This is a genomic window from Zeaxanthinibacter enoshimensis, from assembly GCF_004362865.1.
Classification (GTDB): domain Bacteria; phylum Bacteroidota; class Bacteroidia; order Flavobacteriales; family Flavobacteriaceae; genus Zeaxanthinibacter; species Zeaxanthinibacter enoshimensis.
The window spans coordinates 230,686-288,356 of the sequence record NZ_SNYI01000002.1 but is presented as its reverse complement, the minus strand read 5'-3'; the positions used below and the strand labels follow the sequence as shown (position 1 = coordinate 288,356).

49 protein-coding genes and 5 tRNA genes (2 of these 54 only partly in view) are annotated in these 57,671 nt (G+C 47.4%); 15 read left to right on the top strand and 39 right to left on the bottom strand.

The genetic code is table 11. The features are described 5' to 3' along the window. The 6 genes from CLV82_RS07500 to CLV82_RS14920 form a co-directional block, all read right to left on the bottom strand. A protein-coding gene (locus tag CLV82_RS07500) for an Ig-like domain-containing protein (protein WP_133643703.1) crosses the window boundary here: on the bottom strand, positions 1 to 884 show its 5' end (the start). It extends 3,412 nt beyond the left edge of the window; the window shows 884 of its 4,296 coding nt (coding positions 1–884); the start codon lies at positions 882 to 884; its stop codon lies beyond the left edge, outside the window. A 334-nt stretch (positions 885 to 1,218) separates the two neighbouring features. Next, positions 1,219 to 2,763 carry an Ig-like domain-containing protein gene (locus CLV82_RS07495; protein ID WP_133643702.1) on the bottom strand — a complete coding sequence of 515 codons (1,545 nt, stop codon included), beginning with the start codon at positions 2,761 to 2,763 and terminating at the stop codon, positions 1,219 to 1,221. Between the two features lie 276 nt (positions 2,764 to 3,039). Next, a complete protein-coding gene (locus tag CLV82_RS07490; protein ID WP_243744168.1) occupies positions 3,040 to 6,729 on the bottom strand; it encodes a right-handed parallel beta-helix repeat-containing protein in 3,690 nt (1,229 codons plus the stop codon). Between the two features lie 226 nt (positions 6,730 to 6,955). Beyond that, positions 6,956 to 8,890, bottom strand: coding sequence for an OmpA family protein (locus tag CLV82_RS07485; RefSeq protein WP_133643701.1), 1,935 nt, complete (start codon positions 8,888 to 8,890; stop codon positions 6,956 to 6,958). Positions 8,891 to 8,901: 11 nt separating this feature from the next. Next, positions 8,902 to 9,855 (bottom strand): PorP/SprF family type IX secretion system membrane protein, encoded by a 954-nt coding sequence (locus CLV82_RS07480; protein WP_133644485.1) that lies wholly within the window; start codon positions 9,853 to 9,855, stop codon positions 8,902 to 8,904. 16 nt (positions 9,856 to 9,871) lie between these two features. Continuing rightward, a complete protein-coding gene (locus CLV82_RS14920) occupies positions 9,872 to 14,371 on the bottom strand; it encodes a T9SS type B sorting domain-containing protein (protein WP_243744166.1) in 4,500 nt (1,499 codons plus the stop codon). A gap of 359 nt (positions 14,372 to 14,730) precedes the next feature. On the opposite strand from CLV82_RS14920, the gene CLV82_RS07470 reads away from it, so the two are divergent. After that, positions 14,731 to 16,323, top strand: coding sequence for a peptide chain release factor 3 (locus CLV82_RS07470; protein WP_133643700.1), 1,593 nt, complete (start codon positions 14,731 to 14,733; stop codon positions 16,321 to 16,323). A gap of 35 nt (positions 16,324 to 16,358) precedes the next feature. On the opposite strand, the gene CLV82_RS07465 is transcribed toward CLV82_RS07470, so the two are convergent. From CLV82_RS07465 to CLV82_RS07335, 27 genes are all read right to left on the bottom strand, one after another. Next, positions 16,359 to 16,670 carry a DUF3467 domain-containing protein gene (locus CLV82_RS07465; RefSeq protein WP_133643699.1) on the bottom strand — a complete coding sequence of 104 codons (312 nt, stop codon included), beginning with the start codon at positions 16,668 to 16,670 and terminating at the stop codon, positions 16,359 to 16,361. A 67-nt stretch (positions 16,671 to 16,737) separates the two neighbouring features. Beyond that, positions 16,738 to 21,033 (bottom strand): DNA-directed RNA polymerase subunit beta', encoded by a 4,296-nt coding sequence (rpoC, locus tag CLV82_RS07460; protein WP_133643698.1) that lies wholly within the window; start codon positions 21,031 to 21,033, stop codon positions 16,738 to 16,740. 37 nt (positions 21,034 to 21,070) lie between these two features. Then, on the bottom strand, positions 21,071 to 24,880 hold the full coding sequence (rpoB, locus tag CLV82_RS07455; protein WP_133643697.1) for a DNA-directed RNA polymerase subunit beta: 3,810 nt from the start codon (positions 24,878 to 24,880) through the stop codon (positions 21,071 to 21,073). 132 nt (positions 24,881 to 25,012) lie between these two features. Then, positions 25,013 to 25,390: a 50S ribosomal protein L7/L12 gene (gene rplL / locus CLV82_RS07450; protein WP_133643696.1), complete on the bottom strand. Its 378-nt coding sequence runs from the start codon at positions 25,388 to 25,390 to the stop codon at positions 25,013 to 25,015. Between the two features lie 51 nt (positions 25,391 to 25,441). Continuing rightward, positions 25,442 to 25,960, bottom strand: coding sequence for a 50S ribosomal protein L10 (gene rplJ, locus CLV82_RS07445; protein WP_133643695.1), 519 nt, complete (start codon positions 25,958 to 25,960; stop codon positions 25,442 to 25,444). 19 nt (positions 25,961 to 25,979) lie between these two features. After that, positions 25,980 to 26,669 (bottom strand): 50S ribosomal protein L1, encoded by a 690-nt coding sequence (gene rplA, locus CLV82_RS07440; protein WP_133643694.1) that lies wholly within the window; start codon positions 26,667 to 26,669, stop codon positions 25,980 to 25,982. A 20-nt stretch (positions 26,670 to 26,689) separates the two neighbouring features. After that, positions 26,690 to 27,127 carry a 50S ribosomal protein L11 gene (gene rplK / locus CLV82_RS07435; RefSeq protein WP_133643693.1) on the bottom strand — a complete coding sequence of 146 codons (438 nt, stop codon included), beginning with the start codon at positions 27,125 to 27,127 and terminating at the stop codon, positions 26,690 to 26,692. A gap of 68 nt (positions 27,128 to 27,195) precedes the next feature. Next, positions 27,196 to 27,747 (bottom strand): transcription termination/antitermination protein NusG, encoded by a 552-nt coding sequence (gene nusG, locus CLV82_RS07430; RefSeq protein ID WP_133644483.1) that lies wholly within the window; start codon positions 27,745 to 27,747, stop codon positions 27,196 to 27,198. A 10-nt stretch (positions 27,748 to 27,757) separates the two neighbouring features. Beyond that, a complete protein-coding gene (gene secE, locus CLV82_RS07425; protein WP_133643692.1) occupies positions 27,758 to 27,946 on the bottom strand; it encodes a preprotein translocase subunit SecE in 189 nt (62 codons plus the stop codon). Between the two features lie 157 nt (positions 27,947 to 28,103). Beyond that, positions 28,104 to 28,176: transfer RNA gene (locus CLV82_RS07420), tRNA-Trp, on the bottom strand. 66 nt (positions 28,177 to 28,242) lie between these two features. Beyond that, a complete protein-coding gene (gene tuf / locus CLV82_RS07415) occupies positions 28,243 to 29,430 on the bottom strand; it encodes an elongation factor Tu (protein WP_133643691.1) in 1,188 nt (395 codons plus the stop codon). Between the two features lie 109 nt (positions 29,431 to 29,539). Further along, positions 29,540 to 29,611: transfer RNA gene (locus tag CLV82_RS07410), tRNA-Thr, on the bottom strand. 83 nt (positions 29,612 to 29,694) lie between these two features. Then, positions 29,695 to 29,767: transfer RNA gene (locus CLV82_RS07405), tRNA-Gly, on the bottom strand. A gap of 122 nt (positions 29,768 to 29,889) precedes the next feature. Further along, a tRNA-Tyr gene (locus tag CLV82_RS07400) sits at positions 29,890 to 29,972 on the bottom strand. Between the two features lie 22 nt (positions 29,973 to 29,994). Beyond that, a tRNA-Thr gene (locus CLV82_RS07395) sits at positions 29,995 to 30,068 on the bottom strand. Between the two features lie 87 nt (positions 30,069 to 30,155). Then, positions 30,156 to 30,473: a ribosome hibernation-promoting factor, HPF/YfiA family gene (gene hpf / locus CLV82_RS07390; protein WP_133643690.1), complete on the bottom strand. Its 318-nt coding sequence runs from the start codon at positions 30,471 to 30,473 to the stop codon at positions 30,156 to 30,158. Positions 30,474 to 30,514: 41 nt separating this feature from the next. Further along, positions 30,515 to 31,411, bottom strand: coding sequence for a tyrosine-type recombinase/integrase (locus CLV82_RS07385; protein WP_133643689.1), 897 nt, complete (start codon positions 31,409 to 31,411; stop codon positions 30,515 to 30,517). A 90-nt stretch (positions 31,412 to 31,501) separates the two neighbouring features. Beyond that, positions 31,502 to 31,696 (bottom strand): 30S ribosomal protein S21, encoded by a 195-nt coding sequence (rpsU, locus tag CLV82_RS07380; protein ID WP_133643688.1) that lies wholly within the window; start codon positions 31,694 to 31,696, stop codon positions 31,502 to 31,504. Between the two features lie 71 nt (positions 31,697 to 31,767). Then, the gene (locus CLV82_RS07375; protein WP_133644482.1) at positions 31,768 to 32,907 is read right to left on the bottom strand and encodes an acyl-CoA dehydrogenase family protein; all 1,140 of its coding nucleotides are present in this window, start codon (positions 32,905 to 32,907) and stop codon (positions 31,768 to 31,770) included. Between the two features lie 40 nt (positions 32,908 to 32,947). Then, positions 32,948 to 33,787 carry a helix-hairpin-helix domain-containing protein gene (locus CLV82_RS07370; protein ID WP_133643687.1) on the bottom strand — a complete coding sequence of 280 codons (840 nt, stop codon included), beginning with the start codon at positions 33,785 to 33,787 and terminating at the stop codon, positions 32,948 to 32,950. A 12-nt stretch (positions 33,788 to 33,799) separates the two neighbouring features. Further along, positions 33,800 to 35,875, bottom strand: coding sequence for an amino acid carrier protein (locus CLV82_RS07365; RefSeq protein WP_133643686.1), 2,076 nt, complete (start codon positions 35,873 to 35,875; stop codon positions 33,800 to 33,802). Positions 35,876 to 35,963: 88 nt separating this feature from the next. Continuing rightward, on the bottom strand, positions 35,964 to 36,971 hold the full coding sequence (locus CLV82_RS07360; protein ID WP_133643685.1) for a potassium channel family protein: 1,008 nt from the start codon (positions 36,969 to 36,971) through the stop codon (positions 35,964 to 35,966). Positions 36,972 to 36,974: 3 nt separating this feature from the next. After that, entirely contained in the window at positions 36,975 to 37,202 is a 228-nt protein-coding gene (locus tag CLV82_RS07355; protein WP_133643684.1) for a PspC domain-containing protein, read from the bottom strand. A gap of 12 nt (positions 37,203 to 37,214) precedes the next feature. Beyond that, positions 37,215 to 38,492 (bottom strand): DUF2851 family protein, encoded by a 1,278-nt coding sequence (locus tag CLV82_RS07350; RefSeq protein WP_166636682.1) that lies wholly within the window; start codon positions 38,490 to 38,492, stop codon positions 37,215 to 37,217. An 80-nt stretch (positions 38,493 to 38,572) separates the two neighbouring features. After that, complete coding sequence (locus CLV82_RS07345; RefSeq protein ID WP_133643682.1) at positions 38,573 to 38,884, bottom strand: rhodanese-like domain-containing protein; 312 nt, start codon at positions 38,882 to 38,884, stop codon at positions 38,573 to 38,575. A gap of 71 nt (positions 38,885 to 38,955) precedes the next feature. After that, complete coding sequence (locus tag CLV82_RS07340) at positions 38,956 to 39,573, bottom strand: thioredoxin family protein (protein WP_133643681.1); 618 nt, start codon at positions 39,571 to 39,573, stop codon at positions 38,956 to 38,958. After that, entirely contained in the window at positions 39,491 to 40,126 is a 636-nt protein-coding gene (locus CLV82_RS07335) for a TlpA disulfide reductase family protein (RefSeq protein WP_133643680.1), read from the bottom strand. The genes CLV82_RS07340 and CLV82_RS07335 overlap by 83 nt, the downstream gene beginning before the upstream one ends. Before the next feature lie 129 nt (positions 40,127 to 40,255). On the opposite strand from CLV82_RS07335, the gene CLV82_RS07330 reads away from it, so the two are divergent. From CLV82_RS07330 to CLV82_RS14710, 11 genes are all read left to right on the top strand, one after another. Continuing rightward, positions 40,256 to 40,702 (top strand): MarR family winged helix-turn-helix transcriptional regulator, encoded by a 447-nt coding sequence (locus CLV82_RS07330; RefSeq protein WP_133643679.1) that lies wholly within the window; start codon positions 40,256 to 40,258, stop codon positions 40,700 to 40,702. Between the two features lie 17 nt (positions 40,703 to 40,719). Further along, entirely contained in the window at positions 40,720 to 41,298 is a 579-nt protein-coding gene (locus CLV82_RS07325) for a YceI family protein (RefSeq protein ID WP_133643678.1), read from the top strand. A gap of 268 nt (positions 41,299 to 41,566) precedes the next feature. Beyond that, a complete protein-coding gene (locus tag CLV82_RS07320; RefSeq protein ID WP_133643677.1) occupies positions 41,567 to 42,964 on the top strand; it encodes an anthranilate synthase component I family protein in 1,398 nt (465 codons plus the stop codon). Between the two features lie 20 nt (positions 42,965 to 42,984). Then, positions 42,985 to 43,587, top strand: coding sequence for an anthranilate synthase component II (locus CLV82_RS07315; RefSeq protein ID WP_133643676.1), 603 nt, complete (start codon positions 42,985 to 42,987; stop codon positions 43,585 to 43,587). Then, positions 43,584 to 44,579 carry an anthranilate phosphoribosyltransferase gene (trpD, locus tag CLV82_RS07310; protein ID WP_133643675.1) on the top strand — a complete coding sequence of 332 codons (996 nt, stop codon included), beginning with the start codon at positions 43,584 to 43,586 and terminating at the stop codon, positions 44,577 to 44,579. The genes CLV82_RS07315 and trpD overlap by 4 nt, the downstream gene beginning before the upstream one ends. Continuing rightward, the gene (gene trpC, locus CLV82_RS07305) at positions 44,576 to 45,361 is read left to right on the top strand and encodes an indole-3-glycerol phosphate synthase TrpC (RefSeq protein ID WP_133643674.1); all 786 of its coding nucleotides are present in this window, start codon (positions 44,576 to 44,578) and stop codon (positions 45,359 to 45,361) included. Before trpD ends, trpC begins: the two co-directional genes overlap by 4 nt. Further along, positions 45,358 to 45,987: a phosphoribosylanthranilate isomerase gene (locus CLV82_RS07300; protein ID WP_133643673.1), complete on the top strand. Its 630-nt coding sequence runs from the start codon at positions 45,358 to 45,360 to the stop codon at positions 45,985 to 45,987. Before trpC ends, CLV82_RS07300 begins: the two co-directional genes overlap by 4 nt. A gap of 12 nt (positions 45,988 to 45,999) precedes the next feature. Further along, positions 46,000 to 47,181 (top strand): tryptophan synthase subunit beta, encoded by a 1,182-nt coding sequence (gene trpB, locus CLV82_RS07295; protein WP_133643672.1) that lies wholly within the window; start codon positions 46,000 to 46,002, stop codon positions 47,179 to 47,181. Between the two features lie 20 nt (positions 47,182 to 47,201). Beyond that, on the top strand, positions 47,202 to 47,963 hold the full coding sequence (gene trpA, locus CLV82_RS07290; RefSeq protein ID WP_133644481.1) for a tryptophan synthase subunit alpha: 762 nt from the start codon (positions 47,202 to 47,204) through the stop codon (positions 47,961 to 47,963). A 27-nt stretch (positions 47,964 to 47,990) separates the two neighbouring features. Beyond that, entirely contained in the window at positions 47,991 to 49,493 is a 1,503-nt protein-coding gene (locus CLV82_RS07285) for a M20/M25/M40 family metallo-hydrolase (RefSeq protein ID WP_133643671.1), read from the top strand. Between the two features lie 102 nt (positions 49,494 to 49,595). Next, the gene (locus tag CLV82_RS14710) at positions 49,596 to 49,733 is read left to right on the top strand and encodes a hypothetical protein (RefSeq protein ID WP_166636681.1); all 138 of its coding nucleotides are present in this window, start codon (positions 49,596 to 49,598) and stop codon (positions 49,731 to 49,733) included. A gap of 65 nt (positions 49,734 to 49,798) precedes the next feature. Here the strand turns inward: CLV82_RS14710 and CLV82_RS14990 are convergent, their stop codons facing one another. After that, positions 49,799 to 50,194 carry a hypothetical protein gene (locus CLV82_RS14990; RefSeq protein WP_317128277.1) on the bottom strand — a complete coding sequence of 132 codons (396 nt, stop codon included), beginning with the start codon at positions 50,192 to 50,194 and terminating at the stop codon, positions 49,799 to 49,801. Positions 50,195 to 50,233: 39 nt separating this feature from the next. Between CLV82_RS14990 and CLV82_RS14985 the strand changes: the two genes are divergently transcribed. Beyond that, entirely contained in the window at positions 50,234 to 50,404 is a 171-nt protein-coding gene (locus CLV82_RS14985; protein ID WP_317128276.1) for a hypothetical protein, read from the top strand. Between the two features lie 112 nt (positions 50,405 to 50,516). Here the strand turns inward: CLV82_RS14985 and CLV82_RS07275 are convergent, their stop codons facing one another. Next, positions 50,517 to 53,969 carry a pyruvate carboxylase gene (locus CLV82_RS07275; RefSeq protein ID WP_133643669.1) on the bottom strand — a complete coding sequence of 1,151 codons (3,453 nt, stop codon included), beginning with the start codon at positions 53,967 to 53,969 and terminating at the stop codon, positions 50,517 to 50,519. A gap of 256 nt (positions 53,970 to 54,225) precedes the next feature. Here CLV82_RS07275 and CLV82_RS07270 point away from each other — a divergent pair, with 256 nt between their 5' ends. Beyond that, positions 54,226 to 54,354, top strand: coding sequence for a 30S ribosomal protein THX (locus tag CLV82_RS07270; RefSeq protein WP_133643668.1), 129 nt, complete (start codon positions 54,226 to 54,228; stop codon positions 54,352 to 54,354). Here the strand turns inward: CLV82_RS07270 and CLV82_RS07265 are convergent. The 4 genes from CLV82_RS07265 to CLV82_RS07250 form a co-directional block, all read right to left on the bottom strand. Beyond that, positions 54,351 to 54,716, bottom strand: a complete 366-nt coding sequence (locus tag CLV82_RS07265; protein WP_133643667.1) for a hypothetical protein — start codon at positions 54,714 to 54,716, stop codon at positions 54,351 to 54,353. The genes CLV82_RS07270 and CLV82_RS07265 overlap by 4 nt on opposite strands. A 52-nt stretch (positions 54,717 to 54,768) precedes the next feature. Beyond that, complete coding sequence (gene yaaA / locus CLV82_RS07260) at positions 54,769 to 55,530, bottom strand: peroxide stress protein YaaA (protein WP_133643666.1); 762 nt, start codon at positions 55,528 to 55,530, stop codon at positions 54,769 to 54,771. An 87-nt stretch (positions 55,531 to 55,617) separates the two neighbouring features. Beyond that, positions 55,618 to 56,649 carry an RluA family pseudouridine synthase gene (locus CLV82_RS07255; RefSeq protein ID WP_133643665.1) on the bottom strand — a complete coding sequence of 344 codons (1,032 nt, stop codon included), beginning with the start codon at positions 56,647 to 56,649 and terminating at the stop codon, positions 55,618 to 55,620. A gap of 4 nt (positions 56,650 to 56,653) precedes the next feature. Next, on the bottom strand, positions 56,654 to 57,241 hold the full coding sequence (locus tag CLV82_RS07250; protein WP_133643664.1) for a PASTA domain-containing protein: 588 nt from the start codon (positions 57,239 to 57,241) through the stop codon (positions 56,654 to 56,656). A 102-nt stretch (positions 57,242 to 57,343) separates the two neighbouring features. Between CLV82_RS07250 and CLV82_RS07245 the strand changes: the two genes are divergently transcribed. Beyond that, positions 57,344 to 57,671, top strand: partial view of a D-alanine--D-alanine ligase gene (locus CLV82_RS07245; RefSeq protein WP_133643663.1) — the beginning only. Its footprint extends 647 nt past the window's final position; 328 of the gene's 975 nt are visible here — the first part of the coding sequence; the start codon lies at positions 57,344 to 57,346; its stop codon lies beyond the right edge, outside the window.

Here is a 57,671-nt window from a genome sequence, read left to right as displayed (position 1 = left end):
ACCGGTAAATTGTGAGAAGCATATCCATAGGAAGAAGGTGCATCACCACTATCATCCCTTACCCCCAGGTTTCCCATAATAGATTCCACATCTCCCGTACTTCCAAGTTGCGCCACAGGCACCATCGCCCCGGAAGGAACATCGACGCTGAACAGCATCCTGCCCTGGCCGGCCTGGCCTTCATCCTCAATATAGTTTTTTCCATCGCTGGCATAGGTAATTCCCTCTCCATCCACCGCCAGCGCACTGGTAAAGGCATAGGTGGTTACTCCCGTATTAATATCCAATGTATAATAATCCACATTATCATCATTCTGGACATAAAACTCGGCACCCACGGGATCCCAGGATATCCCATCGGCTCTAGTACGTGCGCCTGATAAGGGTTTAGGAAAACCCGCATAGGGAGACCAGGCAGGATTTGGTCCGTTGGCATTAGGATTAACTGCCAGAACCTCGTCTACCCCGTCCCCGTTGTGAATAATCACCAGGACTTCATCGCCAGTGGAATTATTGATATAGAACTCTGCCCCTTCAACATGTCCTGTACAGATAGCTGGATGCACAAGTAATGCGATCCCAGTGACAGGATCTATAGAGTACATATCTGAGTTACCTCCATTATCCCTGAATACGTAAATAAGCTGATCTGTGGAGCGGTAACCTCCACCTTCACCTGAAAATGTGATAGGTGCTCCTCCAAAAGTGATATTTACAAATGTTGGGGCCGGAACAGTAGCAGGATCGGGAGCTACATAATATAGTTCAGAGCGATTATCGGCAATACTGTATAAAACCGGGAGGCCACGATTGGGATTAGGCACAATAGGTGGCAGAGGATCCAATTGAGCAAAGAGTCCAACCGATTGGAAGAGGAAGAGCAAGAATAAAACAGAGCTATAGCAGTTATTAAAACTCAAAAACTTCGTCCTGGTCCTAATCCTCCCCCCATGAGTACACAAGTTAGGTCTATATGATTCTGCCTCAATCCCCATTATTCACTTACTACCATCAATTCTTATTCAATCACGGAATGTATGGTGTGAAAGTAAAAATATGAACCTAACTCCCTGAAAACCAATAAATGATGTAAACCGGCGATAAAATGGTGTCATACCCGCATATTCTGAGGTAACAACCCTGTACAAAAAGTAACTTTCGGTGTAAACCTGATAGTTTTTAATTTACGCAGTCAACCGGAGGGATAAAGACAAAATCCTACCGGGGAACCACCCTGGGTGTTGTAAACCTATTGATGATAATCGACCCGATCCGGACAGTCAGACGCGCGGTAGCTGAAGGCGTGGGAGAACAGGAAGACCCGCTTTTGGAGGCCAGTACCCTGTACAGATAATTATTATTAGTTAGCTCTGCAGTTGTTATAGTTAGGGATAAGGTATTTGTCCCCATATATCCGAGGCCATCAGATAAATTACTAAAACTAACACCTCCATCGGCACTGAATTGCCATTGGTACGTATCAGCCGAAGTGGCGGTTGCGGTAAAAACAGGGGACTGTCCTACCAGCACTTGCTGGTCGGGACCAATTACAGCCGTAGGACGTGCATCCTCTGTAAGGCTGATTGCTGTACGAGAATCACTGGTACAACTGGTTACTGTATGACGCGCCTCGGCATAATAGGTACCTGGTGCAGAGGGAGTATAACTCTCGCTCCCGGCTAACAAAAGCGTTCCGCCCGTGGAAGCAGTATACCAATCTACTGTTTCTCCTGCATTTACACCTGCAGTAAGGGGTGGAACGGGATCTCCCGAGCAATAGCGCTGGTTTCCTCCACTTACAGGTGCATCAACCACAGGGCAGGTGCAACTGGGAGAATTGATAAAGGTCTGATCTGTACAGCTGTTCGGCGCTGTTACTGTTACAGTGATATCTGTACCATCGGGAACTTCAGAAATGTTCCAGCGATTACCCCCCAGATCTGAGACAATTCCGGCAGTACTGCTTACCGTACCGGAACTTACTGATACTTCCAGGGAATAAGTATTTGTAAGCAGGTTACAACTGGGCGACCGGGTTACGGAAATGTCAGGACTGGATTTGAGGGTTAAGGAAACAGGGGTTCTGAAAATACTTCTACGATCACTATCCACGTCATCAACACTTTCCGCGTAATAGGTAGTAGTCCCTATGGTATTCCAGGTAGGGGAGACAGGGGAACCTCCGCTTTCGCCGGCGTACCAAACGACGTAAGCATTCTGCGGTGGAGTTGCAGAAGCGGTCAGCGTTTGGATTGAAGGTTGAGCACATTCTACCTGATCGCCATCACTCGTTGGCGGGGGGAGCGCTGTTTCCAGGTCTCCGAAAGAATAGTCCGAACCTCCTTTGCCATTGCAGGTAGAGAACTTTTCTGTACCTATAAAAATAACCTGCGATGCATTACAGCTTTTATTGGTGCTAATAGTGCCTCCCTGGTTGATCACCCTGGCACCTGCCGGCAGGTATATATTAGCATTTTTAACCCATTCCAGGATCCCATCCACCTCTACAATAAGATCAGCGACATTTAATGTGAAATCCCCATTATCCGGGATCAGCAAAATATCATCAGCGCCTGCGCGATCCCCGATAAAAAGTTCTGAGATGGTAAAGGCATTTACATCAATATTCAGCGTAACTGTATTACCTCCCATGATGGTAACCCTGTTAACGTTGCTATTCTGGCCGGGGTAATCTGTGGCTGCCACCCAGGAAGTACCATTATAAGTCTGCCAACTCGCAGGGCTATTCCAGTTACCACTCAATAAGCTTCTGTAATCGCCTGCGGTTTGCGCCTGAGATAAGTATATACATCCGATAAAAGACACGAACAAACATCCTATTAATCGATAATATGATTGGAAATATATGGTGACTGCCATCTGGTTATTAGAAATTCATGCTTTTCAGGTGGCCTAATATAGAGACCGTCTTTTAGAGCTAATAAATTTTGTTGTCTATGTCCCAAAATACATGGTGTAGAACCACAACAGAGTTTATTTTATCTTGAGATAAAGATAAATACAGAAAGTCTAAGCCTGTTAGTTCGGATCTACCCGGTATGTGATCCTTCGATTAGTTATTACTGTAGGTACAATAATTACAGACCTGGGGGAGAATTCTGAGGTACTATTCCCGAGTGTAGCCGTAGCCGTTAAAAGGGCTCCAACATGAGTTCCGGGAGGTGCCGGAACCACGAAACGGAATTTATTGGTGGTATCGGTGTTCCCATCCACGTCCGTGTACGAACTGGAAGTTCCGTCGAGGTCTGCCCCGCTGCCTTCCGTGAAAGTAAGCAGGTAGGTCTGGCCCTCCCCGTAATCACTGCTGTAGGCAAACTGGTTGTCCCCCGCTGCTGCAGTGCCTTCCTCCACATCGGTTAGGAAGAATTCTAACCTGGCGCCAGGCCTCGACCATCCTTGTACAGTTAAAGTAGTTCCGTTACTGACCGCTAATTGCAAGATGGGAAAATTAGCTCGCCCGTTCGGTCCGTTATCTCCATCTCCACTGTCATTCAGGGTCACCCCATCTCCGCCCAGGTCTATCCCCAGGGAAGGTACCGTTGTTCCATTAGCGTAAAATGAATTCTGCGAGATCAGGTTCCCCGAGCTGTTACCAGTGAGTTCAAGACCTGCCCCGGCATTCGTATGGATAACGTTGCCGGTTATAGCCGCATCATCATCACCCAGCAGGATCCCGGCGAGGCATGCTCCCCCCAGTAAGCCCGAGGTAGTGATAGTATTCTGATCTATGGTTATAGGATCCGAGATCTGTCCTGCGTCGATACCATGTCCGGCCGAATTTTCAAGCAGGTTGGACTGGATCACTATGCCAGTACCGCTCTTAACTTCTATAGTGGCCTGGCAGATGGCATTCCCGTTATTGGTGAAATGGTTGTCCCGGATAGTAGTTGAATTTCCACCATCGATAAAAATTCCATTGTCAGCTGTTGTCGCGATGTAATTCCCATCGATAATACTGATCCCGTCCTTGATCTCTACCCCGACAAGTATGGCTCCCTCGTTAGAGCCGGTAGCATTTACCCCGATAAGGTTATTGCTGACCGTTAATGATCCACCGTCTATCAGGATGGCAGATTTATCGTCTGTGTACAGAGAAAGATAGCGGATTGCATTATCCGTACCGGTATTGATGAAAATTTCCCCTCCAGGCTTATAGAGCTGTATTTCGGGCAGTTGGTAATTGGGCAATCCAGTTGCTGCAGTTCCGACAGCTGTACCCCCGGCCCCAACGGTACCCGCATTGGAATCCCCGGAATATGCAGTCTGAGTCCGGCTATCTATCACCGTATTTACCCCGGTAATAACAGGAAGATCTACACTGGTGATATCAATACTGAATACTCCCGCGGTGTAATTCGCGTCCGCTGTCCTGCCCAAGGCATCCCCGGTCGGGGGGATCATAAAGACAGAGAGATCTTCCCCGGCCGCCGGGTCAAAAAGGGCATTTGCCTCTATATCCATAGTTCCGGACCCCAGCTCGTTACTGTTGGTGACGAACTGGTATAGAGAACCTTGTCCGGTTTCATTGGTATTCACGATCGTATTAAAACTGAACCCGAAGTCCATTCCTACGGCTCCTTCGTTCACAATAGTGATAGTACCCGTAGACTGGGCACCGGTAAGCGTTCCAGGCCCTACATCTGTAGCGGCCGGATTATTCCCCCCAACCTTATTGACGTCTGCCGTGATGCTGCCCCCGGCATAGTCGGCCTTATAGGTCTGTACCGGCATACAGCTGCCACAACTACTGCCGTTAGGCCTGGTAGAGCGAACCGAATTATTGACCACCCTTACCGTATAGGTACCATTCTGCATCCCTGCAAAGGTGTATTGCCCCGAAGCGTTGGTCGTGGTAGTAAAAACCAGGGTGCCGCCACTGTCATATAATTCCACTATGGCGTTGGGGATTCCTGCCCCTCCGGAAGTAGTCAAATCACGTCCCGGGCCGCCCCCGTAATTAATATCTTCAAAGACACGGCCTACAATAATGTTCGAAGGTACTTTCAGGATCACCGCATTCATCATGACAAAATCCTGGCCTACGTTTACCACCGTGGTAGCCGAAGTTTCGCCTGGGAGGATAAAACTGCTCACATCATAAGTATCAAGGTCTACCCCATGCTGGTTGGCATTATTGGTGATAGGTACACCTACGTTATCGTAATTCGTGGAATTAAAGGGGTTTCCGCCTGTATTATCTCCATCCCCTGTCAGGGTATTGGTTCCTGTAAGGGGGGTATTAAATTGCAATGATTCGTTATTCGCCAGGGTCTGATCCCCTTCCCAAGAAAGGATAGAGGTTTTAGAGCCGGCAGAACCAATGGCATAAAACCCGGAGAGCCCAAAACTGGTAGTCTCGTTCTGGTTCCCGTCAAAACCCTGGTAAAGGTTGATCGTAGAGGCCGGCAGACCCGGGGCCGTATAATAAACGACCAGGGCCCAGCCCCCTAGGGTGACGCCATAACTGCAGTAATTTCCCGAATTGTCTATGGTCAGGCCTGTGAAATCAAAGACATTAGTGGTGGGATCAGGGATCCCCTGTAACATCGTGGTAACATCTGCGGAATGGTTATGAAATTCCAGGCCCAGGATAGTAGTCCTGTAAACCAGTTGAGCATCTATGTCTGCCCCTTCAAAATTAACGATGGGATCCATCTGACCTGAATTCGTCCAGTATAGCGTGGCTTTCTCAATAGTTGCCCCTGCCGGGATAGCAGAGGTCAGGGTGCTTGAGGAATTGGTTGTAATGGAACAGGCATCGGTATTATTATCCTGTGTCCTGAGCGTACCACTTGCTGATGAATAATCCATATAACCATCAAATTCTTCAAACAGCACCAGGGGCGTGTCTCCAAGGACTACCTCATTATCCGTGATTGTACCTACCCCCCTGTTGTCAATATTGACAGAGCCGTTACTTGTCGATGTCATTTCTATCTCGAAGGTCTCCGGCAGTTCATAAAAAGTATCTTCGAGTATATTAACCGTAATGGTCTGGCTGTAACCGGAAGTACCGGTAAATAAAAGGGTTCCGCTCACCCCTGTATAATCCAGGCCATCGGTTGCCGTTCCCGCATTGGTTACATAATTCACCGTAAATGGAAGGTTCAGGAAAGTGTTGGGTCCCACATGGGTTGCTGTAAAGGTGACTGTGCCGGCTCCCTCATCAACGACAGGATCATCTATGAGTACTGATGTCGGATAGGTAGCCGTAAAAAGTACATTATCAAGACGGTATTCTTCGGTGTTTCCCCAGCCTTCAGTATTAGTCACAAAACGGACTCCGGCATTGGCATTTCTCTCGGCTGCGGTCAGGTCATAGGTAATAGAGCCACTTCCGTTAAGTGTTCTTCTCGCATTCCAGGAGGTCCCGTCAAAAAATTCGACATTAATTTGCTCATTACCGCTTATTTCCCGGTAATCCATGGTAAAGGTCACCGCGGTTGTACTGGACAGGTCCAGTCTACGCTCTATGGTGTTGTAATCCATATTGAGGATACGTAACTCTCCCCCTAAAATGGTAATCCTGTCGCTGGTTGGATCTGTAGGTTCCCCGTTCTCTTCCCAACCTCCTGAAAAGTTCAGCGATCCATCATTCCTGGTATAGGAAACCGTGGTAAACCTGTCTTCAAAAGTCTGCTGGGCCATCCCGATAACCGGAAGGCTGGTGAACATCAACAATAAGACTACCCTAAAAAGTCTGGCCATGGAAGAATCAAGTTTGATCTGGAAGCCCGTTTCTGCCATTTTATTGCAGTAAACAGACTTTCTACGAATAGATCAAATATATCCGCACTTCACCAGTTCCCTAAATAATTGTTGTGTAGAGCCACACAGTGGAGGTGTAACCCTTGTTTAACGAAGCCTGACCGATCCAATTTCACCGATGACATCCCTGAATTACGAAGCCCATCGACTAACGCACAAGCTTTGATTATTCAAGGATAATGAATTCAGAGCGCCGGTTGAGTTCGTGTTCTTCCTGTGTACATTTCACCCCGTTGCTGCACTGATTGACCAACTTGGTTTCCCCGTAACCTTCAAATTGCAGGCGATCAGCAGAAATGCCCTTTGCAACCATATAATTCACGGTAGATTCTGCTCTTTTCTGGGATAACCACAGGTTGTAGGCATCCGGCCCGCGGCTGTCTGTATGTGAATTCACCTTGAGCTTTAAACTGGGGTATTTTTCCATGGCGGCGATGACCTTCTGAATTTCTACTTCGGCATCTGGCCTGATATTGTATTTATCAAAATCAAAGTAGATGGTACTCAGTTGTAACAATTTGGCAAGGTCGTCCCCATAACCACCGGTAACTGTTTCCCGCTCCAGGTAGAAATCGATTATTCGCGGCTTGCCATCAGAAGCGCCCAGGTATTCTTCAGCAGGGATATACCCCTGCATCACCGCGCGCACAAAGTTCCCCTTGTTGCAGTCACAGGTCAGGGCGTAGGTGCCTTCGTCCCCGGTAATCGAGGACTGTATTTCCTGGTTGGATTCGTCTATCACTTTTACATTCGCCCCCACAAGTAACTCGTTCGATATCTTGTCCCGGACGGTACCGGTGATCTGCTGTATACATTCAAATTGTAGCGGTTCGTTCTCCACGAAGGCGTAGATGTCATCAGCTCCCATGCCACCTTCACGGTTAGAAGCAAAATACCCTTCTTTCTTATCCTCCCTGAAGACAAAAGTAAAGTCATCTTTGGGACTGTTCACAGGCCGCCCGACATTCTTTACAGGACCTTCAAAATCATCCCTCAGAATCTTCGCTGCAAAGACATCCAAACCGCCCAGACCCAGGTGACCATCTGATGAGAAATATAGTATTTCATTTTCCGTGATATAAGGGAAAGTTTCGCGAGCTTCCGTATTGATCACGGGGCCCAGGTTTTCAGGAGAGCCGAAAGTACCGTCATCATTGATCTTTGCCCTGAAGATGTCCGATTCCCCGAGGGTTCCCGGCATATCGGATGCAAAATACAGGTACTTCCCATCAGGGCTTAACGCAGGGTTAGCCACGGAATAAGCATCACTGTTGATAGGCAGGTCTTCGATGATCAGCCACTCCCCTTCAGCTTTGGTGGCCCGGTATATTTTTAGCCGGACGATCCCATTCTTGCCTTTCACCAGCTTCCCGTCCTTTTCATTATTCCGGGTAAAATAGAGGGTATTCCCGTCCGGGGTGACGGCTGTGGTCGACTCGTGCCAGCGCGAATTCACATTCTCTACCTTGACCACTTTTTCCAGGGAAACACTATCCGCATTCACCTTATACAGGTCAAGGAAATCCTTTGCTGTCCAGGTATGGCGATATCTTGCCAGGTTCCCGGTATCACGGTCTGAAGAAAATATAAGTCCATCCCGGTAATAGCTCGGCGCAAAATCTGAATACGGGGAGTTATAAGCGAAAGGTTTAAGGGTATAGCGACCGGAATTCTTCTCAATATCTTCCAGGTAATCAGCTTCTGAACTGAAGCGAGAAGCCCGTTCATCATGCCCGGTCATGGCAACAAATTGTTGCATCACCTTATTGGATTCCTCGTATTTGGCGATCGATTTTAACGATTGGCTGTAACGGAAGAAGTAATCGGGCGTTAGGTCGTCGGGGTATTCGCTGACCAGTCGTTTGTAGACCTCCGCCGCTTTGTCGTAATCCGAGTTAAAGTAGTAGGCGTTTCCCAGTTTCTTCAGCAGGTCTGCAGAAACATATCCTTTATCCAGGACGCGTTGGTAAATATCTATAGCCGGGGTAAATGAATAGTCCTGGTACTTTTCGTTCCCCTTGTTTATCAGGCGTTCCTGGGCCACAACCGGTAAAGCGAGAAGGGCTGCCAGGATACATAATAACAGTGATTTTTTTGTCATGGACTATTATTTTAAAAGAATCGGGGTGATACCAGCCTTCGGTAAGAACGAACCAATTCAAAACGTAGGTACACTTCGAAAGATCCATCATTAAACGTCGTACTACCCAGTTCAGTGGTTTCCTTATCATAGGCAAGCCCGACCATGAACTGGTCCGAAAGTTGAAATCCTACCAGGGCACTGAGCGCTGCATCCCATCGGTAGGCTGCCCCGAAAGAAAATTTTTCATTCAGTAAAAATGTCGTGGAGAGGTCTAACTGTATGGGAGCTCCCCCCACCACTTTAGTAAGGATTGCCGGCTTAAATTTCAGCGATGGGTTCAGATCCATCACATAGCCGGTTATAAAATAAAAATTCATGCGTTCCTTAGACAGGAACTGCACATCATTGGCATCCCGCTCCGAGTTGTCAAAGTGATCGGTCTCCAGCATATTAGGCGTAGACAATCCGGCGTAAAAGGTATTGGTATGGTAATAGAGTCCCAGCCCGAAATTCGGTGAGAACCTGTTCTCTATATTATCCCCGGAAATAGGTTCATCATCAAAATTATTAAGGCTGGAAAAGTCGAGGTTCAGCAAATGCCCCCCGGCTTTAAGCCCAAATGACATCTTGCCTTCCTCGGAAACATCAATGGTATAAGAAACCACTGCATCCAGGTAGGTTTCCTGTACCACACCATCCCCTATATTATCATTAACCACCGAAATTCCATACCCTACCCTGCTGTTCCTGATCGGGGAATGCAGGTTAATGGTCTGGGTTTCCGGTGCTCCTTCCAGGCCCACCCATTGGGAGCGGTAGAGTGCTGCTGCGCTGAGCTGGCCTCGTGAGCCCGCATAGGCGGGGTTCACACTCATGGTATTATACATGTACTGTGTATACTGTGCATCCTGCTGGGCAAACAGACCTGCAGAGAGGACTAAACTACAGATCAGGGAAAACAGGAAGTTATTATTCTTGGTCATCATTGGCTTCTATGCATTAATTACTGATGAATAAGGGTCCGCTGTCAGAGATAAATTCTCCATTAAGGGTATATTCAAAGATATAATAATATACGCCCGATGGCAGGTACTCCTCGGAACCAAAGGTAGAAATCCCCCTGGCCCGGCCATCAAAGACATTATTCTGGTTATTGTAATCATCGCCTATATACACAGGTCGTCCCCAGCGGTTATATATCCTCAGTTTATTATCCGGTACCCGGTCCACATTCCTGATGAACAGGAAGTCGTTCTTACCATCATTATTTGGAGTCACCATCTGGTTCACTTCAATTTTAGAAATGTCCGGGCGGTTATCTATAGGGTCCAGGTAATCCGGTGTACCATCATCGTCAGTATCGTCATTGGTCGGATCGTTATCATTGTCCGCATCCTCATCCGGGGTATCTATTCCATCCCCGTCATCATCAAAATCCCTGTAATTCACATCCTCAGTACCATCGGTATCAGGTAGATCATTAGCCGGATCATCGATTTCATCGTTCACGTCAAAACCGTCATTGGTATCTGATCCTTCGTAGCCGTTATCCAGGCCATCCATATCGTCATCAACCCCCGTAAATAACTGGTCGGGTTGCCCGTCAAAATTAAAGTCGTTCCCCTCGTTGTTATCAGGAACCAGGTCATTATCAGTATCCAGGTCCAGGTAATCCGGTTCATCGGTACCATCCGTATTCACCGGGGTCAGTCCTTCATCCCCGCTGCCTTCGTAGGCATTATCCAAACCGTCCATATCATCATCCAGGCCGGTAGGTGGGATATACCCGTCCGTTGTCTGGGCCTCCACGTTGTCCGGGATTCCGTCGTTATCCGAGTCGATATCCAGGTGGTTGGGGTAACCGTCGTTATCAGAATCCAGCGGATTGGTCAGCGGGTCGTCATCCCCGTCTGTATTCGGGTCTTCCACGCTGTCCAGGATACCGTCATTATCATCATCCAGGTCGGTACTGTCCGGAACGCCGTCTCCATCGGTATCTGTTCCGTCTCCCCCGTCAGTATCAGGATCCAGGTAATCCGGGGTGCCGTCCATATCGGTGTCGTCATTGGTCGGGTCGTTATCGTTGTCCGCATCCTCGTCCGGGGTATCAATGCCATCCCCGTCATCATCCAGGTCGCGATAATTCACATCCTCGGTGCCATCGGTATCCGGCAGGTCGTTGGCCGGATCATCGATCTCGTCGTTCACGTCAAAACCGTCGTTGGTGTCCGATCCTTCGTAGCCGTTATCCAGGCCATCCATATCGTCATCAACCCCCGTAAATAACTGGTCGGGCTGCCCGTCAAAATTAAAGTCGTTCCCCTCGTTGTTATCAGGAACCAGGTCATTATCAGTATCCAGGTCCAGGTAATCCGGTTCATCGGTACCATCCGTATTCACCGGGGTCAGTCCTTCATCCCCGCTGCCTTCGTAAGCATTATCCAAACCGTCCATATCATCATCCAGGCCAGTAGGTGGGATATACCCATCCGTTGTCTGGGCCTCCACGTTGTCCGGGATTCCGTCGTTATCCGAGTCGATATCCAGGTGGTTGGGGTAACCGTCGTTATCCGAATCCAGCGGGTTGGTCAGCGGGTCGTCATCCCCGTCTGTATTCGGGTCTTCCACGCTGTCCAGGATACCGTCGTTATCATCATCCAGGTCGGTGCTGTCCGGAACGCCATCTCCATCCGTATCTGTACCGTCTCCACCGTCAGTATCAGGATCCAGGTAATCCGGGGTGCCGTCCATATCGGTGTCGTCATTGGTCGGGTCGTTATCGTTGTCCGCATCCTCGTCCGGGGTATCAATACCATCCCCGTCATCATCCAGGTCGCGATAGTTCACATCCTCGGTGCCATCGGTATCGGGCAGGTCGTTGGCCGGGTCGTCGATCTCGTCGTTCACGTCAAAACCGTCGTTGGTGTCCGATCCTTCGTAACCGTTATCCAGGCCATCCATATCGTCATCCACTCCCGTAAAGAACTGGTCGGGTTGCCCGTCAAAATTAAAGTCGTTCCCCTCATTGTTATCAGGAACCAGGTCATTATCGGTATCCAGGTCCAGGTAATCCGGTTCATCTGTACCATCCGTATTCACCGGGGTCAGTCCTTCGTCCCCGCTGCCTTCATAGGCATTATCCAGACCATCCATATCATCGTCCAATCCGGTAGGTGGGATATACCCGTCCGTAGTCTGGGCCTCCACGTTGTCCGGGATGCCGTCGTTATCCGAGTCGATATCCAGGTGGTCTGCTATCCCGTCCCCATCAGAATCGGTTGGGTCCGTAAGTGGGTTGTCATCCCCGTCTGTATTCGGATCTTCCACGCTGTCCAGGATACCGTCGTTATCATCATCCAGATCAGTACTGTCCGGAACGCCGTCTCCATCGGTATCGGTATTATCTCCACCCCCACCGGAATCAGGATCCAGGTAATCCGGGGTGCCGTCACTATCTGTATCATCGTTGGTCGGGTCGTTATCGTTATCCGCATCCTCGTCCGGGGTATCAATACCATCCCCGTCATCATCCAGGTCGCGATAGTTCACGTCCTCGGTGCCGTCGGTATCCGGCAGATCATTAGCCGGATCATCGATCTCGTCGTTCACGTCAAAACCGTCGTTGGTGTCCGATCCTTCATAACCGTTATCCAGGCCATCCATATCGTCATCCACCCCAGTAAAGAACTGGTCGGGTTGCCCGTCAAAATTAAAGTCGTTCCCTTCATTGTTGTCCGGCACAAGATCGTTATCCGAATCCAGGTCTAAGTAATCCGGTTCGTCTGCGCCATCGGTATTCACCGGGGTCAGTCCTTCGTCCCCGCTGCCTTCGTAGGCATTATCCAAACCATCCATATCATCATCCAGACCGGTAGGTGGGATATACCCGTCCGTTGTCTGGGCCTCCACGTTATCCGGGATTCCGTCGTCATCCGAGTCGATATCCAGGTGGTCTGCTATCCCGTCCCCATCAGAATCGGTTGGGTCTGTAAGAGGGTTGTCATCCCCATCTGTATTCGGGTCTTCCACGCTGTCCGGTATACCGTCATTATCATCATCCAGGTCGGTGCTGTCCGGTACACCGTCACCGTCGGTATCGGTATTATCACCTCCCCCATCAGAATCAGGATCGAGATAATCCGGGGTGCCGTCACTATCGGTATCATCATTGGTAGGATCACCGTCATCATCGGCATCCTCGTGGGGAGTGATGGTTCCATCCCCATCATCATCCATATCCCGGTAGTTGACATCCTCGGTACCATCGGTATCCGGCAGGTCGTTGGCCGGATCATCGATCTCGTCGTTCACATCAAAACCGTCGTTGGTGTCCGATCCTTCATAACCGTTATCCAAGCCATCCATATCGTCATCCACCCCGGTAAAGAACTGGTCGGGCTGCCCGTCAAAATTAAAGTCGTTCCCCTCGTTATTGTCAGGAACCAAATCGTTGTCGGTATCCAGGTCCCTGAAATCGGGAAGGTCTGTATTATCGGTATTCTCAGGGGTGATTCCCTCGTCCCCGCTGCCTTCATAGGCGTTATCCAGGCCATCCATATCATCGTCCTGCCCAGTGGGCGGTATATAACCGGAGGTAGTCTGTCCTTCCACGTTATCCGGGATGCCGTCATTATCCGAGTCGATATCCCTGAAGTCCGGATTATTATCGCTATCAGTGTTCACCGGGGTAAGCCCTTCCCCGGCGCCGGGTACAGACTCGTAATGATCATCGAGACCATTCCCGTCGGAATCATTAACGCATACGGGGATAAAACTATCGCTTTCCTGGGCTTCCACATTGTCCAGTATACCATCGTTGTCCGAATCGATATCCCTGAAATCAGGATGTGAATCCCCATCTGTATCCACAGGATGAAGTCCTTCTCCTGCACCCGGGGAAGATTCATAATGGTCATCCAGACCATTGCCATCGGTATCATTTTCACATACGGGGATAAAGCTGTCGCTCTCCTGGGCTTCTACGTTGTCCAGGATACCATCATCATCAGAATCTATGTCAAGGAAATCGGGCACCCCGTCTCCGTCTGTATCCACAGGGATCAAACCGCCACAGGCACCAGGACTGGGTTCGTAGTGATCATCCAGGCCGTTACCATCGGTATCCACCCCGCAGGGTGCAATAAAACCCATGGTGGTCTGGGCTTCGACATTATCGAGAATACCATCGTTATCCGAATCAATATCCAGGTAGTTGGGAATACCATCCCCGTCCGTATCGGTTGGATCGGTCGCAGGATCATTATCACCATCCGTATTAGCATCCTCGTTGGCGTCTATTATCCCATCGTTATCGTCATCGATGTCAGTGGAATCCGGCACCCCATCTCCATCCGTATCGGCATAAAAAATGGAAAGGTTGTTCACGGAACCATTATCGGCTGTGAGGGGAGTACTATATAGAAAAAGGCCCAGGAGAACTGCTATTACAAGGTTGTAAGTTGCAGAAGTTCCCTTGGTATCAAGAGTAAAATCTTCCATAAATGATAGTTTTGGTTGAAACGTATCACCATGGCAAGCGGCTGCTACAGGTAAGAATTGGGCAATTCTAAAACTACTGCAAGATAGACTATAATTGATCTCACTCAAACTGATTTCGGGGGATCGCGCTAAAATTATCCTTTAACGTCAATAATCATCGATGAAGCGCAAATAATCGATATAAATGCAGTATTTAAAGTCTTCTGAAGTTAAGGTTTTCCATTGTTTTTTCCATGGATCATCGATAAATGACGAATTGCCGGGTCAGAAGACTGTTTCTTAAAACTGAGGTCTCAGAAATTGGTCATCCCGGGGTCATATCGAGTTAAATTGACTTATTTTTGCACAAATTTTATTGCATGAGCTTTCTCAAGGAAATAGAAAAGCGCCGGACTTTTGGCATCATATCCCACCCCGATGCGGGGAAGACCACCCTGACGGAAAAACTGTTATTGTTCGGGGGAGCCATCCAGGAGGCGGGCGCCGTTAAAAATAATAAGATCAAAAAGGCTGCTACCAGTGACTTTATGGAGATTGAAAGGCAGCGGGGAATCTCCGTGGCTACTTCTGTCCTGGCATTCCTCTACAGGGACAAGAAGATTAATATCCTGGATACCCCTGGTCACAAGGATTTTGCCGAAGATACTTTCCGGACCCTGACTGCCGTAGACAGTGTGATCGTGGTGATCGATGTCGCCAAGGGGGTGGAGGAACAGACCGAAAAACTGGTAGAGGTCTGCCGCATGCGTAACATTCCCATGATCGTTTTCATCAACAAGCTGGATCGTGAAGGACGGGATGCCTTTGACCTGTTAGACGAGGTGGAGCAAAAACTGGGACTGACCGTAACCCCCCTGAGCTTCCCTATCGGGATGGGGTACGACTTTAAGGGGATCTATAACCTTTGGGAAAAGAACATCAACCTCTTTAAAGGGGAAAGCAAGAAAAAAATTGAAGACACCATAGCCTTTGATGACCTGGAAAGCGAAGAGCTGGAAAAGATCATCGGGGAAAAAGCTGCTGATACTTTACGTGAAAACCTGGAGCTGGTGCACGGGGTATACCCTGAATTTGACAAGGAGGCCTACCTGGCCGGACAGCAGCAACCGGTCTTCTTCGGATCAGCCCTGAATAATTTCGGGGTCCGGGAAATGCTGGACTGCTTCGTGGATATTGCTCCTTCTCCACGCCCTAAGAAAGCGGAAGAGCGAGTAGTTACTGCCAAGGAGAAGGAAATGACGGGATTCGTTTTTAAAATTCATGCCAACATGGATCCTAAACACCGGGATCGTCTTGCTTTCGTAAAGATCGTGTCGGGAACTTTTGAGCGTAATAAACCCTATCTACACGTCAGGCATAACAAAAACCTGAAATTCTCGAGTCCAAACGCATTTTTTGCGGAGAAGAAGGAGATCGTAGATATTTCTTACCCGGGGGATATTGTAGGCTTACATGATACTGGGAATTTTAAGATCGGGGATACTCTTACCGAAGGGGAGGTACTCCATTATAAAGGAATCCCCAGTTTCTCCCCGGAACACTTCCGCTACATCAACAACGCAGACCCCATGCGTTCCAAACAATTGAATAAAGGGATAGACCAGTTAATGGATGAGGGTGTGGCCCAGCTCTTCACCCTGAACCTGAACGGGAGAAAGGTCATAGGAACGGTTGGCGCCCTGCAGTACGAGGTCATACAGTACCGGCTGGAACACGAATACGGTGCAAAATGTACCTATGAAAATTTCCCGGCCTATAAGGCCTGTTGGGTAGATCCACAGGATCCGGGGAACGAAGAATTTTCTGAATTCCAGAGGGTAAAACAGAAATTCCTGGCTACCGATAAACGCGGCCAATTGGTTTTCCTTGCAGATTCACAGTTCTCCCTGCAAATGGTGCAACAGAAATACCCCACCGTAAAACTGCATTTTACATCAGAATTTGACTCATAAAAAAAGGCCTCCGATCGGAGGCCTTTTTTAATTGCTTATGCTTCACCCGGAGGCCCGAAATTCATCGGGATATTAGGCTGGTCATAATCCTGTATGGCGCCGTGCGACTTCTCGAAGCGGGCCACGTTATCCTTAAGTGCCTTGAGGAATTTCTTAGCGTGTTGTGGCGTGAGGATAACCCTGCTTTTCACCTTCGCCTTGGGTGCGCCGGGCATCAGGCTGATGAAATCCACCACGAATTCAGAGGCTGAGTGATTTATAATGGCAAGGTTGGAATAGGTTCCTTCCGCCGTTTTTTCATCCAGCTCTATATTGATCTGTTTCTGTTTGTTTTCGTTTTCGGCCATGGTTGCTTACGATTAAACATAAAAAACCCCAATCAGTTAAGATCGGGGTTTTCCAGTAATTATATGATTAAAACTTCAGTTCCTCTTTGCGGGCCATGATCTCATCGTATTCCTCTTTAGAACCAACGATGATGTTCTCATAATCTCGCATCCCGGTACCGGCAGGGATCCTGTGACCGACGATCACATTTTCCTTAAGACCTTCCAGGTCATCTACCTTACCGCTTACAGCCGCCTCGTTCAGTACCTTGGTGGTTTCCTGGAAGGAAGCCGCCGAGATGAATGACTTGGTTTGCAGCGATGCCCTGGTAATACCCTGCAGGATAGGTGTAGCTGTAGCAGCCACCGCGTCTCTTGCAGAAACCAGTGCTTTATCCGAACGTTTAAGGATAGAGTTCTCATCCCTTAACTCGCGCGCCGTAATGATCTGGCCCGGTTTAAGGTTTTCTGATTCCCCTGCATCCTCTACCACCTTCTTACCGAAGATGTTATCGTTCTCCTGGATAAAGTCGTCCTTGTGAACCAGCTGGTTCTCGAGGAAGGTTGTATCTCCGGAATCCTGAATCCGCACCTTACGCATCATCTGTCTTACAACGACCTCAAAGTGCTTATCGTTGATCTTCACACCCTGTAAACGGTACACTTCCTGTACTTCGTTCACCAGGTACTGCTGAACAGCTGATGGTCCTTTGATCGCCAGGATATCTTCCGGTGTGATAGAACCATCGGATAACGGCATACCGGCACGAACGTAATCGTTCTCCTGTACCAGGATCTGGTTAGACAGTTTCACCAGGTATTTCTTCACTTCACCCAGTTTGGACTCGATGATGATCTCCCTGTTTCCACGCTTAATTTTACCAAAAGATACTACTCCGTCGATCTCTGAAACAACCGCAGGGTTAGATGGGTTACGTGCTTCGAAGAGCTCGGTCACCCTTGGAAGACCTCCGGTAATATCCCCTGCTTTAGCAGATTTACGCGGGATCTTAACCAGGATCTTACCTTCTTTGATCTTATCCCCGTCATCGACCATAATGTGCGATCCAACCGGCAGGTTGTATGAACGCAGCACTTCGTCTTTGTTGTTCTTGATCAACAGGGTCGGGATCAGTTTCTTGTTCCGGGATTCAGTGATCACTTTTTCCTGGAACCCGGTCTGTTCGTCAATTTCTACTTGGAAAGTAACTCCTTGTTCGATATTCTCGTAAGCGATCTTACCTGGGAATTCAGAAACGATAACACCGTTATATGGATCCCACTGGCAAATGATCTGTCCTTTCTCAACCTTCTCACCATTTTTGACAAACAACTGAGATCCGTAAGGAATGTTATTCGTACTTAGCGTGATACCGGTCTTGGCGTCAACGATCTTGATCTCGGAAGTCCTCGAGATAACGATATCATTCTTCTTATCCCCGTCATTATCCTTAACCGTTCTCAGGTCTTCTATTTCGGCAATACCGTTAAATCGTGCTTCCAGTTTGTTATCCTCGGAGATGTTACCGGCAATACCACCCACGTGGAAGGTACGCAGTGTAAGCTGAGTTCCCGGTTCCCCGATAGACTGTGCAGCCACAACTCCGACGGCTTCACCTCTCTGTACCATTTTATTGGTAGACAGGTTACGCCCGTAACACTTGGCACATATACCTTTCTGAGCCTCACAGGTCAGCGGTGAACGTACTTCGATCCTTTCAACAGGAGAGGCTTCGATCTTCTTAAGATCAGCCTCCATGATCTCCTGTCCGGCTTTCAGCAACAATTCCTCTGTAAGCGGGTCGTAAACGTCGTGCAGAGATACCCGTCCGAGTATTCTTTCTCCAAGTGACTCCACAACCTCTTCATTCTTCTTCAGGGCCTCAACCTCGATTCCCCTTAGGGTCTCACAGTCTTCAGTGTTAACGATCACATCCTGTGACACATCTACCAGCCTACGGGTCAGGTAACCTGCATCCGCCGTCTTAAGAGCGGTATCCGCAAGTCCTTTCCTCGCACCGTGAGTAGAGATAAAGTATTCCAGGATCGATAGTCCTTCCTTAAAGTTAGAGAGGATAGGGTTTTCGATAATTTCACCACCCCCGGCAGTAGACTTCTTAGGCTTGGCCATCAGTCCACGCATACCGGTAAGCTGTCGGATCTGCTCTTTGGATCCCCTTGCACCTGAATCCAACATCATGTATACCGAGTTGAATCCCTGCTGATCTTCACGAATACGCTTCATAGCGAGTTCGGTTAGCATAGCATTGGTAGAGGTCCAGACATCGATCACCTGGTTATAACGTTCGTTATTGGTGATCAGACCCATGTTATAGTTCATCATGATGCCGTCTACCTGTTCGTTGGCTTCGGCGATCATTTCATGTTTCTCCTGTGGGATGATAATATCCCCAAGGCTGAAGGATAATCCACCTTTGAAGGCGAAATCATACCCCATGCTCTTGATCTTGTCAAGGAATTCTGCCGTGGTAGGTACATCGGTAACCGCAAGGATACGACCGATAATATCACGAAGCGACTTCTTATTCAGTACGTCGTTCACATATCCGGCTTGTTCCGGAACCACCATGTTAAACAGTACCCTACCAACAGTTGTTGGTATGATCTGGTTAACCAGCTCTCCCTCTTCATTAAAATCTTTCGCCCTTACCTTGATCCCGGCGTTAAGCTCCAGTCGCCCTTCGTTGAAAGCGATAACCACTTCTTCGTAAGAATAGAAGGTCAGACCTTCTCCTTTAACTTTGTAGTCGTCTGTAGACTTGCGCTCCTTGGTCATATAGTACAGACCCAGAACCATATCCTGAGAAGGTACCGTGATCGGTGACCCGTTCGCAGGGTTCAGGATGTTGTGAGAAGCAAGCATCAGTAACTGGGCTTCCAGGATAGCTTCCGGACCAAGCGGCAAGTGTACTGCCATCTGGTCACCATCAAAGTCGGCGTTGAATGCCGTACACACCAATGGGTGCAGGCGGATCGCCTTACCTTCGATCAGTTTTGGCTGGAAAGCCTGGATCCCTAACCTGTGCAGTGTGGGGGCCCTGTTAAGCAGTACCGGGTGTCCTTTCAGTACGTTTTCCAGGATATCCCATACTACCGGCTCTTTCTTATCGATGATCTTCTTGGCTGACTTAACCGTCTTAACGATTCCACGTTCGATCAGCTTCCGGATCACGAAAGGCTTATAAAGTTCTGCGGCCATGTCTTTTGGCAGACCACATTCGTATAATTTCATTTCAGGACCTACGACGATCACCGAACGAGCGGAGTAATCCACACGTTTACCGAGAAGGTTCTGACGGAAACGTCCCTGCTTTCCTTTCAGGGAATCTGAAAGGGATTTTAACGGACGATTAGATTCTGTCTTAACAGCAGAAGCCTTACGGGTGTTATCGAAAAGTGAATCTACTGCTTCCTGTAGCATACGCTTTTCGTTACGAAGGATCACTTCAGGAGCTTTGATCTCCATCAGTCGCTTCAGACGATTGTTACGGATAATCACCCTGCGGTAAAGATCGTTAAGGTCTGAAGTCGCAAATCGTCCACCATCAAGAGGAACAAGCGGGCGTAATTCCGGCGGAATTACAGGGATCACTTTCATGATCATCCATTCCGGGTTGTTCTCACGGTTATCCTGTGATTCCCTCAACGCTTCAACTACCTGCAGCCTTTTAAGGGCTTCAGTCTTACGCTGTTTAGAGGTCTCGGTGTTGGCCTTGTGACGCAGGTCGTAAGACAGCTGCTTAAGGTCTATTCGGGACAATAATTCTATCAGGCACTCTGCTCCCATCTTAGCGATGAACTTGTTGGGATCAGAATCTTCCAGGTACTGGTTCTCCCTCGGGATAGTCTCAAGAATGTTCAGGTATTCCTCTTCAGTAAGGAAATCCATTTTCTTGATCTCTTCTCCTTCAGGACCTTTGGCGATACCTGGCTGGATCACGACATAACGCTCATAGTATATTATCATGTCCAGTTTCTTGGACGGAAGTCCAAGCAGGTATCCTATCTTGTTAGGAAGTGAACGGAAATACCAGATATGCGCAACAGGAACGACCAGGTTAATGTGACCTACCCTGTCTCTCCGTACCTTTTTCTCGGTTACCTCTACCCCACAACGGTCGCAGACGATACCGCGGTAACGGATACGCTTATACTTACCACACGCACACTCGTAATCCTTTACAGGACCAAAGATACGTTCACAAAACAGACCATCGCGCTCCGGTTTGTGCGTTCTATAGTTAATAGTTTCCGGCTTCAACACTTCTCCCCGGGACTCTGCCAGAATAGACTCCGGAGAGGCCAGACCGATGGAAATCTTGTTGAACCGCTTTTGTTGTGTATTATCTTTTAATCTAGCCATAATGCTAATGGTGATAGTAAATTAAATATGTGTGTAATTATTCTTCCAGTCTGATGTCCAAGCCCAATCCCTTGAGTTCGTGCATCAGTACGTTGAAAGATTCTGGCAATCCAGGTTCCGGCATAGTCTCACCTTTGACGATAGACTCGTAGGTCTTGGCCCTACCGATCACGTCATCCGATTTAACGGTCAGGATCTCTCTCAGGGTTGCAGAAGCTCCATAGGCCTCCAGTGCCCAGACTTCCATCTCCCCGAAACGCTGACCACCAAACTGGGCTTTACCACCCAATGGCTGTTGCGTGATTAACGAGTATGGCCCGATAGACCTGGCGTGCATCTTGTCGTCTACCATGTGACCCAGTTTCAGCATATAGATCACACCTACGGTAGCAGGCTGGTCAAAACGCTGACCGGTTCCACCATCGTAGAGATAGGTATGCCCGAAACGCGGGATCCCGGCTTCATCGGTATACTTGTTGATCTCTTCGAGGGTTGCACCGTCAAAGATCGGGGTGGCAAATTTCTTGCCGAGCTTAAGCCCTGCCCATCCAAGTACGGTCTCGTAGATCTGCCCGATGTTCATACGCGATGGTACCCCAAGAGGGTTCAGCACGATGTCTACCGGTGTTCCGTCTTCAAGGAACGGCATATCTTCCTGGCGTACGATCCTTGCAACAATACCTTTGTTACCGTGACGACCTGCCATCTTATCACCTACTTTCAGCTTACGCTTCTTAGCGATGTATACTTTGGCCAGTTTCATGATCCCGGCAGGGAGTTCATCCCCGACAGAGATCGTGAATTTATCCCTTCTCAGGTTACCCTGCAGGTCATTTAATTTAATCTTGTAGTTGTGCAGCAGGTCGGCTACCAGGGCGTTAGTCGCTTTATCGGTAGTCCAGCTTCCGCCTACCAGGTGGGCGAAATCATCGACTGCGTTCAACATCTTCATGGTGTACTTCTTACCTTTTGGAAGAACTTCTTCTCCCAGGTCGTTCAGTACTCCTTGTGAAGTCTTACCATTGACGATCTTAAAGAGCTTTTCAATAAGAACATCTTTCAGTTGCTGGAATTTTACTTCGTATTCCAGCTCCAGTTTTGCAATGGCTTCTTTATCTTCAGAACGCTTGCGCTTATCCTTGATAGAGCGTGAGAACAATTTCTTGTCGATCACAACCCCGCGTAGGGATGGAGAGGCCTTTAAAGAGGCATCTTTTACATCACCGGCTTTATCACCAAAGATGGCACGAAGCAGTTTTTCTTCAGGTGTCGGATCTGATTCTCCTTTAGGAGTGATCTTACCGATCAGGATATCTCCGGGTTTTACTTCGGCCCCGATACGGATCATACCGTATTCGTCAAGGTCCTTGGTCGCTTCTTCAGAAACGTTAGGGATATCATTGGTCAATTCCTCTGCACCCAGTTTAGTATCCCGTACTTCCAGGGCGTACTCATCTATATGGATGGAGGTGAAGATATCTTCACGAACCACTTTTTCAGAGATCACGATCGCATCCTCGAAGTTATATCCTTTCCAGGGCATGAAAGCTACCTGCAGGTTACGTCCCAGGGCAAGCTCACCGCTTTCCGTAGCATATCCTTCACAAAGAACCTGTCCTTTCTTCACCTTATCGCCTTTACGGACAATAGGTTTCAGGTTGATACTGGTTCCCTGGTTGGTCTTCCTGAACTTGACCAGGTCATAGGTCTTGGAATCCTCGTCAAAACTTACAAGCTGCTGCTCGTCAGTTCTCTCGTAGCGGATAGTGATCTGCTTGGCATCAACGTACTCTATGGTACCGTCGCCTTCGGCGTTGATCAGTACCCTTGAGTCAGAAGCTACCTGCTGCTCCAGTCCTGTTCCAACAATTGGAGACTGGGGCTTTAATAATGGTACCGCCTGGCGCATCATGTTTGATCCCATCAGTGCACGGTTTGCATCATCGTGCTCCAGGAATGGAATCAGGGATGCAGAAATAGAAGCGATCTGGTTAGGAGCAACGTCTGTGTAGTTTACCTCTTTCGGATCTACTACCGGGAAGTCACCTTCCTCACGGGCAATAACCTTCTCACGATCGATAGTACCGTCTTCCTTCAGCGGGATGTTGGCCTGTGCGATCTTCATGCCCTCTTCTTCCTCGGCACTCAGGTACCTGAATTCTTTAGTATCCACTTTCCCGTCCTCTACCTTACGGTAAGGAGTTTCCAGGAAGCCCATCGGGTTTACCTTGGCAAACACGGAAAGGGAAGAAATAAGACCGATGTTCGGTCCTTCAGGAGTTTCGATCGGACAAAGTCGCCCGTAGTGTGTATAGTGAACGTCACGTACCTCGAAACCTGCCCGCTCTCTTGACAGACCACCTGGCCCAAGGGCTGAAAGCCTACGCTTGTGCGTAATCTCTGCCAGCGGGTTGGTCTGGTCCATGAACTGTGATAACTGGTTCGTTCCGAAGAACGAGTTGATCACAGAAGAAAGGGTCTTGGCATTGATCAGGTCGATCGGGGTGAAGACCTCGTTGTCACGTACGTTCATACGCTCACGGATGGTCCTTGCCATACGGGCAAGACCTACCCCGAACTGGGATGATAACTGCTCCCCTACCGTACGAACACGACGGTTAGAAAGGTGGTCAATATCATCGATCTCAGCTTTGGAGTTGATCAGTTCGATCAGGTACTTGATGATGGTAATGATATCTTCCTTGGTCAGGACCTGCTTGTCCATCCCGATATCCAGACCTAACTTCTTGTTCATCCTGTAACGACCTACCTCTCCGAGGTTGTATCGCTGATCAGAGAAAAACAGTTTGTCTATAATACCACGTGCCGTTTCCTCATCTGGCGGTTCTGCATTACGCAGCTGCCTGTAGATGTGCTCTACGGCCTCTTTCTCAGAGTTAGTAGGGTCTTTCTGTAATGTGTTGTGGATAATGGCATAGTCAGACTGTGCATTGTTCTCCTTGTGAAGCAGGATAGTCTTCACATCGGCATCCATGATCTCGTCTATATGCTCTTTCTCCAGTACTGTATCACGATCGAGGATGATCTCGTTCCTTTCAATAGAAACAACTTCCCCGGTGTCTTCGTCCACAAAATCTTCGTGCCAGGTGTTCAGCACACGGGCCGCGAGTTTACGTCCCAATACTTTCTTTAATCCGGCCTTGGAAACTTTCACTTCTTCAGAGAGGTCAAAGATCTCAAGGATATCCTTATCGCGCTCAAAACCGATGGCGCGGAAAAGGGTAGTTACCGGTAATTTTTTCTTACGATCGATATACGCGTACATTACGCTGTTGATATCGGTAGCAAATTCTATCCATGATCCTTTAAAAGGAATTACCCTTGCAGAGTACAACTTGGTTCCGTTAGCGTGGAAAGACTGCCCAAAGAACACACCGGGTGAACGGTGCAACTGGGAAACCACAACACGCTCGGCCCCGTTGATAACGAAGGTTCCGCTTGGGGTCATGTATGGGATAGTACCCAGGTATACGTCCTGTACGATAGTCTCGAAGTCCTCGTGCTCAGGATCAGTACAGTATAATTTTAACCGGGCTTTTAATGGTACGCTGTAGGTAAGCCCACGCTCTATACATTCTTGTATGGAATAGCGGGGCGGATCTATAAAGTAGTCCAGGAATTCCAGCACAAACTGGTTTCTGGTATCGGTGATGGGAAAGTTCTCCATGAAGGTATTGTACAAACCTTCATTCCCTCTTTCGTCAGATTTTGTTTCAAGTTGAAAAAAATCTTGAAATGATTTAATCTGAATGTCCAAGAAATCCGGATATTCCGGTATGTTCTTAGCGGATGCGAAACTTATTCTTTCAGTCTGATTTGTGAACATCAATGGACAAAATTTTGATCGTGAATATTAATGTAGGGGTGTATATGCCTTTATATACTGCGCATAAAAGGGTTTAGGTCTAGCCACCGTAAGGGCGGAAAGACCTAAACCTAAACCATATGGTTGACGCTATTATTTAAGCTCAACTTCTGCTCCAGCTTCTTCCAATGATTTTTTGATACCTTCAGCTTCATCTTTAGAAACTCCTTCTTTAACAGCTTTAGGCGCGCTATCAACGATGTCTTTTGCGTCTTTAAGACCAAGACCTGTCAATTCTTTCACCAATTTAACTACTGCTAATTTAGAAGCACCAGCGGCTTTCAGGATTACGTCAAATTCGGTTTGCTCCTCAGCAGCTTCAGCGGCGTCACCACCTCCACCAGCAGCAACTGCAACTGCAGCAGCAGCGGGCTCAATACCGTACTCTTCTTTTAAAATATCAGCCAATTCGTTTACCTCTTTTACGGTAAGGTTGACCAACTGTTCTGCGAAATCTTTTAAATCTGCCATTTTTCTATCGTTTGTTAAAAATTTTAAAAATATATTGAATTTAGTGCGTACTTATTCTTTCTCTGATAAGGTCTTAAGGATACCTGCAAGTTTACCTCCACCGGATTTAAGTCCGGAGATAACGTTCTTGGCAGGAGACTGAAGAAGTCCAATAACTTCTCCGATCATCTCTTCCTTAGACTTGATACTAACCAGAGTGTCTAGCTTATCATCTCCAACGTATATCGCCTCTGCGATATAAGCCCCTTTCAATAAAGGCTTGTCCGATTTTTTACGGAAGTTCTTGATAAGTTTTGCCGGGGCATTACCGGTTTCTGAAAACATTATAGAAGTGTTCCCTTTAAGAACTTCCGGCAATTCACCGAATTCCTTCTCTGATGCATCCATTGCTTTCGCCAAAAGTGTATTTTTGACTACAGCCAGCCTGATATCTGCTTTAAAGCACGCCCTTCTCAGGTCGGACGTAGCAGCAGCATCAAGCCCGGAAATATCCGCCAGGTAGATCGTGGAACTATCAGCTAACTGTGCTGTCAGATCTTCTATAACGGTTGCTTTTTCTTGTCTTGTCATTACTAAAAATCTTTTACAGTTATACCGCCTTAGGATCCAATTGAACACTTGGGCTCATGGTGCTAGACATATAGATGGTCTTCATATATACCCCCTTAGCAGCCGCCGGTTTTAATTTCATCAGGGTATCGATCAGTTCTTTCGCGTTCCCGGCAATCTTGTCGGCGCTGAAAGATGCTTTCCCTATGGAAGCATGAACGATTCCTGTTTTATCTACTTTAAAGTCGATTTTACCAGCTTTGACGTCAGATACCGCTTTTGCAATATCCATAGTCACTGTACCAGTCTTAGGGTTAGGCATCAGGCCTCTTGGTCCGAGGATTCGTCCGAGTGGTCCTAATTTACCCATCACGCTAGGCATAGTGATGATTACGTCTACATCTGTCCAACCGCCTTTGATCTTTTCCAGATACTCATCCAGACCAACAAAATCCGCTCCGGCTTCTTTAGCCTCTGCTTCCTTATCCGGGGTAACCAAGGCAAGAACCTTTACGTCTTTCCCGGTACCGTGTGGTAAGGTCACAACTCCACGAACCATTTGGTTAGCTTTACGGGGATCTACCCCTAACCTAACTGCCAGGTCAACAGATGCGTCAAATTTGGTGTTGGTGATATCTTTAATCAGTTGAGAAGCCTCGTTCAAAGAATAGAGCTTATCTTTCTCTATTTTAGCACGCGCCTCTTTTTGTTTTTTTGTTAACTTTCCCATGTTAAGAATGCTTTATAAGATTAAAAAGGACGCTTTCCAGCGATTTTAAGACCCATAGACCTTGCTGTTCCCGCAACCATGCTCATAGCAGATTCTACGGTGAAGGCATTTAAGTCTACCATCTTGTCCTCAGCGATCGTTTTGATCTGGTCCCAGGAAACATTTCCCTGTTTTACCCTGTTAGGTTCACCAGAGCCTTTTTTAATCTTAGCCGCTTCCAACAGTTGTACTGCCGCAGGAGGTGTCTTAACGACAAAGTCGAACGACTTGTCTTTATACACGGTGATAACAACAGGCAATACTTTACCTTGTTTGTCCTGTGTACGAGCATTGAACTGCTTACAGAACTCCATGATGTTAACGCCGGCAGCACCTAAAGCGGGTCCAACCGGTGGCGACGGATTCGCTGCACCTCCCCTAACTTGTAGCTTAACTACTTTACTTACTTCTTTAGCCATTGTTTTAATTTAATATTCAAGTGTGCCTGTATTTGGAAGCGACAACACTTTTAACTACGTAACAATTATTATACTTTTTCTACCTGCATATAGCTGAGCTCCAGTGGCGTCTTACGTCCGAAGATCTTCACCATTACTTCCAGCTTGCGTTTTTCTTCATTAATCTTTTCAACTGTACCGTTAAAGCCGTTGAAAGGACCATCAATCACTTTTACCGTTTCGCCAAGTACAAATGGTATAGCTACACTATCTGTATTAACAGCCAGCTCATCCACCTTACCAAGCATACGGTTTACCTCTGATTTACGCAGTGGCACAGGGTCCCCACCTTTGGTTTCCCCTAAAAAGCCAATTACATTGGTGATAGACCTGATGATGTGAATCATCTCCCCACCAAGGTTGGCTTTGATCATTATGTATCCCGGAAAATAGACCCTTTCTTTGTTGATCTTTTTTCCGTTGCGGATCTGCACTACTTTTTCAGTAGGAACCAATACTTCTTCCAGATAATCGGAAAATCCATGACGCTCTACCTCGGTCTCAATGTAGCCTTTGATTTTATTCTCCTGACCACTGACCGCTCTCACGACATACCATTTCTTTTCCAATACTTCTGACATAGATCCCATCTTAATTGATTAGTGCATTAAAATATAGCTGAACCAGTTTACTGAAAACCGTATCTACACCCCACGTGGCTAATGCAAATAAAATTGAAAATACAGCAACTACCACCATAAGGTTGATAGCCTCAGCTCTCGGAGGCAAAGTAACATTGTTCTTCAGCTCCTCAACAGATTCTTTTATATATGCTAACATCTTTCGCTATTTCTTTGAATTGATCCCTGATGTGTTGTCCGGCGCCTGGGCTACCTGGACTTCCGGATACGTACCGGATCTTATATTCCGCACGGGAGGAAAGACTTTCCCCGGCCTTACCCGGGACAGGCTTCTCGCCACATGACTTGTTATTCCGCACGGGAGGAGAGACTCGAACTCCCGACACCTGGTTTTGGAGACCAGTGCTCTACCAACTGAGCTACACCCGTTTATAATTACACTGAAAGGTATCCCGGATAAACCGAGACACCCTTAGTGTATTATATGCTAGTATATTAATCTAAAATCTTAGTCACCTGACCAGCACCTACAGTTCTACCACCCTCACGGATAGCGAAACGAAGACCGACGCTCAGTGCGATAGGCTGGATAAGGTCTACAGTAATTGTAAGGTTATCACCTGGCATTACCATTTCAACTCCAGATGGAAGATTGATAGTACCTGTTACGTCTGTTGTTCTTACGTAGAACTGAGGACGGTAGTTATTATGGAATGGAGTGTGACGTCCACCTTCTTCTTTCTTAAGGATATAAACCTCAGCTTCGAATTTAGCGTGTGGCTTAACAGAACCTGGCTTACAGATTACCATTCCTCTTTTGATATCAGATTTCTCGATACCACGCAGAAGGATACCTACGTTATCACCTGCTTCTCCACGGTCAAGGATCTTACGGAACATCTCAACCCCGGTAATAGTAGAGCTCAGTTTCTCAGCTCCCATCCCGATGATATCAACAGGATCTCCAGTGTTTGCAACACCTGTTTCGATACGTCCTGTAGCAACAGTTCCACGACCTGTAATAGTGAACACGTCTTCAACTGGCATAAGGAAAGGCTTATCAACATCCCTCTCAGGAAGCTCGATCCAGCTATCTACTGCATCCATCAGTTCCATTACAGTGTTAACCCACTTCTCTTCACCGTTCAGTGCTCCAAGAGCAGAACCAGAGATAACAGGTCCGTTATCACCATCGTACTCGTAGAAAGAAAGTAATTCACGTACCTCCATCTCAACAAGCTCTAACAGCTCCTCGTCATCAACCATGTCTACCTTGTTAAGGAAAACAACGATTCTAGGAATACCTACCTGACGTCCAAGAAGGATGTGCTCACGAGTCTGTGGCATAGGACCATCAGTCGCAGCCACAACAAGGATAGCACCGTCCATCTGAGCAGCACCTGTAACCATGTTCTTCACGTAATCCGCGTGACCAGGACAGTCAACGTGGGCATAGTGACGGTTAGCAGTTTGGTACTCTACGTGTGAGGTGTTGATTGTAATACCTCTTTCTTTTTCCTCGGGAGCGTTGTCAATCGAGTCAAAACTCCTTAATTCAGAGAGACCTGCGTTTGCCAATACTGTAGTAATAGCAGCAGTCAATGTAGTTTTACCGTGATCTACGTGTCCAATAGTACCTATATTCAAGTGCGGTTTGGAACGATCAAAAGTTTCCTTTGCCATTTTAAAAAAATTTATTCTTAGTTTATATTAGTGTACAATGTATGCGATAAATGAGCCGTCAACAGGACTTAACCCCCTGTATTTGAATTCAGCATTTCATTAACTATAGAGCCAACGACGGGAATTGAACCCGTGACCTCTTCCTTACCAAGGAAACGCTCTACCCCTGAGCTACGTCGGCTTGTTGAGTTCCAAGGTTGTACGTTATAGCGCCCGGGGGATATACACCTCAACCGGAATAGCAAACGCTAACTCAAAGTTTTGAGCGGGAGACCGGGTTCGAACCGGCGACATTCAGCTTGGAAGGCTGACGCTCTACCAACTGAGCTACTCCCGCAATAATCCATTCAAAATTTCAATACCGGAAGTTTGCAAACAATCTTCCGAATAACCCGGCCCAATCCGGGTTTCTCAATTCTCCCGCCGGTACTCAAATCCCGGCTTAATGGGAAAATTTTGTGGGGAGAGCAGGATTCGAACCTGCGAAGGTAAAAACCAACAGATTTACAGTCTGTCCTCGTTGGCCGCTTGAGTATCTCCCCTCCTTATTTTTATGAACTTATGAGCCGATGGAGGGACTCGAACCCACGACCTGCTGATTACAAATCAGCTGCTCTAGCCAGCTGAGCTACATCGGCTTATACAGGCCTCTGTGACGCATAAAAAAGTCCGCTATTTCTAACGGACTGCAAATGTAGATAAATATTTGTTTATTCAAAACAATTTCATAAAAATTTTAATGAGGATTGCGGCCTCTTCTTATCCTTCTTTTTGACCAGCTTCCGTTCCAGGGAACTACAGGCAGAATCTACAGCTTCCTCAAATGTTTTGCATTGTTTCTTGACCACGAAGCGGTCCTTAGGGATATGTACCTTAATCTCAGCTATTTTGTTCTGCTTAGAACTGGTGTTATCCAGTTTCAAATACACATCAGAATTGATCACCTTATCATAAAATAGATCCAATTTATCCAGGCGTTTCTGAATGAACTCAATTAGCTTGCCATCGGCGTTGAAATTCACAGATTGTGTACTCACTTTCATACGTACGAATTTTGAAGGTTAATAAAGTAAAGAACTCTGTACTACTTTTTGCTCCTCGGGTGAGATGCGCTGTGTACCTTTTTAAGTTCGGCTATGCTGTTGTGGGTATAGACCTGCGTAGAAGCCAAACTTGAGTGTCCCAAGAGTTCCTTCACCGAATTCAAATCGGCACCCCTGTTGAGGAGATGGGTGGCGAAGGTATGCCTGAGGATATGCGGACTCTTTTTAAGCTTAGAAGAGACCTTACTAAAATACCGATTTATAATTCTATAGACAAGAGATTCATATACTTTGTTACCGGCAGAAGTCAAAAAAAAGTGTTCTTCTCTCCTACCCTCCAGCAGCACAGACCTGGCAGCTAAGTAGCTGTCTAACAGTTCACTGTTCACCGCAGCCAATGGCACCACCCGTTCCTTATTGCGCTTGCCCAGCACCTTAACGGTGCCCGAAGCGATGTCCAGGTCCTGTAACCTCAGACCGATCAATTCTGCCCTCCGCATCCCCGTGGCATATAGGAATTCCACGATCAGGCGATCACGGATCCCTTCAAAATCTGATGCATCAGGCATTACCGCCCACAAACGCTCCAGGTCCATTTCTTCATCAGAAAAGGGGATCTCCACCTTCGTCTCAGTTTGCAGAGCCCTGTGCTTCGCAAGGGGATTCACCTGCAACTCCCCGATCTTCTGTAAGAATTTGTAATAAGCTTTGAGCGAGGCTATCTTTCGATTGATACTGCGGTTGCTGAGCCCCTCTTCAGCCAGCCTGATGATCCAGCTCCTTATGATCCCGTACGCGACATCTTCTATGGCCGCCAGTTCGTATTCCTGACGACAAAAAGCCGAGAAGACCTGCAAGTCTGCTTCGTAAGCTTTCACCGTATGCGGGGAATAGTTCTTCTCCAGGAGCAGGTAAGATGTAAATGCTGCTATGGCCATACTTCAAAGTTACAAAAGACACCTCGGCTAAAGGCAAAAAAAATCCCGCCATGTGGCGGGATATAACTTTATATTTCAGATAGGCTATGCTTATACTTCCTCTTCGTCTCTGAGACCTTGGATGTACTGCGCTTTCTGAATCTGTTGTCTGCGTTCTACGGAAGGTTTTGTAAACTGCTGACGCTTGCGCAACTGGCGCATCGTGCCTGTCCTGTCAAATTTTCGTTTAAAGCGCTTTAAAGCTCTATCGATGTTTTCTCCTTCTTTTACTGGTATAATTAACATTGGCTACAACCTCCTTTCTTTAGTGATTTTGGGAGTGCAAATATAAAAGTAATTATTAGAATACACCTAATTTATTGCAGAATATTCTTAGCGATCACAATTTTCTGAATTTCAGTGGTTCCTTCCCCAATGGTGCATAACTTGGAATCCCTGTAGAACTTCTCTACCGGGTAATCCTTGGTATACCCATAACCTCCATGAATCTGTACCGCTTCATTCGCAACCTTAACACATACCTCTGAGGAGTACATCTTAGCCATTGCGCTGAGCTTGGTCACTTTCCTGCCCTGGTTCTTTAAAAAGGCTGATTTGTGCAGTAGTAGTTCGGATGCTTCAATTTCCGTGGCCATGTCGGCCAGTTTAAAGGAGATACCCTGGAATTTACTGATCGGCTTCCCGAACTGTACACGCTCCTTGGAGTATTTCAGGGCTGCCTCGTAGGCACCTTTGGCAATTCCCAGGGATAATGCCCCGATAGAGATCCGGCCTCCATCGAGGATCTTCATTGATTGGATAAAGCCGTCACCAACCGGTCCTAACCTGTTAGTGTCCGGGATCCTGCAGTTGTCAAAGACCAGTTCCGCGGTCTCACTGGCCCGCATCCCCAATTTATCTTCCTTCTTTCCACTGCTGAAACCTTTGGTTCCTTTCTCGATCACGAAAGCGGTCATCCCATGACTGTCACCTTTTTCGCCTGTACGCGCAATTACTACCGCAATATCCCCGCTCTTCCCGTGGGTGATAAAGTTCTTGGCGCCATTAAGTACCCATTCGTCACCTTCTTTTACTGCCGTGGTATTCATTCCCCCGGCATCAGAACCGGTATTATGTTCGGTTAGTCCCCATGCTCCCAGCCATTCGCCGGTTGCCAACTTGGGGATCCACTTCTGTTTTTGCTCCTCATTCCCGAAGGAAAGAATGTGGTTGGTGCAAAGCGAATTGTGCGCTGCCACAGAAAGCCCTATAGAGGGATCTACCTTTGATATCTCTTCAATAATGGCGATATACTCATGGTAGCCAAGTCCGGATCCTCCTAATTCCACGGGAACCAAAATCCCCATAAAACCCATTTGCCCGGCTTTCTTAAAAAGCTCGACAGGGAAGGTCTGTGCTTCGTCCCATTCCATTACGTGTGGCCTGATCTCGGTCTCCGCAAATTCCCGGGCAGATTCTGCCACCATTTTCTGCGTTTCCGAATAATCGAATCCCAGGGCCATATCACTTTGTATCGTATCCATTTATGCAATTTTTTTAGAGGAACAAATATAACCCAATTCTGTCGATTTTATCTGACGGAAAGTCTTCTAATTGAGTTAATTCGTCCAGCGCACGGATTTTCCCGACGCGTTCCCGGTATCTCACGATTTCCCATGCCAGGCCATAAGGAATGTATACCAGGGCAGCGAGTTCGTCAACCGTGGCCGTGTTAAGATTGATTTTCGCAATCTCTGGCGCCTCGGTAATCCTGAATTTCTCCAGGACAAGGCGCACGATAAGCGAATCCAGTCCGTATACCTCGTAGAGCTGTTCGTCTACAAGGAAGCCTCCCAGGGCGTCCCTGAACCTTACTATACGGGATGAGAGCACAGGACCGATCCCCCGGACCTGCTGAAGCTCATCTGCAGTGGCTTTATTGATGTCGCGAACGGCTGCCGGGGAACCGACATTACTCACGGACCGCGGTTTTGAAAATACAGGAAAGCTGAAATACGGGGATATCTGCTGGAGGAGCGAGTCGGGCACCCCGGTTACCCTTGCGAAGTCCCGAACCGAACGCATATACAGACCCTTCTGCCTGTAAGCATACAGGCTGTCCAGCTGCCCGGGGCTGAGACCAAGCCTGTACCCCTTTGAATCATCCAGGTAATTGGGATTAAAGGGATATATAGTGTCTCTAGCCGCTTCCCGGGTAGCGACCAGCGAATCGTGACGGACCTGTAGTTCCTCGTCCAGGTAGAACGAATCTTCCGGCTGAACTCCTTTAAGGATCCACCACTTTACACACAGGAAGAGGAGAACAAAGAGGAGTAAGAAAAAAACCCCACTTCGTTCTCTTTTGGAGAGAACCAGGTGGGGTTTCTTCGTTTTCAATGTTTCCGGTCTTTACGCCGCCTTGCCTTTCTTCTGGGATTTGAACAAGGTGTTGGCCTTTAATTTTTTCAGGTAATCTTTCAGGTCTCCCTTCACTTCCCCGGACATGATATAAAGCCCGATAATATTTGGGAAAGACATCGCAAGGATCATCATATCAGAGAAATCGAGTACGGCTCCAAGACTGATGGACGCCCCGACTACAACAAAGATGAGGAAGAACATCTTGTAGATCATTTCGGATTTCTGGCTCTTACCGAATAAGTAAGTCCAGGCCCGCATCCCGTAGTATGACCAGGAGATCATGGTAGAGAATGCGAAAAGGAATACCGCGACACCCAGTACATAAGGGAACCAGGAAATCACACTTCCGAATGCATCAGAAGTAAGTTGCGCACCAGCCATCCCTTCTACCTCGTGCATCCCGGTGAAGATCAGTACAAGGGCAGTCAGGGTACAAACCACTACAGTATCGATAAAAGGTTCTAGAAGGGCTACAAACCCTTCTGATGGAGGGTTGTTGGTCTTTGCCGTACTATGCGCAATAGCGGCAGAACCCACACCTGCTTCGTTGGAGAAAGCAGCGCGCTGGAAACCGACCACCAATACCCCGATCACACCCCCTTTAAGGGCACTGGGATTAAATGCTCCTTCTACGATCGCAGAAAAAGCAGGACCAATATTTTCAATATTTACGATGATCACTGCCAATGCAGCAAGGACATAGACCGAAGCCATGATAGGCACGACCCGACCTGTTACCTTAGCAATACTCTTAATACCACCGATGATCACGACTCCCACGAGAATGGCAGTAGCGATACCAAACCAGAATCCATTTCCTTCAAGAACAGGGAACTGGCTGGCCAGCTGTTCAAAGGACTGGTTCGCCTGGAACATATTTCCACCCCCGAAAGAGGCTCCTACTGCGAGGACAGCAAAGACCCCGGCCAGTACTTTACCAAAACCACCCATATTACGTTTTTCAAGGCCGTAACGCAGGTAGTTCATCGGCCCCCCGAATACACGTCCGTCAGGCAGAATATCACGGTATTTTACCCCAAGGGTACATTCGACGAATTTTGAAGACATTCCCAGCAGACCACAGACGATCATCCAGAAGGTCGCCCCAGCTCCCCCAAGGGAAACTGCTACCGCAACCCCGGCTATATTTCCAAGTCCGACAGTACCGGATACTGCAGTTGCCAGTGCCTGGAAGTGAGTAACCTGTCCCGGTGCATTAGGATCATCATACTTACCCCTGGCCAGGTCTATAGAGTGCTTAAAACCACGGATGTTAATGAATCCCATGCGGATGGTGAAGAATGCAGCTCCCAGAACGAGCCAGATAACGATAAACGGAATATCCTTGGTTACAGGATCACCGTTAGGGTGCGTAAGCGCAACCGGTTCCGCGTATTCTATTTCTGCCAGGTAATGAGCACCTTGTTCTATAATGTGTTCGGGGTTATCAGAATTGTAGATCACACCTCCGCCCTTTACCAGGTATTTCAGGGATCCGTCAACAGGGGCAACGATGGTTTCGTCCGGACCGTCGTTCATGGAGATCACCGCGATCTCCTCTCCCTTACGAACCTGTGAATTTTCCGGCTTAAGCCATTTTTTCAGGATATACTTATTCTGTACATCTGAGGTCCACCCGGGAATCGGGATAAGTTTAACATCAGCATATGCTATAGGGTCATAGATCCCGATAGCCGCAAAAGGATCCCAGAACAGTACTGAACCCAGACCGTTTACCGCGGGGGTCATAACCCCGTTAAAGACCTCCGTAATGGCTTCGGTCTCTACCTTGTATTCTTTGGTAACACTGTTTCCTGCACTGTCCGTAATGGTTACTGTATACTCTATACCTTCTATCAGGCCTGTTGCTCTGGGAGAATCGAGCGGTGTTTCCTGGTTACTCCACTTATAGGTGTATGGTGGAGTCCCCCCTGTGACGTCGAGAGTAACGACCCCATCATTCAGCGTGTTGGATGGGTTGGCGATCTTCGCATTTACCTCGAGTTCTTGCGATTGCATTGCAAAGGCTAACAGGAATGAAAGAATAGTCAGGCAATATTTCATGTATGTCGTATTTAGTTGGATATGCGCAATAATGGCGCACAATATCCTAAAATAATTGGTTTCAAAAAAATATTATTTCCTAAAGGACCTATGTAATATTGAACATTTGGTTCAGTTTCCGTATCTGTTCAGGTCTTCCCAGGACGATTACCTTGCTCCTGGGCTCCAGCTCCAGGTCAGCCTCGGGATTTATGATATAGTCACCGTCCGGAGTGATATACCCTATAATGGTACAGCCCGTTTTCTTCCGCAGGTCCAGGTCGCGAAGGGAACTGTTATTCAATTCACTGTCAAAATCCTCTATAGCTACTTCCTCTAAGTTTGTTGTGTGTTCCCCTTCAATTGACAACTGGTCCATAAAAGTGATAAGGTCAGGGATAACCACCAGTGAGGCCATGTGATCCCCGCCAATTTTATCAGGCATGATCACCTTATCCGCGCCGGCCAGCAATAATTTTTTCTGCGTGGTGATATGAGAGGCCCGGCTGATGATAAAAAGTGATTTATTCAGCTGGCGCGCAGAAAGCACGACAAACAGGTTGGCGGCATCATCGGGCAAAGCAGAGATCAGGTACTGGGCCCGGTGAATCCCGGCCTCTTTAAGTGTTTCATCCTCGTTGGCGTCTCCTTCGACAAAGAGGAGATCCTCTTCGAATTTCTCGATTACTTCCCGATCCTTTTCTATGATTACAAAAGGTTTCTTGTAGGCCCTGAGTCTTTCGACGGCCTGCATCCCGTTGCGCCCGTATCCGCATACGATCACGTGTTTATCCAGGGTGTTGATCATGTTCTCCACTTTCTTCTTCTTTAATAGTTGCAAGGAATTTCTGCTCAGCAGGTATTCTGTTATAATCGATAAGGCAAAGGCTATAATAAAGACACTCGCTGTGATAAGGATGATCGTAAATATCTTTGCATTAGTATCCAGCGGCTGAACCTCAGCATATCCCACGGTAGTGACCGTGATAATAGTCATGTACAAGGCATCAAGCCAGGTAAAATCAGCCAGGAACCGGTAACCAAATACTCCAATGATCAGCACTGACAGCACCAGGGTCAGGGACAGGAGAATTTTGGAACGGAAAAGTCTGATCATTTATTAAAGGTCAAAAACAGATGTTCGTTTGGTATATATGAGATCCTTAATCCTCAACCAGAAAGCAAGGAAAAGATAGAGGGCAAACCCGAACCCCAAGGTAACGAAAGTAAGATAGATAAACGAGGTACGCACTACCCTGGCGCGGATTCCCAGTCGTTCTGCAATACGACCGCAAACAGCATACCCGCGTTTCTGGAAAAAGTACAGCAGTTGGTAGAATACGTTCATAGGTCAAAAATACTATATTTGATTCAATAATTGTCTCCCCACTGCGCAACTGAGGCATTGGTGCCTGCTGCAGTAATTTGTATAGAGCTCTAATAATGCCTGGCTTTGCTGCGCATGATCAGGCTTAATTCCCAGGCTTTTAAAATTGTCTATCACCCCGTTGCTCTCGGCCTTGATCTGCCGGGTAAGATCTAACAATTGAGAATGAATATGCTCCCCCCGCTGTCTCGCAAAAGACAACTTTAACGGGAGGACGGCATTCAGAATGATCAAATCGATAAACTTCCTGTTAACCGTTTTAGGAATATAACGGGTAGTTCTTCCAAAGACATAATGGGTGTTCCAGTATGGCGAGGCAGTGACCCCGAATAACGTATATGCTTCCGGGAGCGAGTTCAGCGCTATGACCCTGCTGAATAAATCGGGAGTTTTGAGATACAACATAGCGAGCTGCGAAAGCCGGATGGTCGGGAAGTTCGAGGGCCGCTGGCCGAAATATTCCGGGCTCCTGCCGGGAAGAGGTCTCAGGCGGTACTTGCGTTTAAGAAAGGTAAATTCTCTTTGCAGCTGAAAATAGTATGATTCGGTTCCCGGGCTCTTACCCAGCATTCCCACTATTCCGAATAACAACGCCTCTAGACCCAGGGCAGATGTTCTGGTCTTCCGGATAACAGAAAATTTCAACCGGCCAGCTACTTCCGAAAAGAAAGCCCCGTTTTTCCGGGAGCCAAAGACCCTCATCAAAGCCTGGAATAATACTTGTTCCCAGTGCTTATCATTGTCACGGTAGAATCGATCAAAATGCTGTGACTGCGAATTTAACCTCCTCAGGTATAATTCATCCATCCACGAGGAAAGCAAAGCTTCAGGAATCGCTGGCAGCAGCTTCTCACAATTGATAAAACTTTTCTCTTTACGAGATAGAAGGGTCCGGTAACTCTCGATAATTCCGGGCGGAATGTAAGTATGCAGCTCCAGGGTCGGTACCGGCTGTCCGTCCCCTGATAAGACAGGCATATCATCCTCGTACACCACGTGGAGAATTATCCTGGAATATTTGGGGTCGTCCTGGTGCCCGTGGGAGTACCAATCCGAAGACCGAAGGTGCATTTCCACATTGCCCGCCCATTGAATATTATCAATTAATAACTGGGCATTAGAAAAATCAGGACCGGAACCCTTGTTGAGCTCTCCAGGATAAAGGATACGAAGGGGAGCCCCGTCCGTAGTCTTTAACCTTAAAGGTATTTTAAGGTGTTGCCAGACAAAGTGTAACAGATCTTCTCGCATGCCCGTATAATACGGTCTGAGCATGCAATAAAAATGCAGTGGGCCTGTGTATTAGATGAATGGCTGCCCGGGATAGGTACCTATTCGGCAACCTCTCCTTCCCATTCATTAAAACCACCGAGAAGATTATAGGCCTCCTGGAATCCCATATTGTTCATCAGGGCGCAGGCCTGGCCACTGCGATTCCCGGATCTGCAGTATACGTAGTAATTCTTAGACTTATCCAGTTTATCAAGCTCGTTTATAAACTCCTGTCCTTTGTAGATATCAATGTTGATCGAGTTAGGGATATATCCTTCCTCTACTTCTTCTTCAGTGCGGACGTCCAGGATTACAGCATTATCATCCTCCTGTAATTTAGACACCCATTCGTCTTGTGTTAAATCGACCATAGTTCAGATTTTAATTCACAAAAGTAAATATCCGGTACCAGAAAATACCATATTCAGGAAAATTTCAGGTTTCAGGTTTTAATTGAGCACCCAATGGCCCTGGTATTGGTCACCGCGATCTCTTCCCCTTTAAGCATGGCATCTACTGCATTTTCAACATAGGGCTCGGTTACTTCGGCGGCATCGGCGTAATTATCATCAATAGCACCGATATATCTGACGACGGGTCCGCGGGACTGTTTTTCGAGCAGGAAGACATGCGGAGTCCTTAGGGCGCCGTACTGTGGAAATATTTCCTGACCTTCATCCAGGAGGTATGGAAAAGTAAAGTTCTTTTCCCGGGCACGCTGTTTCATTTTTTCAAAACTGTCACCGGGCTGGACTTTGGGATTATTGGGGTTGATGGCAATGACCGGTACCCCCAGTTCCTTATACTTCTTATCCAGGGCAATGATCCTGTCTTCGTAAGCTACGGCATAAGGACAGGTATTGCAGGTGAAAATCACCAGGAATCCTTTGGCGTCCTTGTAATCAGACAAGGAAACGGTATTGCCGTCTATATTCCTTAATTCAAAATCGGTGGCAACATCGCCAACAGCATATCCTTTAGCTGTTTCCGGCTGCCGGGGGCTGAATGCCAGTACCAGGAGTGCCACTCCTAATGTCAGTAGTGTGATCGGGATTCTCATGGGTTTTAGTTTTTAAGAAGTTATTTAACTCTGATTGCAATTCCTCATAACTGAAAGGTTTCTCGTAAAACTTGCGAAGTCCGCTGTTGTAGATCAAGGTAGCAGGGATCGCCCCGGACCAGTCTTTGTACACCTTAGGAATCCAGCTGTTTTGCTTCGGGTCTTGCAGGACCACGACGTACGATCTCATTTCCCGTTTTTCCAGGAAAGGTACCAGGTGAGTTTCCCACATTTTAGCCATATCCAGGTTTACGAGTACCACCCGGACCTTTTCATCCTGGTAAGCCGTTCCCAGTCTTTCAAAAAACGGCAGTTCTGCAATACAGGGTGCGCACCAGGTCGCCCAGAAATTGATCACATAGGTATATTCATCGTCTTGGTGAAGGAGCGATTCCAGGCCTTCAAAATCGTATACCGGGATACTGAAACCTTTTCCCTCCACCCTGTTCTTCGGAGGTTTGGTCTCTAAGAAATCCATGGTGTCTTTCTGTGCCTCCGGCTTACAACCTGACAATACCAGCAAGAGAGCTAACCAGGTAAATGTGATCTTCATCTGTGTCTTTTCTATTTAAAATTAAGTATAGACTCCAACTGCCATAAGAATTTAACAAAAATTTATCGGGATGACACTTGACAATTAGCGTTGAAGTATTACATTTGTATATACAATTGTTGTATTGACATGAATGTAGAACAAATTCTTAAAACGGAAAAACCAATCGCCCTGGAAAGTCGGTCCCTGATACATCTGATACTGGTGTATAATAAGGTAAACGAACAGTATGCGAGTGCCCTGAAAGAATATGAGATTTCACTACAACAATTCAATGTTCTGAGGATCCTGAGAGGTCAGAAAGGAAAAGCAGCAAATTTACAGACCCTTAATGAACGGATGGTCTCTAAACAGAGTAACACCACCAGGCTGGTGGACAAATTACTGGTCAAAGGACTCGTTAACCGGGAAGTATGTCCCAGTAACCGCCGGAAAATAGAGATCACCATTACGAAAGAAGGTAAAGAGCTGCTGCTGGAATTGGACCGAATAATCAATAATACGGAAAAGGACCTGTTAGCTGATTTCTCAAAAGACGATTTAGTACACTTAAACAACCTGTTAGATAAATTTTAAACCCTAAAACAACAAAAATGAAAAAGAATGCATTGATCCTGGCCCTTGCCATCGTAACCGGAGTATCGGCCAACACCACTAACCCAGTGGAAGAAGTAAAGAAAGAAGTTAAAACGGATAAAAGCACGGTAACATGGAAAGCCTATAAAGTGACCGGTTCCCATTATGGAGAAGTAGCATTGGAGAATGGCGCCCTGGTTTTTGACGGCGATAAACTCACCGGGGGTGAATTTACGGTAGATATGACCTCTCTCATTGCAACAGACCTCGAAGGCGAATCTAAAGGAAAACTTGAAGGCCACCTAAAATCTGAAGATTTCTTTGCCGTTTCACAGTTTCCTAAATCTAAACTGGTAATTACCGATGTGAAGGCCAACGGAAAGAACTCTTACGAAGTAACCGGCGACCTTACCATTAAAGGTATTACCAAACCGATTACTTTTGATATGTCTGTCTATGGTAACAAAGCAACCGCAACACTAAAAGTAGACCGTGCGGAGTACAATGTACGTTACGGTTCCGGCAGTTTCTTTGATAACCTTGGTGACAAGACCATATATGACGAATTTGACCTGGTCGTAGACCTGCAATTCTAATAAAAAGCAATAACAGATCCGGATCCTTTCAAGGGATCCGGATTTTTTTTTGAAGCCCGGGTGATATTTAAAAAATTCCTTTCTATATTTGAGGCTATGAAAATATCTACAGTACATACATGGTGGTGGAAGAACTTACGTCAAACGTCGTGAGCTGAGCACCCTTGTATCTGTACTGTACAAAAAGGCTTGTCAATCACGACAAGCCTTTTTGCATTTATAACGTTTTGTGAAAATACAATTGATTAGAAACGCCTAAGACCAGAATATGGCTTACCAACTAAAAACGCATCATAAGAAAATCCTGGCAGATACAATTACCCCGGTCAGTGTTTACCTGAAGATCAGGGACCGTTTCCCGCACAGCCTGCTCCTGGAAAGTAGTGACTACCGGGCCAATGACAACACCTTTTCCTATGTCTGTTGCAACCCCATTGCCTCTATCAAAGTTCAGGACGAAAAGGTCTACTGGAAATTCCCCGACGGGAGCAGTAAGGAAAAAGCCATAACTGCCAGCGATGATATTCCGGCGATCATCCATGATTTCAGCCAGCAGTTCGAGGCGGAAAGTAATGGTTTTAAATTCATCAACAACGGTTTATTCGGCTATATGGCCTACGATGCTGTCCGGTATTTTGAGGACGTGGCCATCCGTAAAAAAGACGGGAACCTGGACATCCCGGATATTTATTACGCGGTGTACCAGAATATCATAGCGATCAATCATTTTAAGAACGAGGCTTACCTTTTTGCTCATTGCTATGATACCGGTAATAACATTCCCGAACTGGAGCGGATCCTGAATGTGAAGAATTTTGCTGCCTTTGATTTCAGGCGTGAAGGCGAGGCTGCTTCTAACCTAAGTGATGCCGCGTATATGGAGAAGGTAGAGATCGCTAAGAAACACTGTGGCCGCGGGGATGTGTTCCAGCTGGTGCTATCCAAAAGGTTTTCCCAGCGATTCAAGGGAGACGAATTCAATGTTTACAGGGCGCTCCGATCGGTCAACCCCTCCCCTTACCTCTTTTATTTTGATTACGGGAACTTTAAGATCTTTGGCAGCTCCCCGGAAGCGCAGCTGGTAGTGAATGAAGGAAAGGCCGAGATACACCCTATTGCCGGAACATTTAAGCGAACCGGGAATGACGAGGAGGATGCAAGGCTTGCCAAGAAGCTGACAGAAGATGCCAAGGAAAACAGTGAGCATGTTATGCTGGTAGACCTTGCGCGGAACGATCTCAGCAGGCACGGTAAGAACGTGATCGTAGAGAACTATAAGGAAGTGCAGTATTTCTCCCACGTCATCCACCTGGTGTCCAAAGTAACGGCATTTAAGAAAAAGAATACCCCAACCATGGAAGTGGTAGCCGATACATTCCCGGCTGGTACGCTCAGCGGGGCGCCTAAACACAGGGCTATGCAACTGATAGAGGATTACGAGCCCACTAACCGTGCCTATTACGGCGGAGCGATCGGGTTCATGGATTTTAAAGGGAATTTTAACCATGCAATTATGATCCGCACTTTTTTAAGCAAGAACCATGAATTGCATTACCAGGCCGGGGCAGGCCTGGTAGCTGCTTCCTCACCCGCTTCCGAACTACAGGAAGTATATAATAAACTCGGTGCCCTCAATAAAGCGATGGAAATAGCTGAAACCATATAACCCTATTAGCAGCTGAAGAAATGAAAAGAATATTAGTCATAGACAATTACGACAGTTTTACCTACAACCTGGTACATTACCTGGAAGCCATGGATTGTGAAGTGATCGTAAAGCGTAATGATCAGCTGAAACTGGAAGATGTTGAGGCCTTTGATAAGATCGTACTTTCACCCGGGCCCGGAATTCCTGATGAGGCCGGGTTGTTAAAAGAGATCATTGCCCGGTATGCCCCTACCAAGAGCATCTTTGGGGTTTGCCTGGGCCAGCAAGCTATAGGGGAAGTATTTGGCGGCAGCCTGATCAACCTGGACCAGGTTTACCACGGTGTTGCAACGCGAATAAAAGTTTTGGGTGATGATGTACTATTCAAGAACCTGCCCACCACCCTCGAAGTTGGTCGTTACCATTCCTGGGTAGTGAACCCGGACTTACCTGAATGCCTGGAAGCTACCTCGGTTGCCGAAGACGGGCAGGTAATGTCGCTCAGGCACAAGGAATACGATGTAAGGGCAGTTCAGTTTCATCCCGAATCGGTTCTCACCCCGCACGGAAAGGAATTATTAGAGAACTGGGTAAAATCCGGCGCACAGACTGCCGGGAATAAAAAACAGGCAAAATCATGAAGACAATCCTCAACAGGCTGATCAATTACGATGTGCTCTCCAAGGAGGATGCACGGCAGGTACTTGTGAATATTGCTAACGGCGAATATAATTCGAGCCAGATCGCTGCCTTTCTCACCGTATATATGATGCGAAGTGTTACGATAGACGAACTTGAGGGGTTCCGGGATGCCCTGCTTGATCTGTGCCATGCCGTAGACCTTTCAGAATACGACCCTATAGACCTCTGTGGGACCGGTGGGGACGGGAAAGACACTTTCAACATTTCTACCCTGGCTTCTTTTGTTACAGCCGGGACAGGTATCCCGGTGACCAAACATGGCAACTACGGTGTATCGTCTACTTGTGGCAGCAGTAACGTCATGGAATACCTCGGGATCAAATTCAGTAATGAAAAAGATTTTTTGAAAAGGTCCCTGGATGAAGCGGGCATCTGTGTACTGCACGCACCCCTCTTTCACCCCGCCATGAAAAATGTGGCCCCCATCCGCAGGGAACTTGCCGTAAAGACCTTTTTCAATATGCTGGGACCTATGGTAAATCCCGCTTTCCCTAAGAACCAGATCGTCGGGGTTTTCAACCTGGAACTGGCCCGTATGTACGGGTATCTCTACCAGAACACGGATAAGAATTTTACCGTGCTCCACGCCCTGGATGGCTATGACGAGATCTCCCTGACAGGCACCACCAAGACTATTTCTAACCAAACCGAAGCCATGTTAGAGCCTGCCGATTTCGGGGTAGAGCCTGTTGCGGCCAGGGCCATTGAAGGAGGAAGCGATATTGCCGGGTCTGCGAGCATCTTCCTCGATATCCTCCAGGGAAAAGGTACAGAAGCCCAGAATAATGTCGTCTGTGCGAATGCAGGGATCGCTATAGCAACTGCTGAACACAGCAGCCCGAAAGCGGGTTTTGAGAAAGCAAAAGAATCTTTAATGAGTGGCAGGGCCCTGCAGTCGCTCAGGAAACTGCAAGAAGTAAGTAAGCGATGAACATACTGGATAACATCATAGTGGATAAGGAACGCGAGGTTGCATTTAAGAAAAGCCTGGTTCCTCCGGTTCAGCTGGAACAGGCAATGCTCTTTGCAAGACCCGCCTTTTCACTGTCAAATGCATTACGGCATAGCAGTAGCGGTATTATTGCAGAGCATAAAAGAAGGTCCCCATCAAAGGCAGTCATCAACCACGATACCAAAGTTTGGGAGGTGGTCAAAGGATACGAAGAAGCCGGGGTCTGTGGAATATCCGTTCTCACCGATACCCCTTATTTTGGAGGCTCGCTGGAAGACCTGCTGGTCGCACGGGCGTCTGTTCAGACCCCTTTGTTGCGCAAGGAATTCATCGTGGACGAATACCAGCTGCTTGAAGCCAAAGCGTATGGAGCTGATGTGATCCTGCTTATCGCCGCGGTACTCACCCGGCAAAGGATCAGGGAACTATCCCTTTTTGCCCAGGACCTTGGGCTGGAAGTCCTGCTGGAAGTTCATAACCTGGAGGAGCTTGAAAAATCCCTGATGCCCAGCCTGGATATGCTTGGAGTCAATAACAGGAACTTAAAGACCTTTGAAGTCAGTTTGGATACCAGCAAGGAACTTGCGGCACACATCCCTGATGAATTTGTCAAGGTTTCAGAAAGTGGGATCAGCGATACGGCAGCCATTAAAGATTTACGGGAATACGGCTACCGGGGCTTCCTGGTAGGTGAAAATTTCATGAAGACAACAGATCCGGGAGCGGCAGCTTCCGGCTTCATAAAAGATCTGAACTCATGAAACTGAAGATCTGCGGGATGAACCATAACACGGCTGAAGTTGCCGCACTAAAGCCGGATTACCTGGGTTTTATTTTCTGGGAACCATCCAGTCGTGTTTTCCGGGGAACAATACCCGAGTTACCGTCTGGTGTCAAAAAAGTAGGTGTCTTTGTAGACGCCTCCTTGGAGGAGATCCTGGAAAAGATTAAAGAATTCGGATTGCACATGGTACAGCTTCACGGTAATGAAAGTCCTTCTTTTTGCAAGGAATTTAGAGCTGCAACCCAACTGGAGATACCTGTAATTAAAGCTTTTTCCGTCGGGGCTTCCTTTAATTTTGAACAACTAGGCCCTTACGAAGCGGTATGTGATTTTTACCTGTTTGACACCAAGGGTAAACTTCCCGGGGGGAACAGTTTTTCCTTCGACTGGGAACTGCTCTCCGATTACCCCTCCGACAAACCTTACTTCCTGTCCGGCGGGATCGGGCCCGGAGATATTGATTCACTTTTTGAGTTCATGCACAGACCGGAAGCCGGAAAATGTCATGCCCTGGATGTGAACAGCAGGTTTGAATCGAGGCCTGGCGAGAAAAAAGTAGCGGATCTGACAAAATTTAAAAAAAGACTCGCCCAAGGGCGCTAAAATTATTTTACGATGACTTATAATGTAGATGAGAATGGTTATTACGGGGAGTTCGGCGGAGCTTATATCCCTGAAATGCTATACCCAAACACAGAAGAGATCAGGCAGCAGTATATCCGGATCATGGAAGATCCTGCGTTTGAGAAAGAATTCAATGAATTGCTGCGGGACTATGTCGGCCGGCCAACCCCCCTCTATTATGCCGCCAGGCTTTCCGAACATGTCGGTGCCAGGATCTACCTCAAACGGGAAGATCTTTGCCATACCGGGGCGCATAAGGTGAATAATACCATCGGGCAGATCCTTTTGGCAAAACGCCTGGGTAAAAACCGCATCATCGCGGAAACCGGGGCCGGGCAGCACGGGGTTGCAACAGCTACCGTCTGTGCCCTGATGGGAATGGAATGTATCGTCTATATGGGCGCAGTGGATATTGAAAGACAAGCTCCTAACGTGGCCAGGATGAAGATGCTGGGTGCTACGGTAAGAGCTGCCAATTCGGGCAGCAGAACACTTAAAGATGCCACCAATGAGGCCATCAGGGATTGGATCAATAACCCTGTAGATACTCATTACATCATAGGCTCTGTTGTAGGACCACACCCCTACCCCGATATGGTGGCACGTTTCCAGTCTGTGATCTCGGCCGAGATAAAATCCCAGTTACAGGAAAAGGAAGGGCGATCACAACCGGATTTCGTGGTAGCATGCGTTGGCGGGGGCAGCAATGCTGCCGGGGCCTATTACCACTACCTGGACGATACCGAGGTTGGCCTGATCGCTGTAGAAGCTGCCGGTAAGGGTGTGGATTCAGGAGAAAGCGCAGCTACTTCCTACCTTGGGAAAACCGGGATCATCCATGGAAGTAAGACCTTGCTAATGCAGACAGCTGACGGACAGATCACGGAACCCTATTCTATTTCGGCAGGGCTGGATTACCCGGGAGTGGGACCTATGCACGCCCACTTGTATGCTTCCGGGAGGGGTGAATTTATTTCTATCACCGACGATGAGGCTATGGAAGCAGGACGTTTGCTGGCAAAACTGGAAGGCATTATCCCTGCCATTGAAACAGCACATGCATTTGCCATTTTCGACAAACGAAAATTCAAGAAAGACGACCTGGTGGTGATCAATCTTTCGGGAAGGGGTGACAAGGATCTGCAAACCTATATTGATTATTTTAAATTATAAATCTCTTCGCTACAAGCATGATGAACAGGATACAGAAAAGACTACAGGAGGATAAGAAGATATTATCCATTTATTTCACGGCGGGATACCCCCGGCTCGAGGATACGGTCGGGATCATAGAATCACTGGAAAAGCACGGAGTAGACCTGGTAGAGATTGGGCTGCCTTTCAGCGATCCCCTTGCAGATGGTCCAACGATACAGGAAAGCTCCACCAAGGCACTAAAAAACGGGATGACCACGGAAAAGCTGTTTTCCCAGTTACAGGAAATCCGGGAAAAGGTGAGTATTCCCCTGATCATAATGGGCTATTTTAACCCCGTCCTTCAATACGGGGTTGAAGAATTCTGTAAGAAATGCCAGGAGATCGGGATAGATGGGTTGATATTACCGGATCTTCCCCTCAGGGAATACCAACTGCAATACAAAGATATCTTTGAAGCACACGGTCTGCTTAATATATTCCTGATCACCCCGCAGACCAGCCAGGAACGGATCCGCGAGATCGATGCTGCATCTGAAGGATTTCTGTACCTGGTCAGTTCTGCAAGTACTACCGGGGCGAAAACGGGCTTCGGACAGGAACAGGAAGACTACTTTAAGCGGGTGGCAGCAATGAAACTTCGCAATCCGCAGATCGCGGGCTTTGGGATCAGTAACGCTGAGACTTTCGCCCAGGCTACCCGGCATACCCACGGTGCCATTATTGGTTCTGCCTTTATTAAACACCTGACGGAGAACGGGGCAAGCTCGGCAGGGGAATTTATTAAAAGAATTCGCTAGATTTACACAGCTTACAGCCCAGATCCTATGAAAAAAATTTTCTTAATTGCCCTGCTGGCCACAGGACTATCCATACAGGCCCAAGAAAAGTCACAGCTTAAATCCCAGGTGAGGCACACAATAGACGAGTTGCGCGAATTTATCCGGATTCCGAACGACGCCTTGGACCACGCAGACATCAACAGGAATATCACCTGGCTTACCAATAAATTCAACGAACGGGGATTTAATACCAGTGTACTCCCAACGGCGGGGGAATCCCTGTTTTTCGCGGCCCTGCCCATGGAAGACAGTAAACCAACGGTGCTGTTCTACATGCATTTTGACGGGCAGGCTGTAGACCCTTCCAAATGGGAACAGAAAAGTCCATACGAAGTGGTCTTAAAAGCGCGATCCGGGGAGGAATGGAAACAGATTCCTTTTGATTCCCTGGCTGCGGATATCAATTACGACTGGCGATTGTTCGGAAGGTCTGTCTCTGATGACAAGGGTCCGATCGTCATGTTCCTTAATGCCATAGACCTGCTGCGAAAGAACAAGCAGCCTATCCCCTTTAATGTAAAAGTTATCCTGGACAGCGAGGAGGAGAAAGGCAGCAAGCCCCTTCCGGAGGCCGTGAAACAGTACCGTGAATTACTCGCAGCTGATGTCCTGGTCATAAATGATGGCCCGGTACACCCCTCAGGGTTACCTACCGTTGTATATGGTTGCCGGGGGATCACCACCATGAGTATTACTACCTATGGCCCCGTTAAACCTCAGCACAGCGGCCATTATGGGAATTACGCACCAAACCCCGGATTGCAGCTGGCGCAGTTGCTGGCGGGGATGAAGGATAAAGATGGCCGGGTGCTGATCGAAGGGTATTACGACGGCATCAGTATTGATGATAAGACGATGGAAGTCCTGCGCAGTGTTCCTGATGACAGCGAAACCATCAACCGGAATCTCGCTATCCGGAAGCCTGAGAAAGTCGGTTCCTTTTACCAGGAATCCCTTCAATACCCATCATTAAATATCCGCGGCCTGGCATCCGGGTGGGTCGGCGATAAAGCCAGGACCATTGTGCCCGAATCAGCTACTGCCGAGGTCGATCTACGTCTTGTCCCGGAATCAGATGGTACCCGCCTGAAAGAACTGATCAAAGAATACATCAGGAAAGAAGGATACCATGTCATGACCGATGTACCTTCGCTGGAGGATCGCCAGAAATACGACCGTATTGTAACCATTACAGAACGCCCGGTGACCGATGCTTTCCAGACTCCGCTGGAGAATCCTTTTGGAGAACACCTGGTTAAAATACTCGGTGAAAAATTTGGGGAACAGGTGGTGCAGATACGGATCATGGGGGGAACGGTACCTATCTCTCCTTTTGTGAACGAACTGGCCATCCCCGCTTTTATCGTGCCCATGGTCAACCCTGACAACAACCAGCATAGTCCCAATGAAAACCTGGAGATCGGGAAGATTGATTATGGTTTACAGGTTTACTACGCACTCCTCAGCAGTGAGCCCCCGGTGAAGTAATCACGTGGTTTAACATTCAATAACATAGGTTTATAAGGGTCTTAACGGGGATTTGAGTCCTCATTTCCTATATTGATGATGAATCAATAAAAGAAATTAACCATGGGAATTACAGATAAGAAATTCGAAAGAACTAAAGATCAGAACACCCCGACAAATCCTACGGGGAACACCAATATAGATACTAATAAATTTGACATTGAAAAAGATACCATTAAGGATCAGCAGAATAAACAATAACGCTATCTATTGACGTTATTGATCAGGAAGAACCCGGGAGATTATTTTCCCGGGTTCTTTTATTTTTAGAATCCGTGGATATAAGATGGATCCTTAAAGAAGGGCTCGTATTGCCGCACCCTGAAATCCAGGGTGGTGTAACCGGGGTTGCGGGCTTTCAAATACTTATACTCTTCCATACTTCCCACTGCACGGTTTGCGCTCCCGCTGGGGGCGGTAAGAGAAACGGTTCGGATCATTCGGCCACCAGCTCCCGGGACAATATCCCCGGGCAGGGTGAATTCGTGAATGCGGGGAACGGACGAATGAACGCTTATAAGTCTGAGCTTATATGCCCTTGCCAGTCTCCTGAAAAAATACTCCGGGCCGTTCTTACTGTTTCCGCCCGTGAATAGCAAGGTGTCAACCCTGGGGTATTTATACAGGCCAGCCACCAGGTCGCGTAACTTTACCCCGCTCATCCCGAGGTCTGTGGCATCTATTTTATCCCGTTCCGCACTTTGGACGATATCATAGATCCCGATCTGTTCACGTTTCAGGAATTCTTTCCGTTGCAGGACAGCATCTTCTGTATCCTCGTAATGCAGGCCAAGATCAAAGATCCGGTCAAGGATGTTCCAGAGCTGGCCATCCCTGCTGCCATAGCAGAAATTGACGTCCCCGGGTTTTAATTCACCCGTCGTGAACCTGGGAGGCGGGAGGGTACCTACGATCCAACGGGTGGCCTCTTCAAACAGGAAGGGGTCATAGGGGTGTGTATGTATAAAAGGCCGCTTAATAGAATTACTTTAAAACCAGGACAAGATCATCTGAATGCACCAGGGTTCCATTCCCCAGTTCCACCCGGTCTACGACTCCCTCCTCGTTCGCGGTAACCGTGGTTTCCATTTTCATAGCTTCTATAACGAATAGCGGCTGGTTTTTCTGTACTTCCTGGCCCTTCTTGACCAGGACACTGGAAAGCATTCCCTGCAGGGGAGCCCCGATCTGTTTTGGGTCACTGCTGTCTGCTTTAATATTTCGCTGCCGCTCCACTTTAACCGATTTGTCCTTGATAAAGACATTCCGGAGTTGCCCGTTCACTTTAAAGAAGATATTGACATTCCCGTCTTCATCAGGTTCTCCTTTCAACATCAGGGAGATCAGGATGTTCTTTCCCCTGTCCAGTTCTACCATGATCTCTTCGCCAACGTCCATCCCATAGAAGAAATTCTTGGTCGGGATATTCATGACATTGCCATATTTCAGATGTTTCTCGTGGGCCTCGGTAAATACTTTTGGATAGAGCAGGTAAGAAAGGAAATCGGTCATCCTCAGCTCCCGACCCATTCCTGAACTGAATTTATTCTTGAAGGCTTCAAATTCCTTATCAAAATCTACAGGTTCCAGGTGGGCGTTTGGCCTGTCCGTGTAAGGTTTTTCCCCTTTTAGGATGATTTTCTGGAGCTTTTCAGGGAAGCCTCCGACCGGTTGCCCAAGATCACCCCTGAAGAAACTGACCACGGAACTGGGATAGGAGAAATTCTCTCCCCGCTCCATGATGTCTTCTACGGTATACCCGTTACTGATCATGAACTGGGCCATATCCCCCACTACTTTAGAACTCGGGGTCACTTTAATGATATCGCCGAACATTTCATTTACCTCTGCGTACATCTTGGTGATCTCCGGGAACTTATTTTCAAGACCAAGGGCTATGGCTTGGCCTTTCAGGTTAGAATACTGTCCGCCGGGGATCTCGTGTTTATAAACATCTCCCGAACCTGATCTTAAGCCGGATTCAAAGGGGTAATAATAATTCCTTACCGTTTCCCAGTAATTGGAATACTCCGCTAATTTATTATGATCCAGGATATTCTCTCTTTCATGGTAACGCAGCATTTCCACGACCGAATTAAAGTTTGGCTGGGACGTTAAGCCGGATAACCCACCCAGGGCCACATCAACCACATCCACACCCGCTTCAACCGCTTTCAAGTAAGTGGCCGGTTGTATCGAAGATGTATCGTGGGTATGCAGGTGGATCGGGATATTGATCTCGGATTTCAAGGCCGATATCAGTTCGTATGCCGCATAAGGCTTTAATAAACCCGCCATGTCTTTTATCGCCAGGATATGTGCCCCGGCATTCTCCAGGTCCTTGGCCAGCTGCAGGTAATATTTCAGGTCGTATTTTGTTTTGGAGGGATCCAGTATATCCCCAGTATAACAGATGGAGCCTTCAGCAATACCATTGGTCCGTTTCCTGACGTGATCAATGCAGGGTGCAAGGGATTTCATCCAGTTGAGGGAATCAAATATCCGGAAAAGGTCTATCCCGCTTTCCCAGGATTGTTCGACGAACTTAGCGATAACGTTATCCGGGTAGGCAGTATATCCAACCCCGTTAGAACCCCTGATAAGCATCTGCAGCAGGATATTGGGCATGGCTTCCCGGAGCAGTTCCAGTCGTTCCCATGGGTTTTCCTGTAAAAATCTTAGGCAAACATCAAATGTTGCGCCTCCCCAGACTTCAAGGCTGAAAATTTCAGGATGGTTCTTGGCATAACCTTCAGCAACTTTCAGCATATCCGCGGTACGCATCCTTGTGGCCAACAGGCTCTGGTGCGCATCCCGCATGGTCGTATCCGTGAAATGTACCTTGGTCTCAGATTTCAGCCAGTTGGACAATCCTTCAGGTCCTAATTCGGTCAGTAAGTCTTTTGTCCCTTTGGGATAGGGTTCCCTTGAGGGATAAGAAGGCACATGGGGTTTAGAAAATACCCGGTTAGGATCAACATTCTTTACATCCGGGTTCCCGTTAACAATGTTTTCGCCCAGGAATTCCAGCAGTTTATTTGCCCTGTTGCGGGGCTCAGTGAACTCGAACAGTTTAGGCTCATTTTTAATAAAGTTGACCGTCACCTTCCCTTCCCTGAAAGAAGGGTGTTTCAGGATATTATCCAGGAAAGCCATATTGGTCTTGACCCCCCGTATCCTGAACTCGGCCAGAGCCCTTCGCATCTTCCTGCAAGACCCGTCCAGGGTCCGGCTGATCGCTGATACTTTTACCAGCATGGAATCAAAGAATGGCGAGATAACCACCCCCTGGTAGATACTCCCGGCATCCAGGCGTATCCCGAACCCGGAAGCACTTCTGTAGGTGGTGACCACCCCGTAGTCCGGTTTAAAATCATTCCCGGGATCTTCCGTAGTGACACGGCACTGTAATGCATACCCGGTCACCTTGACCGAGGCCTGGTCCGGGATCTTTATCTGTTTATCAGACAGGCGGTAGCCCCCTGCAATAAAAAGCTGGGCCTTTACCAGGTCTATATTTGTAACCATTTCAGTAACGGTATGTTCTACTTGTATCCTGGGATTGACCTCGATGAAGTAGATACTTCCGTCGTCATCCACCAGGAATTCTACCGTCCCGATATTATTATAGTTTACCGCTTTACAGATGTCTATCGCATAGGTATAAAGCTTTTGTTTAGTCTCTTCGTCCAGGCCTACAGAGGGCGCGAACTCTATAACCTTCTGGTACCTTCGCTGAACGGAACAATCCCGCTCATATAAATGCACAATATTCCCGTGGTTGTCAGCCACGATCTGCACCTCTATATGCTTAGGGTTCTCCACGAATTTTTCCAGGAATACCGTATCATCTCCGAAAGCATTGAGGGATTCCCTCCTGGCTTCGGGGTAGGCTTTCCTGAGTTCGTCTTCGGTACGGATGACCCGCATTCCACGGCCTCCACCACCAGACGCCGCTTTCAGCATTACCGGGTATCCTATTCTTTTGGCTTCAGCTAATGCAATCTTTATATCTGCCAGGTCTTCTTTGCTGCTTTCGATCACGGGGACCTTATTAGCCACCGCTACTTCCTTAGCTGTAATCTTATCGCCCAGTGCTTTGAGAACAGAAACTTTGGGACCGATAAAAATGATGCCGTTCTCTTCGCACTTACGGGCAAATGTGGCATTCTCAGATAAAAACCCGTAACCCGGGTGAATGGCGTCCACCTGGTTGTCCTTGGCCACCTGGATGATGGCATCTATATCCAGGTAGGGTTTCAGTGGCTCTCCTTCTCCCCCGATCTGGTAGCATTCGTCTGCTTTATACCGGTGGAGCGAATACCGGTCTTCGTAAGTGTAGATCCCTACTGTTCGCACTCCTATTTCGACACAAGCCCGGAAGATCCGGATTGCTATTTCTCCTCTGTTTGCTACTAAAACCTTTTTAATTTCCACTGAAATTGCTTTACTGATTATGAAAACAAACTTAGGGTTTTTGACCTAAGAAAGCAATGTGATATCCTTATAAAAAGGACCCATTTTGTTACAATTTTGCAGTGAAAAGGACAGTTTTAATGGATAAAATTCTGCAATTCAAATGTTTTCTTTCAGAATACGCAAACTCTTTTCAGAATCTGTTCCTTCCGGGCTTCCCGGACTTGATTTACACCCGGATCTTGGGTATATTTAGGGATTATAAAACACACGAGCTATGGGAAAAGGTGATAAAAAAACAAAGCGAGGTAAGATAGCTAACAAGTCCTTTGGTGCCAGGAGAGCACGTAAAATTAAACGCAAGCCTTCAGTAGAGGAAAAGATCAGTATTAAGAATAAGGCCTAGTCGAGAACAAAATTCAGATCGACTGAGAAATCTTCTTCTGCGGTGAGCTCATAGGTATAAAAACCTGCCGGTAGCGGGTCTTCGCCCACAAAATCTATGGGTTGTGCAATAAAGGTAGAATCTCCTGCCACAATCTCAATATAGGCATAGCGGTAGGCAGTGTCGTAAGGCAGGTAGTCCGAGTATGCCCCGGGCTCTACTAATTCGTGAACGGATTCCTGGTCTCCCACGATCACAGTATCGTAAGTAAAACTATTCATATTCCTGACCCGGATCTGCACCTGCTGCAATTCATCATCGCGATCCGTACAGGACAGTAATCCCAGGGTAATACAAAACAGGAATATAGAGAAGCGTTTCATCAGCAGAGGATTTTGAACTTATACTTAATAACGCCGGGGCTCTGATTTTATTCTACCGAACAAAGACCGGGTTGTTTTCTTTAAGCGTATGTTCCTTGCTGTAACAGTAATCCAGGTAATCAAATCCTTTCAGGTCATCCAGCGTTTTGACATCCTTGTCAATTATATAACGGACCATGGCCCCCCTGGCCTTCTTCGCAAAGAAACTGATCACCTTCAGGTTATCATTCTTCCAGTCCTTGAAGACCGGGGTGATAACAGGGGTCTTTAGTTTCTTGGTATCCACCGCATTGAAATATTCATTACTCGCAAGGTTGACAAAAAGTTCGCCTTCCGCCAGTTCTTCATTAAGAGCCTTGGTAATATTCTCTTTCCAGAACTCGTAGAGATTCTTTTTCCTACCAATCTTCAGGGAAGTACCCATCTCCAGCCGGTATGGCTGCATCAGGTCCAACGGCTTCAGAATTCCGTAGAGACCTGAGAGGATGCGGAGTGAGTCCTGCAACCGTTCAAATTTTTCTTCCTCAAAGGTGTACGCATCCAGTCCCTGGTAAACGTCCCCGTCAAAAGCAAATACGGCCGGCCTGGCGTTCCTGGAGTTGAATGGCAGCTGGAAATCCTGGTTACGCTGCCAGTTCAGGTCAGCAAGGTCTGCGGAAATGTCCATTAGCTTCGCAAGGGATCTGGGGCTTTTCTTTGCCAAAACCTTGTTCAGCTTTTCAGCCTCCTGCAGGAACCGGGGTTGTGTATGGGTCTTTATGGGTAATTCCCTTTCGTAATCCAAAGATTTTGCTGGGGAAATAACAATTTTCATAATCTCAATTTTGCCTAAAATTAATAAAGTATATCAGCTTTAAGCCGGAGTTTTACTAGAGAAAATCAATGCCACTATCAGCAATGATTATTTGCTGGTATGCTTAGCGTATTCCCGCCATTTATCAATACAAGCCTGCATGTCTTCAGGGATCTCCGAATCAAACCGCTTGTGCTCCCCACTGACCGGGTGTTTAAATCCGAGGGTTTTGGCGTGAAGTGCCTGCCGGGGCAGGATCTTGAAAGCATTATCCACAAACTGCCGGTACTTGGTAAAGGTAGTACCCTTTAGTATCCGGTCTCCGCCATAGCGCTCGTCGTTGAACAGGGTATGACCGATATGTTTAAGATGCACGCGAATCTGGTGAGTTCGCCCGGTCTCCAGTTTGCAGGAGATCAGGGTGACGTAACCGAGTCTTTCCAGAACTTTGTAGTGGGTGACTGCCTCTTTCCCCTGTTCCCCCTCTGGGAACACTTGCATCTGCAATCGGTTCTTGGGGTTCCTGCCGATATGACCTTCAATGGTCCCCTCATCCTGCTCTACATTCCCCCAAACCAGGGCGATGTATTCGCGTTCACTGCTCTTATCAAAGAATTGTTGAGCCAGGTAGGTCATCGCGGCCTCGGTCTTAGCTACAACCAGTAAGCCAGAGGTATCTTTGTCAATTCGGTGCACCAGCCCCGGGCGTTCGTTACTGTTCATCGGCAGCTGGTCTATATGATGCAACAGCGCATTGATCAGTGTCCCGGAATAATTTCCATGACCGGGATGTACCACCATCCCGGCTGGTTTATTCACAACCAGCAAAACATCGTCCTCGTATACAACATCCAGCGGGATGTCTTCCGGGGTCAGCAGGAATTCATGGGGCGGATGCTCAAAAAGCACCTTAACTTCGTCCCCTGCCTTGACTTTGTAATTCTGTTTGACAATTGTGTCGTTCACCCAGATATGGCCAGATTTGGCTGCTTGCTGAATTTTATTCCGGGTAGCGTTTTCTATGAAATTCATAAGGAACTTATCCACCCGTAAGGGGTCCTGTCCTTTTGATGCCTTAAACCTGTAATGTTCAAATAACTCTCCGTCTCCTAATTCTATATTCTCCTCTGCTGTATCCATCCTATTACTCAGAATCTGATTGTACCCGTGCGCTGCCCGGAATTGTTCCGTTACCGCAGACCAGTTCGATCTCTGACTTTTTGGGAAGTTTATCTCCCGGTTTTACTTGTTTGCCTTTATGTTTGATATAGTATACCATATTCTTCCCCAGTTGATCTATATAGGTAACACGCTCCACTTCCAGCCCCACTGCCCGGAGCATGGATTCTGCGTTGCGTTGCGTAACCTGGATAATATTGGGAACACTTACTTTTTTATAACCGGAGGGATTTACCGTAACGTAGATCTTCCTGTTCTCTTTAACCTTGTTACCTCCTTTTGGAGTTTGTTCTATGATAGAGAACCTGGGATAGTCCGGGTTAAAATTAGCCGAATCCATTACTTCATACCGCAGCCCGGCTTCTTCAATTTTTTTACGCATTTCGGTAACTGAAAGCCTGGACAGGTCCGGGACTTCCACGTACTCCCCGTGGTTGGTTGAAGAACGCAGCCACTGCATTGCCAGAATAGTGAGCAGCACTACGCTGACTGCGGCAAGCCCGAGGTTGATAAGAAATGTCCTGCTTCCCAGGAACTTGATGAAATCCTTCATAGGTCCAATTTATTAACCCAGCAAAGATAGGAAACCCACACCTTTTTTCTTTACTTTGAAAAATGGATATTTCACGGGATTTCCCGGGAAGTGATTGTTTCTATGAGAAAAAATATTGCGATTGTAATGGGCGGGTATTCCAGTGAATACCAGATCTCCATAAAAAGCGGGAATGTCGTCTATAAATACCTGGATCCGGATAAATTTGATTGTCACCGTGTATTGATCCGGAAGGATAAGTGGGTCTGCCTGGATAAGGAAGACCGGGAATACCCTGTGAACCGGCATGATTTTAGCGTAACTGTAGCGGGTAAGACCCTTCATTTTGACTGCGTATTTAACGCCATCCATGGTAATCCCGGGGAAGACGGGTACCTCGCTGCTTATTTCGAGTTACTGGGTATCCCCCAGACCTCCTGCAACCATTACC

Excerpts from the sequence above, each read along its gene's own strand:
- CLV82_RS07490 (WP_243744168.1), bottom strand. The coding sequence starts at position 6,729 with ATGGCCAGACTTTTTAGGGTAGTCTTATTGTTGATGTTCACCAGCCTT.
- CLV82_RS07485 (WP_133643701.1), bottom strand. The coding sequence starts at position 8,890 with ATGACAAAAAAATCACTGTTATTATGTATCCTGGCAGCCCTTCTCGCT.
- CLV82_RS07480 (WP_133644485.1), bottom strand. The coding sequence starts at position 9,855 with ATGACCAAGAATAATAACTTCCTGTTTTCCCTGATCTGTAGTTTAGTC.
- CLV82_RS14920 (WP_243744166.1), bottom strand. The coding sequence starts at position 14,371 with ATGGAAGATTTTACTCTTGATACCAAGGGAACTTCTGCAACTTACAAC.
- CLV82_RS07470 (WP_133643700.1), top strand. The coding sequence starts at position 14,731 with ATGAGCTTTCTCAAGGAAATAGAAAAGCGCCGGACTTTTGGCATCATA.
- CLV82_RS07465 (WP_133643699.1), bottom strand. The coding sequence starts at position 16,670 with ATGGCCGAAAACGAAAACAAACAGAAACAGATCAATATAGAGCTGGAT.
- rpoC (WP_133643698.1), bottom strand. The coding sequence starts at position 21,033 with ATGGCTAGATTAAAAGATAATACACAACAAAAGCGGTTCAACAAGATT.
- rpoB (WP_133643697.1), bottom strand. The coding sequence starts at position 24,880 with ATGTTCACAAATCAGACTGAAAGAATAAGTTTCGCATCCGCTAAGAAC.
- rplL (WP_133643696.1), bottom strand. The coding sequence starts at position 25,390 with ATGGCAGATTTAAAAGATTTCGCAGAACAGTTGGTCAACCTTACCGTA.
- rplJ (WP_133643695.1), bottom strand. The coding sequence starts at position 25,960 with ATGACAAGACAAGAAAAAGCAACCGTTATAGAAGATCTGACAGCACAG.
- rplA (WP_133643694.1), bottom strand. The coding sequence starts at position 26,669 with ATGGGAAAGTTAACAAAAAAACAAAAAGAGGCGCGTGCTAAAATAGAG.
- rplK (WP_133643693.1), bottom strand. The coding sequence starts at position 27,127 with ATGGCTAAAGAAGTAAGTAAAGTAGTTAAGCTACAAGTTAGGGGAGGT.
- nusG (WP_133644483.1), bottom strand. The coding sequence starts at position 27,747 with ATGTCAGAAGTATTGGAAAAGAAATGGTATGTCGTGAGAGCGGTCAGT.
- secE (WP_133643692.1), bottom strand. The coding sequence starts at position 27,946 with ATGTTAGCATATATAAAAGAATCTGTTGAGGAGCTGAAGAACAATGTT.
- tuf (WP_133643691.1), bottom strand. The coding sequence starts at position 29,430 with ATGGCAAAGGAAACTTTTGATCGTTCCAAACCGCACTTGAATATAGGT.
- hpf (WP_133643690.1), bottom strand. The coding sequence starts at position 30,473 with ATGAAAGTGAGTACACAATCTGTGAATTTCAACGCCGATGGCAAGCTA.
- CLV82_RS07385 (WP_133643689.1), bottom strand. The coding sequence starts at position 31,411 with ATGGCCATAGCAGCATTTACATCTTACCTGCTCCTGGAGAAGAACTAT.
- rpsU (WP_133643688.1), bottom strand. The coding sequence starts at position 31,696 with ATGTTAATTATACCAGTAAAAGAAGGAGAAAACATCGATAGAGCTTTA.
- CLV82_RS07365 (WP_133643686.1), bottom strand. The coding sequence starts at position 35,875 with ATGAAATATTGCCTGACTATTCTTTCATTCCTGTTAGCCTTTGCAATG.
- CLV82_RS07360 (WP_133643685.1), bottom strand. The coding sequence starts at position 36,971 with ATGATCAGACTTTTCCGTTCCAAAATTCTCCTGTCCCTGACCCTGGTG.
- CLV82_RS07355 (WP_133643684.1), bottom strand. The coding sequence starts at position 37,202 with ATGAACGTATTCTACCAACTGCTGTACTTTTTCCAGAAACGCGGGTAT.
- CLV82_RS07350 (WP_166636682.1), bottom strand. The coding sequence starts at position 38,492 with ATGCGAGAAGATCTGTTACACTTTGTCTGGCAACACCTTAAAATACCT.
- CLV82_RS07345 (WP_133643682.1), bottom strand. The coding sequence starts at position 38,884 with ATGGTCGATTTAACACAAGACGAATGGGTGTCTAAATTACAGGAGGAT.
- CLV82_RS07340 (WP_133643681.1), bottom strand. The coding sequence starts at position 39,573 with ATGAGAATCCCGATCACACTACTGACATTAGGAGTGGCACTCCTGGTA.
- CLV82_RS07335 (WP_133643680.1), bottom strand. The coding sequence starts at position 40,126 with ATGAAGATCACATTTACCTGGTTAGCTCTCTTGCTGGTATTGTCAGGT.
- CLV82_RS07330 (WP_133643679.1), top strand. The coding sequence starts at position 40,256 with ATGAATGTAGAACAAATTCTTAAAACGGAAAAACCAATCGCCCTGGAA.
- CLV82_RS07325 (WP_133643678.1), top strand. The coding sequence starts at position 40,720 with ATGAAAAAGAATGCATTGATCCTGGCCCTTGCCATCGTAACCGGAGTA.
- CLV82_RS07320 (WP_133643677.1), top strand. The coding sequence starts at position 41,567 with ATGGCTTACCAACTAAAAACGCATCATAAGAAAATCCTGGCAGATACA.
- CLV82_RS07315 (WP_133643676.1), top strand. The coding sequence starts at position 42,985 with ATGAAAAGAATATTAGTCATAGACAATTACGACAGTTTTACCTACAAC.
- trpD (WP_133643675.1), top strand. The coding sequence starts at position 43,584 with ATGAAGACAATCCTCAACAGGCTGATCAATTACGATGTGCTCTCCAAG.
- trpC (WP_133643674.1), top strand. The coding sequence starts at position 44,576 with ATGAACATACTGGATAACATCATAGTGGATAAGGAACGCGAGGTTGCA.
- CLV82_RS07300 (WP_133643673.1), top strand. The coding sequence starts at position 45,358 with ATGAAACTGAAGATCTGCGGGATGAACCATAACACGGCTGAAGTTGCC.
- trpB (WP_133643672.1), top strand. The coding sequence starts at position 46,000 with ATGACTTATAATGTAGATGAGAATGGTTATTACGGGGAGTTCGGCGGA.
- trpA (WP_133644481.1), top strand. The coding sequence starts at position 47,202 with ATGAACAGGATACAGAAAAGACTACAGGAGGATAAGAAGATATTATCC.
- CLV82_RS07285 (WP_133643671.1), top strand. The coding sequence starts at position 47,991 with ATGAAAAAAATTTTCTTAATTGCCCTGCTGGCCACAGGACTATCCATA.
- CLV82_RS14710 (WP_166636681.1), top strand. The coding sequence starts at position 49,596 with ATGGGAATTACAGATAAGAAATTCGAAAGAACTAAAGATCAGAACACC.
- CLV82_RS14990 (WP_317128277.1), bottom strand. The coding sequence starts at position 50,194 with ATGAGCGGGGTAAAGTTACGCGACCTGGTGGCTGGCCTGTATAAATAC.
- CLV82_RS07270 (WP_133643668.1), top strand. The coding sequence starts at position 54,226 with ATGGGAAAAGGTGATAAAAAAACAAAGCGAGGTAAGATAGCTAACAAG.
- CLV82_RS07265 (WP_133643667.1), bottom strand. The coding sequence starts at position 54,716 with ATGAAACGCTTCTCTATATTCCTGTTTTGTATTACCCTGGGATTACTG.
- yaaA (WP_133643666.1), bottom strand. The coding sequence starts at position 55,530 with ATGAAAATTGTTATTTCCCCAGCAAAATCTTTGGATTACGAAAGGGAA.
- CLV82_RS07255 (WP_133643665.1), bottom strand. The coding sequence starts at position 56,649 with ATGGATACAGCAGAGGAGAATATAGAATTAGGAGACGGAGAGTTATTT.
- CLV82_RS07250 (WP_133643664.1), bottom strand. The coding sequence starts at position 57,241 with ATGAAGGATTTCATCAAGTTCCTGGGAAGCAGGACATTTCTTATCAAC.